The organism is Sinomonas humi, from assembly GCF_000802235.1.
Classification (GTDB): domain Bacteria; phylum Actinomycetota; class Actinomycetes; order Actinomycetales; family Micrococcaceae; genus Sinomonas; species Sinomonas humi.
Genome location: NZ_JTDL01000136.1, coordinates 1 through 57,157, shown reverse-complemented (window position 1 = coordinate 57,157; position 57,157 = coordinate 1). Strand labels below are relative to the sequence as shown.

Here is a 57,157-nt window from a genome sequence, read left to right as displayed (position 1 = left end):
TGCACCGGCGGCACGTCCAGCGGGCTGCGGCCGGAACGGCATCGCTCGAGCATCCCTACGGGGAGTGGATCGAGACCTACGCTGACGAGGGGTTCGCCGAGGCCACGAGGCGTGCTGTCGGCTTCGCCGACCGGGCAGGCCAAGCCGCTTCGGCTGGAGAGCGGCGGGCGATGATGGAGGCGTTCCACCAGTCGACCGTGTACGAGAGGGACTTCTTCGACGCGCCCTCGAAGTTCGCCTGACCGGGGACGTCCGTTCGGTGGGCTAAACTTGTACAGCGTGCTTCCGGCACGGGCCCTTCACGGCAGGGTGTTTGCCCTGCTGCGGGTGGTCATTTGCGGCCGGGTGGAGGACTGGCGTAGTCTAGATCCTCGGTGCTGACGCCTACACTTGGGTTTTGCTCCCAGGAATCCCCTCGCGGGCTCACGGCATGAAGCACAGTCGAGCGCTTCCAAGCCGCTGCAGAGGCAGCAGTGTGGGGCGCCGCGCGCAAGAGCTTTCAGTAATAACGTCGAGAGAAGTGAGTTCCCAGTGGTGTACGCGATTGTCCGCGCCGGCGGCCGCCAGGAGAAGGTTTCCGTCGGAGACTTCGTGACCCTCAACCGCGTGGCCGGCGGTGCCGGCAGCACCATCGAGCTGCCCGCCCTCCTGCTGGTCGACGGCGAGAAGGTCACGTCCGATTCCGCCGAGCTGGCCAAGGTCAAGGTCACGGCTGAGGTCCTCGAGGACCTCCGTGGCCCGAAGATCGTCATCCAGAAGTACAAGAACAAGACGGGCTACAAGAAGCGCCAGGGCCACCGTCAGGATCTGACCAAGGTCAAGATCACCGGCATCACCGCCTGATCACGGTCCCCGCAGCTCAGTAACCCCAACAGATTCAAGGTAGGCACAGCTCATGGCACACAAGAAGGGCGCAAGCTCCACCCGTAACGGCCGCGACTCGAACGCCCAGCGCCTCGGCGTGAAGCGCTTCGGCGGTCAGACCGTCAACGCCGGCGAGATCCTGGTCCGCCAGCGCGGCACGCACTTCCACCCGGGCAACGGCGTTGGCCGTGGCAAGGATGACACGCTCTTCGCTCTCGAGGCGGGCGCAGTGCAGTTCGGCACGCGCCGCGGCCGTCGCGTCGTGGACATCGTCGTCGCCCAGTAGTCTGGGCTGGCCCGGCAGATGCCGGGACCGCAGTCTTATCACGGTGGAGCGGGCCAGTGGCCCGCTCCACCTGTTTTTTGCCCATGCACCGTCCGGGAGGGCGGTCGCGGGACGCCGGAAGGCGGGCCCCGCGAACTAGAATCGGGGGAGACCCCGGCGTAAGGAGAATGGCGTGGCGAGCTTCGTCGACCGCGTGGTGCTGCACGTATCGGGCGGACATGGGGGCCACGGCTGCGTTTCCGTCAAGCGCGAGAAGTTCAAGCCGTTGGGCGGTCCTGACGGTGGGAACGGCGGGAACGGGGGCGACGTCGTCCTTCGGGTCTCGTCCCAGACGACGACGCTGCTCGACTATCACCATTCGCCTCACCGCCACGCCGAGAACGGCGGCCCCGGCATGGGCGACTGGCGAGTCGGCCACCGGGGCGAGACGCTCGTGCTGCCGGTGCCTGACGGGACGGTCGTGAAGTCGCGGGATGGCGCCGTGCTTGCCGACCTCGTCGGGGAGGGCGCTGAGTTCATCGCCGCAGCCGGTGGCCAGGGCGGCCTTGGGAATGCCGCGCTCGCGACGGCAAAGCGGAAGGCGCCCGGTTTCGCACTTCTCGGTATCGCGGGCGAGGAACGGGATATCGTCCTCGAGCTCAAGTCCATTGCGGACGTTGCTCTCGTCGGCTTCCCCTCGGCCGGCAAGTCGAGCCTCATCGCCGCGATGTCCGCGGCCCGCCCCAAGATCGCGGACTACCCGTTTACCACCCTCGTGCCCAACCTCGGCGTCGTCCAGGCCGGCGACATCCGGTTCACGATCGCCGATGTCCCGGGCCTCATCGAAGGGGCGAGCGAGGGCCGCGGGCTCGGGCACGACTTCCTCCGGCACGTCGAGCGGTGCGCGGCGATCGTCCACGTACTGGACTGCGGCACGCTTGAGTCTGACCGCAACCCCCTTGACGATCTGGACGTCATCGAGGGCGAGCTCGCGAAGTACGACGTCGACATGAGCTTTGCGGGGCCCGACGGCGAGGTTGTCCCGCTCAACGAGCGGCCACGGCTCGTGGCCCTGAACAAGGTGGACCTTCCCGACGGGAAGGCGATGGCCGACATGGTGCGGGCCGAGCTCGAGGGCCGTGGCTACCGAGTCTTCGAGGTTTCCGCGACGAGCCACGAGGGTCTCCGCGCCCTCGGTTTCGCGATGGCGGAGATCGTCCAGCATGCTCGCGACGAGGTGAAGGCCGCTCCGCCCAAGGTGAGCCCCGCCGTCCTCCGTCCGCGCGCCGTCAACGAGAAGTCGTTCACGATCCGCAAGGAGGAGCGCAACCTCGAGCCGCTGTTCCGGATCATTGGTGAGAAGCCCGAGCGGTGGGTCAAGCAGACGGACTTCACGAATGACGAGGCCGTCGGCTATCTCAGTGACCGGCTCAACCGGCTGGGTGTCGAGGATGAGCTCTTCAAGGTCGGCGCGCATGCCGGGGACACGGTCGTCATCGGTGAGGACGACGCTGTTGTCTTCGACTGGGAACCGACGATGTCGGCAGGTGCCGAGCTCCTCGCGGGGCCCCGCGGAAGCGATGTCCGGCTCAGCGACTGGTCGCGGCCGACCCGCGCCCAGAAGCGAGACGAGTTCGAGGACCGCAAGGCTGCCCGGGCCGCGGCTCGCGAGGAACTCGAGGCCGAACGCCGCGCAGGAATCTGGACGGAGTCGAGCCGCCGCAAGGAGTGGGCACCGGATCTGAAGTCCGAGGAGAGCGATGACGACGGCGAGTTCTGAGCTCGGCGTCCGCGGACGGGAATGGCTGCCGGAGGCCCGGAGAATCGTCGTCAAGGTCGGTTCTTCATCGCTCACGACGATTCGCGGCGGGATTTCCGAGCAGTCGCTCGCTGCTCTCGTCGACACGCTCGCCGAGCGGGCGAACGCAGGGACGGAGATCGTCCTCGTCTCGTCGGGCGCGATCGCCGCGGGGCTTGCTCCTCTCGGACTCGCGAAGCGCCCGCGTGACCTCGCGACGCAGCAGGCCGCCGCGAGCGTTGGCCAGGGCCTCCTCATGGCCCGCTACACCCAGGCGTTCGGCGCCCACGGCGTCACGGTGAGCCAAGTGCTGCTCACCGCCGACGACCTCGTGCGCCGCACCCAGTACAAGAACGCACACCGGGCGCTCGAGAAGCTACTGCACCTCGGAGTCGTGCCTGTCGTCAACGAGAACGACACTGTCGCGACCCATGAAATCCGCTTCGGGGACAACGACCGCTTGGCCGCCCTCGTGGCCCACCTCGTCCATGCGGACGCGCTCGTGCTGCTCTCCGACGTCGACTCCGTCTACACGGGACCCCCAGCCGAGGGAGGCGAGCGAATCCCGCACGTGCGCGGCGCGGGGGATCTCGATGGCGTCCGGGTCGGAAGCCCGGGTGCCGCCGGCGTGGGCACCGGAGGGATGGCGACAAAGATCGAGGCCGCGAGCATCGCAGCCAGCTCAGGGATCCCGGCGCTCGTGACGTCGACAGCGGCAGCGGCGCGCGCCCTGGATGGCGAGGACGTCGGGACGTGGTTCAGCGTGAACGGGCGGCGCAAGCCTGTGCGCCTCCTCTGGCTGGCCCACCTTGCTGCCACGAGGGGAACGCTGACGCTCGACGACGGCGCAGTGCGGGCTGTCGTGCAGCGTCACCGATCGCTGTTGCCCGCAGGCATCACCGCCGTCTCCGGGGACTTCGAAGCGGGTGATCCCGTTGAGATCGCGGACCTCGCGGGGAAAGTCGTCGCTCGGGGACTCGTGAACTTCTCAGCCGATGAGCTGCCCGGCATGCTCGGCCACTCCACGAAGGAGCTCGGGCGTGCGCTCGGTCCCGAGTACGAGCGGGTGGTCGTTCACACAGATGACCTCGTGATCGTCTAGCTCGTTAGACTTGAAGGCATGACTGACACCGTCGCCCATCACGAGACTGCCCACGCCATCGAGCAGGAAGCGGCTGCTCCGGCCGCCTCCCAGCCTGTTGACGTCGAGGCCGCGGTCCTCGCGATCGGCGACCGCGCACGTGTGGCCTCGCGCGCCGTCGGGCGTGCCAACCGCGCATCCAAGGACCGTGCGCTGCGCGCCATCGGCGCTGCGCTCAAGGAAAACGAAGCCCGAATTCTTGCGGCGAACGAGAGGGACCTAGAGGCTGGGCGCGAAAACGGAACCTCGAAGGCACTCCTCGACCGCCTCGCGCTGACTCCCGCGCGGATCGACGGGCTGGTCTCCGCACTCGAGAACCTCGCGGGGCTTCCCGATCCCGTGGGCAATGTCGTCCGGGGCCAGACCCTTCCGAACGGCCTGCGGATGCGGCAGGTCAACGTCCCGATGGGCGTGGTTGCGGCGATCTACGAAGCGCGTCCGAACGTCACGGTGGACATCGCCGGCTTGGCGCTCAAGAGCGGCAACGCGGTGATTCTCCGTGGGGGAAGTGCTGCGGCCAACACGAACCGCGAGCTCGTCGCCGTCCTGCGCGACACGCTCGTCGAGGTCGGACTGCCCGCCGACGCGGTTCAGACCGTTGACGACTACGGGCGCGCTGGCGCGGAAGTGCTCATGAAGGCGCGCGGCCGCGTCGACGTGCTGATCCCTCGCGGCGGACGGGATCTCATCCAGAACGTCGTCCTCAACTCGACCGTCCCGGTGATCGAGACAGGCGAAGGCAACGTGCATATCTTTGTCGACGAGTCGGCCGACGAGGCGATGGCAGTCGAGATCCTGCTCAATGCCAAGACTCAGCGCCCGAGCGTGTGCAATACGGTCGAGACGCTCCTCGTCCACTCCAAGAGCACAGTGCTCCCGGCTCTTGCCCACGCCCTCGCCGAGCGTGGCGTGCGCCTGCACGTGGACGGACGCTCGATGGACGCGCTGCCCGCCGGGGTCGAAGCTGTCGCTGCGACCGATGTGGACTGGGCGACCGAGTACATGGACCTCGATCTCGCCGTTGCCACTGTGGACTCGATCGACGAGGCGCTTGAGCACATCAGGCGCTGGAGCACTGGGCACACAGAGGCGATCATCACGAACGATCTTCGCAACGCGGAGCGTTTCATCGCGGAGATCGATTCGGCCGCAGTGATCGTCAATGCGTCTACCCGCTTCACGGACGGCGGGGAGTTGGGGCTTGGTGCAGAAGTCGGCATCTCGACACAGAAGCTGCATGCTCGGGGCCCCATGGGCCTTACCGAGCTGACCACGACGAAGTGGATCGTCCAGGGCGAGGGACAGGTGCGCGCGTGAGTCGTTCCCTGCACCTGCCGGGGTAGGATGATCGGAAGATTGGTCACTGTAATCACCACAGATTTCGTAAGGCTCAGAGGAGTAATCATGCTGGCAGCGCTCATGACCACCGCACTCACCGTGGGTGCAGAGGCCGCGGCGGATGAGAAGGCACCGACGATCGCCCCGCCGTTCGTCATCGGCGGCACGCTCTTTGCCATCTTCCTCGTACTGCTCTTCGTGACCTCGTCGTACACCAACCTCGGCCGCCGTCACGAGGCGACGGATGAGCATGCTGACCCGCACCGTCAGCACCCGAACAAGCACGACCGTCACGTGGGCTCCTCGAGCCACTGACACCTTTGACGGAACCAGTACAGGTGCCGGGCGGGCGGCGCATTCGCCTCGGAGTGATGGGTGGGACGTTCGACCCGATCCATCACGGGCACCTCGTAGCGGCGAGCGAGGTGGCCTCGAAGTTCGGCCTCGACGAGGTCGTCTTCGTGCCCACCGGTGAACCGTGGCAGAAGTCGAGCCGCCGGGTGAGCCTGGCCGAACACCGATACCTCATGACGGTGATCGCGACTGCCTCAAACCCGCGCTTTACAGTGAGCCGAGTCGATATCGAGCGCCCCGGGCCGACCTACACCATCGACACCCTTCGGGACCTCCGCGCCGAGCGTCCTGAGGCCGATCTGTACTTCATCACGGGTGCGGATGCCATGGCGCAGATCGTCGGCTGGAAGGACGTGGATGAGCTCTGGAGCCTCGCCCACTTCGTCGGGGTCACCCGACCCGGGCACGAACTGCCCGACCTCGGTCGGGCAGAGGTGAGTCTCCTAGAGGTGCCGGCGATGGCGATCTCGTCGACAGACTGCCGGGCACGGGTCGCTTCCCACGAGCCGGTCTGGTATCTCGTTCCGGATGGGGTGGTCCAGTACATCGCGAAGTACGGCCTGTACCTGGATGATGCGAATGCGAGGGCGGCGCGAGCTGACGGTGTGATCCACCTTGCGCCCACCCAGACCCCATTTCGTCGCGCGGGGGCGGCAGGAAGCGCATCCGCGGCCTGGTGAATGAATCTATGAACAATGACGAGAAGCCCATCACGAGCCGGCGGGAACGTCGGCTGGCCCAAGCTGCGCGAGGGGACCAGCCTCCCGCGCAGCTGACGCCTGCCCAAGCACGCGCCGAGGCTGAGGCTCGAGCGGAGGCGGAGGCGCGGGCTGCCGCCGAGGCCCGCGCCCGCGGAGTGCAGGCTGCTCAGGAGACGGCTGGCGGCCTCGATGCTGCCGCCAACCGTTCGCGAAGAGCCCTCGATGCGCCTGTCGACGCCGTTCGCAGCGAACGCAGCTCTCAGGCTCGAGCCCGGGATCGCGAGGCCCACCGGGTCATGCGGGAGCTCGCCGAGAAGGAGCAGGCGGCGCGGTTCCCCAGCCGCCGTGAGATCCGGGAACAGGGCCAGGACAGTCAGCCGGCTTCCGCGGAGTCGCCTCAGCCCTCAGCGCCAGCCACGCCGCCCCGTCCGACAGCGCCGCCGCAAGCGCCCGGCGCAACTCGAGGTGCCGCCTCGCACCAGCGCCCGGGTTCGCCGTCCTCCGACATTCCCGCTGGAAGCCTTCCTGTGGTGCAGGCACGCGGTGGCGAGCAGCAGCGCCCGGGCGCGGCGCCGTCGTCGTCCGCGCCGTTTCGGGAGGCGACGCCCACGGCACCCTTCAAGATCCCGCAGAACCCGGCAGGCGAGCCGGTGCTCGGGCCGGAGACGGGGTCCTTCCGCAGGCTGAGTCACGAGCAGATCGCGGCTGCCCGCGAGCTTCTGCGGGCTCAGGCGAAGGGTGAGGCTGAGGCGCGATCCGGTCCTCGGGGAGCTCCTCCGGTTGATCCGGAGACCCGCAAGCAGCAAGTGGCCAAGGCCGAGCGTGAAGCTGTTCTGAGCCGGCGTGCGCAGGCGCGTCAGCGGCTTGCAGAGGAGACGCGCCGGGAGACCGACGGTCCGCGTAAGACCGCTCCGACCTCGGCGAACAACCTCGCGATGGTCACGCCCCTCGAATACGTCAAGGTCCCCGGGATTCCGCATCCCGTCATGAAGCCGCCGTCGACACATCATGTGCCGGTGGTGACGGACAGGAACCCTCGGCAGCGCGCGGCTGGCGTTCCTGCCCAGGAGGCTGCGCCAATCGCGGCGCAGTCTGCCCACGGGCTCGACCCTCTCGAGCCCCAGAAATCTCGCGTCGATCGGGAGCGCATACTGCTCCTCGGGATCGGCGCCGTTGGCATCGTGGCCCTCATCGCGGCCGTCTTGATTGTGCTGCTCGGCAAGTAGTCCGAGCGGCATCGAGTACTTCAGAACAAGGAGCTTCATTGAGCGCAGCCGAAACGGTTGTTGAATCCGCGAAGGTGGCCGCGAAGGCCGCCGCGGACAAGCTGGCCGAGAACATCGTGGCCGTGGACGTGAGCGAGCGTCTCGCGATCACAGACCTCTTCATCATTGCGTCCGCAGGGACCGAGCGTCAGGTCAACTCGATCGTGGACAACATCGAGGACGAGCTCATCAAGCTCGACCGCCGCCCGGTGCGCCGGGAAGGACGGACCGAGGGGCGGTGGGTGCTTCTCGATTACGGCGACATGGTCATCCATGTCATGCACGACGAGGACCGCGCCTTCTACGCGCTTGAGCGGCTTTGGAAGGACTGTCCGTCTGTGGACCTCGGGATCGAGGAGCCGGGCGCTTCGGCAGCCTCGGCAGCCGGCTGAGCCCGGCTGTGGGGGAACGGCGGAGGATCGTCTTCTGGCGGCACGGGCGCACCGACTGGAACGCAGCGGGACGCTTCCAGGGACAGACCGACATCCCGCTCAACGACGACGGCGTGCGTCAGGCGACGCACGCCGCCCGCGTGCTCGCCGCCATGGGACCGAGCGCGATCGTGAGCTCGGACCTTGAGCGGACCCGGACGACGGCGGAGCCGCTCGCCACCGAGACAGGCTTGCCGGTCGCGCTCGATTCTGGGCTGCGTGAGACGAACGCGGGCAGCTGGCAGGGAAAGACGTTCGCGGAGATTCGCGTCACGGACGCTGAGCTGCTTGGGCGCTGGGAAGACGGCGATGTGGGTGTGGCCGCTGGCGGCGCCGAGACTCGGCTTGACGTGGCGGCCAGGACTCGGGCAGCGGTCGAGCGTTCCCTGGAGGGTTTGGGGGAGTCCGGCACGCTCGTTGTGGTGAGTCACGGTGGCGCCATCCGTGTCGCGTTGGCCGAGTTGCTGGGCCTCCCGCATTCGTTGTGGGGAGCTCTTTCGGGCCTCTCGAACTGCAACTGGTCTGTTCTTGAGGAGCGTTCTCCTGCCCCTGATGGGGGCGCGCGGTGGCGCCTAGGGGAACATAATGCGGGCAGTCTTCTGGTGCCCGTCCCCATCGTGGAGGGCTGACGACGGCGGGCCGCCAGATTTGTGCGGCAGGGTCGCCCCCCGCTAAGATGGACGAGTTGCTCCGGACGGGATGAGGGGATCCTTGGATCCTCCGAAGGGTCTTGTCCGGTGCGAGTTCGGGGCTGTGGCGCAGCTGGTAGCGCACCTGCATGGCATGCAGGGGGTCAGGGGTTCGAGTCCCCTCAGCTCCACGGGGGTATGGCGCAGTTGGTAGCGCGTCTGCATGGCATGCAGAAGGTCAGGGGTTCGAATCCCCTTACCTCCACCCTGAGAGGCCCGGATTTCCGGGCCTCTTTTCGTTGCTGTGGACGTACACCGAATTTGTGGACGTGGAGCCCTAGAATCATCCCCGAGCGGCACAACCGGAGGGGGACGGATGGCAACCGTCAGGCCGCGGACGTGGAACAACGGACGCACGGAGTGAGCCAGCCGCATCCTTGCCGCCGCGATCCTACGCTCGTGAGTTCAACGAGCGACTGTCCGCGTCGCTTTGCCGTCCGGCACTGAGGAGACGAGACTGCGGACCACCGAGGAACCGCCGCCTAACACGGAGGAAACGCCCCCGCACCTCGCAGACGCGAGGGCGGGGGCCAATTCCGTGGGAATCCGAAGTCTATGGTCGGCGGGTGAACCGCACTCTGGGGGAGGCCCTTTCGGGTCGCGACAACGCGCTCAACTTCGTCCGCTTGGGCTTGGCATCGGCCGTGATCTTCTGGCACACCTATCCGATCACCGGGGCAACGCCAGCCTGGTCTGCGGCGGAGGCGGGCGCTTGGGCGGTCAACGGCTTCTTCGCCATCAGCGGTTTCCTGGTCTCAGGGTCACGCCTCCGGCTGGGGTTCTGGATATACATGTGGCGGCGAGCTGCTCGCATCCTCCCAGGGTTCTGGGTCGTCCTCGCTGTGACGGCCTTCGTATTCGCCCCCGCGTCAACGCTGTTGACTGGTAGCTCATATCGATTGCTCGATGGGTGTAGCTACGTAGCGCGAAACGCGGCTCTTTGGCTGGGTCAGCTCGGCATCGGCGAGACGCTCACAAACGTCCCGCACGCGAATTCATGGAATGGGTCGTTGTGGACGCTGTACTACGAGTTCGGCGCATACGTCGCAGCGGGGATACTCTTTAGCCTCCGATCAGTGCGGAAGCATCGCGTGCTAGTGCTCTCGATCCTATTGGTGATCCTCTCAGCAGGCGTGGGTCTCGGCATCGGTCGCGATCTCCCGCGGCCTTTCGATCAGTCGGTTCAAGCCCTCAGACTGGGATCATTCTTCGTCGCAGGGATGTTGGTCCACGCGCTGCGTGACCGGATTCTCCTGACTCCTGTGGTGGGCGCTACCGCCTTGGGCCTGTTCGTGCTCGCTTGGGCGCTCCGCATAGAAGCCTGGGCGGGACAGCTTCCCCTGACGGGCATCCTTCTCTGGCTCGGAGCGGTTATCCCGATCAGGATCGGGTCGAAAAATGACATGTCCTATGGCGTGTACATCTACGCGTTCCCGGTGCAGCAGCTACTCGTCCTTGCAGGGGTATCCGCCGTTGCAGGAGCCGAGGCAAGTGCCGGCCTCGCCCTGCTCCTCACCCTTCCATTGGCGTGGGCGTCCTGGACATGGGTGGAGCGCCCATGCCAAACGTTCGCGAAAGGGGCGTTTTCCCCCCGATCCGGCAGATCTGCGATGGTTTAGAACATGGGATGAGGCCCGCCTGCCATCTTGGCCTCCCACTCGCTCTTCCCCCAGTCGACTGGCGCCCACTGAGTGAGCTTCCACGGCAAGTCGTCGACTTTGAGGGTGCTGTACTTCTTCTCCAGCTCTCCGCCGCCCACGAGTCCGTCCATGGCACCATTCACAACATATGGACGACCTGGATTTCAGATTTTCTAGGTGGCATGCCGGATCCGACAGCGGTAGCAGAATCCGACTTCTCGCAGGGTCTCGCCGGCCATGTATCGGGCTTCGGCCGCCGTCAAGCCCCCGTCGCTGATCCGGATCGGCCGGCCGACGTAGGGCTGCGGGTACCGGCGGATTGCCTGGCCCGCAGCCTAACCTAGAAGTGCACCGCAGCCATATGTGCGAGGCATGCGGGAAGTTTCGATAACGCTCCCGATACGTCCACCCTGAGAGGCCCGGATTTCCGGGCCTCTTTTCGTTGCTGTGGACGTACAGCCCGAGTTTGTGGACGTGGAGCCCTAGAATCATCCCCGAGCGGCACGACCGGAGGGGGACGGATGGCAACCGTCAGGCCCCGGAGGTGGAAGAACGGACGCACGGAGTGAGCCAGCCGCATCCTTGCCGCCGCGATCCTACGCTCGTGAGTTCAACGAGCGACTGTCCGCGTCGCTTTGCCGTCCGGCACTGAGGAAACGAGACTGCGCGCGACCGAGGAACCGCCGCTTAACACGGAGAAAAGGCCCCCGCACCTCGCAGACGCGAGGGCGGGGGCCAATTCCGTGGGGATCCAAAGGGCTAGGGTCGGCGAGTCAATGGGTTCCGAAAATGGTTTGGGGGATTCGTGGGTCTGGGAATCAAGAGGCGGTTCATTGAGATCGCTGAACACGCGGCGCTGTCGCCGCTTGTGGGGATGAAGGTCCGGTGGCGTGTCCTTCGCGTCCTCGGGTGGCGGGAGCTCGAGCATTCGCACATCAAATCGGGCTGTGTCCTCAACGGACACAAGCTGAAGACTGGTGACGGATGCTACTTCAATCGTCAGGTATTCATCGACGCCAGTGCTCAGGTAACGATGGGGTCACATGTCCAGATCGGGCCGCGAGCGATGGTCCTGACAGCGACGCATCGCGTAGGCACGCCCGACGTTAGGGGCGGGGAGCCGTGGAACCGGCCGGTCACTATTGGTGACGGCTGTTGGATCGGAGCCGGGGCCATCATCATGCCCGGTGTCAATGTGGCGTCCGGATGCATTGTTGGCGCTGGCGCGATCGTCACCAAAGACACCCAGCCGGACGGGATATACGCCGGTGTTCCTGCCCAGCGGGTGCGTGACCTCGAGCCCATCGGCACGACCGCTGCCGCCGGGTTGTAAATAGGAAGAGCGAAGGTCCCCGGCCCGGAGGGGGGCGGGCGACCTTTCATTCGGTCCAGGGTTGGGACTCACCCGGACGTAGCCAGAAGTCGGGATTAGGCCTGCCCCAGTCGACTGGTGCCCACTCGGTTAGGTGCCATGGGAAGTCGTTGACATTGAAGCCTGGGCTTCTCGGGCTATTCCAAGTCCCCCCGTAGAGCTTTTCTAGGATCCCGCCTCTGGCCCACGGATCTGACCCGTAGAGGTGCTTCCATTGCCCGCCATGCTCGCCGTTGAAGGCGTGCACCAACAGGTTCTTGTCGGATGCGAATCCGCCGTACCGTTTGAAGGCTTTGATGATGAGGCGTGTGAGCGGGTTGTAGGGGGCCTTGGTGATGGGGTTGTAGTCCGGGTCCACCGCTTCAGGCAGCCTGCACCATTGGCCCTCGACGGGGGCGTCCGGGTCGGTTGAGATGCCATCGCCCCCCCGGGCTGGCCACGAGTAGCCCTTGCCCATGTTGGCGCAAGTGAATGCCACTGCATGGGTGATCTCTCCGTGCAGCAGTTCAGCGATGCCGAGGAAGCCGAGCGTGTTGTGCATGCCTACGACGGCGTTCGAACCGGTGCGGAGCTGCACGCCGGGGTTCGTCAGAGGAAGGTCCGCGAGGTCTGGCTTGGCGAGGGAGACGCCAGCAGTGGTGGCCGTCCAGTTGCCCGGTTTCCCGGGGACCTGCTGGAAGTAGAAGTACTCCCGCATGATCCCTGTTCCGAGGTCATAGAGGGCAAGCCCGCGGTCTCCCTGAGATGGGGCGGCGACCCATGCCGGCAGCGGGATGGGCCCTACGCAGTATTGAGTGACGAGAGCCTGGTCGTGCCCTGCTCCGGCCGGCGCGGACTGTACGAACTGCCATTCGCAGTGAGGGGCTGTGGAGTCCACCACGTAGACCGCGATGGGGTGCGTCCCGGCGCCGGATGTGTTGATCGAAGTTGGACCGAAACCTGATCCGGCGTTGATGTTCGCGGCCATCCATTCAGCGTGTCCAGCACTTCTGGCCGTGAGCGGCATCGATGAACCCCTCACCTCGCGCGTGAGCACCGTACCTTTGGCGATGTAGGGGTCGAACAGGCTGCCGGTGAACACCCCATCGTCCTTTGCGCTGGCCGGGAGGCTCCACTCGCTCCCGGTCCAGTTCCTCTGACGGACGGGCCGCCATCGGTTCGAAATGGCGTCGTACGTGGCAGGCACGCCTCACACCCCCACTTCGTATACCTTGAAGTTCTTGGCTTCAGCCGACCCGGCTATCCCGAAGGTCAAGCCGCTGCCGGGCACCCGATCCTGCGCCGATGTCGACGCAAAATAGGGCTTCACATTCGTGGTGTAAAGCTGCCCGTTCGGTGCGACAGCGCTCAGGGTATCGCCGATGATGTAGGTGTCCCACGTGCCGTTCACATCAGAGCTGAGGCTGTAGCTGATCTGGTCGGAGAGGAACTGATTCTCGGAATCCTTGCCTATTCCGAACGTCAGCCTGCCGTACTGAAGGGTCGTGCTATATCCGCTGAAATAAGGCGTCCAGTCGGACGGCGACCGGAACCGGACTTGCAGCGACCCATTCCCGGAGACGAAGCCGGACACGTCGAACTTCACCCTCTGCCACTGGGTTGCCAGAAGCAGAGCCCCGAAGTAGTTCGCGTCGTCGCCGAAGTAAGGCGGGGTTGCGGTGCCCGGGGCCGCGGACCCGTCGTCGACCTAGGACGTGGCCGAACCCGGAAGGCTGGCGAGGAGCTTCTCACCGCCCGTCGAGGTACCCCGCCAGATGTTGATGCTTGCCGCGCCCGACACTAGCGGCCAAGTGATTGTGTTCGACGATGTCGACCCGATGGCCACGACGGACTTCTGGTTCCGGCACCCGGTCTCGCCCACGGCCATCACAGCTGTAACCATGTACCAGTAGGTAGCGGCAGCGAGGACGCCGCCGGAGGCGGACGTGGTGACGGTCGGATCGACGGGTGCCCCAATCGGGGTCAATTTGAGCGATGCACTGCCCGAGGGCGACAGCCCGGTGCAGCCGCCACCGCGCCAGTCGAGGTTTGGGGGAGTCCACCGCGGATTGATGTCCATCCGGTAGCCACGCCAGGCCTGGTTGGCCGCGCCGCCTGCGAGGTTGTCCATGGTTCGGCCGATGAGGCTTGGGGTCCGAGGTCCACTGAAGGTGTCGCTGGCGACAAGCGTGGCCTTGCTCGGGTCGAGGAACTTGTGCTTCCACTGGTAGGCAGTTGGCAGAACGTAACCCGGCAGGGCAACCGCATTGACGATGAGGTCTTTGCCTTTCGTGCCGTTGACCACCGACCCTTGAGGCAGCACTTCGCCTGAGACGCTCTGGTATTCGATCCCTACCATTCCAGAGGGGATCGTGGCGGTGGTTGCCGTGTCGTTCCACAGGGGGGCCTGTGGGAGAGCGGGCACGGGTGTTGGCTTCTGCGCAGGGGTCATCCAAACCACCGGTACCCCGTACATCTCCGTCACCGCGGGCGGGGTATCCGAGTAGACGGGCCAGAAACCCTGCTGCTGGGCCTGGAACTCGAGAGTCCAGACTCCGGGTTCGCCCTTGTCGCCTTTGGCCCCCGTGTCGCCTTTGGGGATGGTGAAGGCGAACTGACCCTTGCCGTCGATTGTGGCAGCAGCAGGTGCGCCGGCCTCGGCGGTGGTGGTCCCTGCGACGCCGATGCCTTGGACGAATTCTTTGGCGGCGCGGGCCTCGGCGAGGAGGGCCTTGTAAGAGGCATGGGAGACGGCGAGGGTCCCGGCGACGAGCTTCACCTGTGGTGATGTTGTGGTGAACTCGGGCAGGAACGCGTCCGCGCTCGAGGTGAGCGGGTTGCGCAGGGGACGGCCGCTGAGGTCCTTCAGCGGCAGGGGTGTGGTGTTGCCGGTGTCGGAGACGTCGTACACCGTGACGCTGGCGTTGGCGGCGCGCTGGAGGGTGATGGGCCCGCTGATCAGTGCTGCAGGAGGGCCATCTCAGTGGTCGGAGGCAACAGCACACGCCACCAAGAACGCTCGGATGGAAGAGACCGACGCTCGCATGGAATGGACCGGCGCTCGCAGGCAGGAGGCTATGACGTCACCAGCCGCTGCGCGTCGGGGTATGTCCCTTTCGGGCATCGTCGGGCATCGGCATTTCTGCTCTCAGGCCGAGGAGGCGGATAGGACGTTCTGCTTCGATGGACGCCGCGAGCTCTAAGGCACGCGCGAGGATTTCGGTCCGGTCGGATGTCTCGGGAATCTTCCTCGCGTGGGTCTTGGTAACGAAAGGCGCGTACCGAACCTTGAGGGTCAGCCCAACGACGGGCCGCCCGTCGGCAGCGACGTCCTCGAGGACATGCGCGGCCAGCTGCCTCACGGCGTCGTCCACCTGGGCGCGCTCGGTGAGGTTCCGCTGGAAGGTGGTTTCACGGCTATGCCCGTGTGGCACCCACGGGGTGTCATCTACGGTGCTCGATCCGTCCCCGCGCCCGAGCTGCGCGTACCAAGGGCCCATCTTGGGGCCGAACTCCGGGACCAGATCTTGGGGATCGCACGCGGCGAGCTCTGCGACAGTGTTGATGCCGAGTTTCGCCAATCGGCCAGACACCTTGGTTCCAATGCCCCAGAGTTCCTTGGTGGGCCGCCCGCCCATCACGTCGAGCCAATTCTCGGCCGTCAGACGGAAGACGCCGGCTGGCTTGCCGAAGCCGGTCGCGACCTTGGCCCGGACGAGCGTGTCCCCGATGCCCACGCTGCAATGCAGCTGCGTTCGCTCGAGGACGGCAGCTTGCACGCGCCGGGCGTAGGCTTCCGGATCCTCAGTCTCGATGCCTACGAAGGCTTCGTCCCAACCCAACACCTGCACCGTGGCGCCGGGCTGTGCACGTAGCGTGGCCATCACGGTTTCGGAAGCGGCGAGGTAGGCCTCCTGATCGACGGGCAGGATGACGGCGTCGGGTACCTTGCGGGCGGCGACCCGCAGCGGCATTCCGGAACCCACGCCGAACGCTCGGGCCTCATAGGAAGCGGTCGAGACCACAGCGCGTTCCGTGGGGTCCCCCCGGCCGCCGACGATGATGGGCTTGCCGGCCAGCTCCGGGCGCCGGAGCACTTCGACCGCGGCGATGAACTGATCGAGGTCGACGTGCAGCACCCACGGGATTCCGCTCACGGCATCAGTCTGACGGAAAGGTCCCAGGAGAGCATCGGCATTCCACGCCGCCTACGCCAGGCTCAGCTGCCAAGACACCCCGAACCGGTCATTGACCCAGCCGAATTTGCTGCTGAACCCATAATTCCCGAGCGGCATCAACTCGCCGCCGCCGTCGGAGAGAGCCGCGTAGAGACGATCAATTTCCGCTTCCGTCTCGCATTGCACGAAGAGCGAGACCGCTGGAGTGAAAGTGAAGTCGTGGTGGGCCGGGCTGTCGATGCACATGAAGGGCTGGCCAGCGAGAGAGAACGTTGAATGCTGGACGGTTCCTTCCTTGCCGGGGCCCTCGGCGCCGTAGCGGCTCATGCTGATGACTTCTGCGTCATCGAAGAGCGAACAGTAGAAGTCCATCGCCTCCTCGGCATTGCCTTCGAACATGAGAAACGTGGTGATCTTCTGTGAGGTCACGATGTCCATTTCGCTTTTCTCCTCTTTAGCGATCAACCCGCGCGGTCTGCACCCGACCGGCCGCCTGCGCCCCGAGGCTCCCAACCACCAATCGGGCAAGCCGGCGCGCCCGGTGCTCTGCCCGATTTTCGGTCCGGGCGCGCCGACGCACGTCAACCCCCCACGGGCGGCGTGCGTTGACCACCCTAGCTTTGAATTCTTTCGACTCGCCAGCCTTTGCGGCAACAAGTTTTGACAGGTAAAACCCGGCGAACAGGCCCCTCCAAGCCCGCTCTCAAGATCATCGTCTAGGGTCTGCGTGAGCAATCTTCCTAAGAGAGGTATGAGGCGTGGTCGCTGAACGAGTGATCTTCCGAAAAGTCCCCGAGGTGACGGCCCTCTTCTGGGTCATCAAGCTGCTGACAACAGCGCTGGGGGAGTCGACGTCGGACTACCTCGTGAACGACTTCAACCCCTACATCGCGGTCGTGTGCTGCACCCTTCTCTTCGTCGGTGCCCTTGCACTGCAGTTCTGGGTCCGCCGCTACGTCCCCTGGGTGTACTGGCTCGCGATCGTGATGGTCGCTGTCTTCGGGACGATGGCAGCCGATGTCCTCCACGTCGTGGTCGGTGTGCCGTACTGGCTCTCTTCGTCAGCGTTCGCTGTGGCGCTCGTCGTCGTCTTCTGGCTGTGGTACCGAGTCGAAGGGACGCTGTCGATCCACAGCATCACGACGACGCGGCGGGAAATCTTCTACTGGGCCGCGGTGTCCGCGGCGTTTGCCCTCGGAACGGCCGCCGGTGACCTTCTCGCGTACACGGCGAACCTCGGCTTCCTGGCCGCGGGTCTCGTCTTCGCCGTCCTCTTCTTGGCGCCGGGCGTCGGATGGCGGGCGGGGTGGTTCAACAGCATCGCCGCGTTCTGGATCTCGTACGTCCTCACCCGCCCACTCGGAGCCTCGTTCGCCGACTGGACGGGAAAGGGCCAGGACGCAGGCGGTCTCGGATGGGGCGATGGGCCCGTGGCGGCGGTCCTCGCCGTCCTCATCGTTGTCTCCGTCGGCTATCTGCAGCTCAGGCAGCGCAAGACGGGTGAACTCGAGCCGGTTGGCCAGGCGGCCGAGTAGCCGGCTGGCCCTTGGGCACACAGTGGGCAGGAAAAGGTCAGGAGTACTTCGCCATGCGCGCCTTGACCTGCGCGACATATGCCTTGGTGTCCGGGTACATTCCGTAGGCTTGGACCCCATAGAGGCCTTGGTAGTAGCCCGCGATCGCGATGTCCTGGCTCGCGGCGTTCTTGAGGAGCCAGCGGAGCATGGCAACGCCTGCGGTGATGTTGTCGGTCGTGTTCCTGAGGTCGAGGGTGCGCCCGGCGAGGCTTGAGAGCCAGCTCGCGTTGGCGGGCATGATCTGCATGACGCCGATCGCCCCGACCGAGGAGGTGACGTTCTGCCTGAACCCCGACTCCTGCTCCGCGATCGCGAGAGCGAGGGCAGTCGGAACACCCATGCTGGTGGCGATCTGCCGCACCATCGACTGGATCTGGGCAACCGTCTCCGTGCCCGAGGCGGTGCTTCCGCCGCCCTTTGCCATGAGCGTCCCGAGCGGAATGCCGGTCTTCTCCTGAACGCCGTACATGGTCTTCTGGCGGGCGGTGGTTTCGTTCCACATCGAAGAGGACCACGCGGGCGGGGGAGCGACCGCCGCCTTGACGTTCGACGCCGCGGGGGCGGCAGACGACGACGCCGGAGCTGCCGCCGAGGGAGCAGCGGCGGGTGCGGCAGCGGCGGCATGCAGCACAATGCGCTGCCCGGGGTAGATCGTCGACGTGGAGCCGAGCCCATTGAGGCGGTAGAGGTCGCTGAGGGACACCCCGCTCTGCTGCGAGATTCCCCAGAGCGTGTCGCCGCTCTTGACCGTGTACGTCTGGGGGGCGGAGGCCGCAGCAATGGGAGCGGGGCTCGAGGCTGTGGACGCTCCGCTCGCACTTCCGTCGCCCAGCCGGATCTGTTGACCGGGGTAGATGATCGAGCTCCAGCCGAGGCCGTTGAGCTGGAAGAGGGTATCGAGCGGCACGCCGGTCCGGGCAGCGATACCGCTGAGGGTGTCACCCGGCCGGACGGTGTAGCTGTCTGCGGCCGCAGCTGCCGGGGCAGCGATAGCGGCGGTCAAGGCAGCCGCCGACGCAGTGACGGTGGTAGCCCTCAGGCGGCGTCCCTTGTTCATCGCGGCGCTTCTCCTCCCCATCTGTTGATTTCCGGGCCGAATAACAAATCCCAAAGGGGGATAAGGCGCACGCCCCGGAAAAAGCAGAAAACTCCCGTTGGACATATCCAATCACACGCACATACCGTTTCGCGTGATCATTGCAGTACGCTTGCCTAATTTTTGGATTCAGCCTGCCTGGCTCGAGCTGCCCACCCAGCCCAAATCGTCCGAGATCGCGTCAGTGCACGCGATGAGGCCCGGGAGGAGTCCGAGCAGGCCCGGCTGGTCGAGAAGGACGACGGGAACCGAGCACGAGGCAGCCGCGACGACTCGACCGGACGCGTCGTGGATGGGTGCGGCGATGCAGTGCACGAACTCCTCGTGTTCCGAAGCGTCGAGCGCCCAGCCCTGGGCAGCCACGCGATCCAGTTCAGCGAGCAGTGCAGCGGGCTCGGTGATGGTCCGCTCCGTGAAAGGGGTGTACTCGAGCCCGGCGGCGATGCTCGCCCGCCGCTCCCGCGGGAGGTCGGCGAGGAGAACTTTGGAGACTGCGGCGGCGTGCAACGCGGCTGTGAGTCCGATGCGGGAATACATGCGCACGGGGTGGCGGGATTCGAGCTTTTCGATGTAGGTCACGTCCGGCCCCTCGAAGGCGGCGAGGTGGACAGTGTGGCCCGTTGCCTCGTTGAGGCGTGCCAGATGGGGATGAGCGACGGCGCGCAGCCCGCGCTGCTCCAGCGCGAGGGATGAGAGCTCGAACAGCTTCCGGCCCAGCCGATAGCGTTGCTGCTCGTCCCGCACCACGAACCGCTTCTCCTCGAGGTCATGAAGGAGCCGCATGACCGTCGTCTTGTGCACGGTCGCGCGCGCGGCGAGCTGGTCGAGACTGGCCGGCCCCGCAGCGAGTTCGTCGAGGAGGTCGAGGGCCCGCAGGAGGCTCTGGCTCACAGGAGCCGCATCTCGTCGTCGAACGCGTGGCCGTCGAGCGAGAAACCGTCGCTGGAGACGGCAGCCCCAGCCCAGGTCTCGTCCGTGCAGGCGAGGATCCTCTCAAGGACGGGTGGCGCGGGCAACGGGCCGTGGTCGCCGGGGACGACGAGGGTGCACGCGGCAGCCACATGTCCACGGCGAAGGCTCGCCTTCTGGTCGAGTCCCAGGATGACGCCACTGAGGTAGCCCGCCGCGAAGGCATCCCCGGCGCCCACCGGTTCGACGACGTCGACCGTGAGCGAGGGGACCTCGCAGCGCTCGCCGTTCCTGCCAAGCGCAATAGCGCTCGTTGCCTCGTTCTTGACGATGACGGTCTCCGGGTCGGGCAGGAGCGCCCGAATCTCCGCTTCGTCGCCGGTTCCGAGCGCGTGCTCGGCCTCGTCCTTGCCCACCAGCACGATGTCGGCCCGATTCGCGAGGCTGCGCAGAACGCTCCGGTCGCGTCCCTCCCACAGAGTGGGCCGCCAGTTGACGTCGAAGCTCACCCTCGATTCGCTGCGCGTGCGGTTCAGGACTGCCTCGAGGAATGCGAGGGAGTCCTCTGACAATGCTGCCGTAATGCCGCTCACATGGATGAGAGAGGCCTTGCCGAGGAGCGCGGCCACGTGCGGCTCGTCGAGGAGTGCCGGGGTCATAGCGGAGGCGGCCGAACCTCGCCGGTAGTAGAGGACGGAAGCGGGAGCCGTCGCGGTCCTCGGGAGCTTGACGTAGAGGCCGGTGGGGCGAGAAGAGTCGATCTCGACGCCGGACAGGCCCACCCCGTGGGATGCGAGTTCGGACAGGATCCGGTCGCCGAAGCCGTCCCGGCCCACCCGGCTTACCCAATGCGCGTCTAGGCCCATGCTCGCGAATCCGACGGCCACGTTCGACTCGGCCCCTCCGATGCCGACGTGAAGCGTCGTTGCGCCGTCGAGCGTCACTCCGGATTCAGGGGTCAGCATCGCCATCGTCTCGCCCAAGCACACGGCTGTCGGCATGTGGATTTCAGAGCTCCTCGTGGAAGGGCATACCGCCCTTGGGTACCGCGCGCGGTTGACGGCGGTTTTTCCGCAATGCTAGACAGGGGGACAGAAAGTGTGCAACCTGCATTGCAAAATACGCAATCGCACTCGCCTTGATGCTCCGAGAGGAACGCGCCCATGACCGCCGAAGAACTCATCGCCTTGCTCGCCGAGGATCGCACGCTCGCCGTCGTCCGCGCCAAGGCTATCCCCGACGCCGCGGGGCTAGCGGGTGCCCTCGCCTCGGGGGGCGTGCGTGCGCTCGAGCTCACCTTTACGACGCCCGACGTCGTCACCCACGTGCGCCGCGCCGTGGAGACGGCGGGGGATCATGGTGCGGTGGTCGGCGTGGGCACCGTGCTCACAGGGGACCAGGCCCGGGCCGCGATCGACGCGGGCGCCCAGTTCCTCGTCACTCCCGGCATCCGGCCCGCAGTGGCTGAGGTAGCCGTCGCCGCTGGCGTCCCGGTGTGCCTCGGTGCCATGACCCCCTCGGAGGTGGCCGAAGCGCTCGACCTCGGCTCCGACGTCGTCAAGATCTTCCCCGCGCGCCAAGTCGGCCCCGGGTTCCTCAAGGACCTTCACGGCCCCTACCCGGGGGTGAAGCTCCTTCCTTCCGGCGGCATCGACGCGTCCAACGCTCGCACCTATCTCGACGCCGGTGCGCTCGCAGTCTGCTGCGGAACCTCCGTCGTTCCCCCGTCCGCAGTCGAAGCGGGCGCATGGGATGACATCGCCTCTCGCGCCACTGCGTTCACGGCCGCCTTGGGGGCGGCGCCTGAGGGAGCCCGGGCCGCAGGGTAAGGGCATGAGCGAACAGAGCGAGCGCATCACCATCCCCACTCCATCGGGCGATGTTTCCGGCGTCTACCAGCGTCCCGAGGCCCCCGATGCCACGGTCGTGCTCGCCCATGGCGCGGGCGCCGGGATGGACCACCCCTTCATGGTTGGTTTCGCCGAAGCCCTCACCGGTCTCGGGATCGCGACGCTACGGTTCAACTTCGCCTACATGGAGGCGGGGAAGCGGGTCCCTGACCGCGCCCCGAAGGCCATCCCAGTGTGGGCGGCCGCCGCGGAGGAAGCACGACGCCGCTCGGATGGGGAGCCGCTGTGGGCCGCGGGCAAGTCGTTCGGCGGCCGCATGGCGTCGATGGCTCTCGCCGAGGGCGCGATTGACCCCGCAGGGCTGATCTTCCTCGGCTATCCGCTGCATCCCGCAGGCAAACCCGAGAAGCTGCGCGATGAGCACCTCTACGGGCTCCGCGTCCCGATGCTCTTCCTTCAAGGCACGCGGGACACGCTCGCGAACCGCGAGCTGCTCGATGCGGTCGCCGTGAAGCTCCCCACGGCGACGCTCACATGGCAGGAGGGCGGCGACCATTCGTTCGCTGTCAAGGGCCTCAAACGGAGCGCCTACGACGTCGGCGCCTCCCTCGCGCCTCAGGCCGCGGATTTCGTCCGGGCCGCGCACTGAGCCGCTCCCCTTCCTGCTGAGGCCAATCGATCGCCGCCCAGTGCAAGGATGGGACCATGACTAGCGCCGTTGTCGTGGGGAGCGGACCGAACGGCCTGGCTGCCGCCGTGCGCCTCGCCGAGGCGGGCGTCGTCGTCCGGGTCTTCGAGGCAGAGCCGACCATCGGGGGTGGGACGCGCTCGACGACGACGCCGGCCCCGGACGGTGCGGGGACGCTCGTCGTCGATGAGTGCTCGGCTTTCCACCCCATGGGGATCGCTTCGCCCTATCTCGCGAGCCTTGGCCTCGAACGGTACGGCCTGCGCTGGCGTTGGCCCGAGGTCCAGGTCGCCCACCCGCTCGATTGTGGCCGCGCCGCGGCAGTCTGGCGAGACCCAGCCCAGACGGCCGCAGCCCTCGGCCCGGACGGTCAGGCCTGGGACGCAACCGTCGGCGCTGTGGCCCGGAGCTTCGACAGCCTTGTCGAGGATATCCTGCGTCCCGTCCAGCACATTCCCCGCCATCCGCTGCTCCTCGCACGGTTCGGTGCCCTCGCCGCGCTGCCAGCCACCGCCTTGGCCAAGGTCTGGCGCGGCGAAGCCGCCCGCGGGCTGTTCGCAGGGGTTGCGGCCCACGCGTTTGCGGACCTGCGCCTGCCGTTCACGAGTTCGGTCGGCCTCGTCCTCACATCCGCCGCGCAGGCCGTGGGTTGGCCGGTCGCCGAGGGCGGCAGTCAAGCGATCACTCATGCGCTCGCGGCTCGGCTGAGGGAGCTCGGCGGCACGATCGAGACCGGCGTGAGGATTCGCCGCGCGGAGGATGCAGGGGCGCCCGACCTCCTGCTTCTGTGCGTCGCCCCGACGGCGGCGGCGACGATTCTCGCAGGGCGGCTCCCGGCCGCCGTCGCCCGCAGCTACGGCCGGTACCGCTATGGACCCGCGGCCTTCAAGGTGGACTACGTCGTGGAGGGCGACGTGCCGTGGACTGCTGAGGAGGCACGGCGGGCGGGTACGGTCCACGTCGGCGGGACGATCGAGGAGATCGCCGAGGCCGAGGCCGAGACCGTGCGCGGGCGCATGCCTGCCCGGCCCTTCGTCCTCGTCGGCCAGCAGTACCTCGCCGACCCCGGCCGGTCCGCCGGAGACCTCCACCCGATCTGGGCTTACGCCCACGTGCCGAACGGCTACCCGGGAGACGCGACCGAGGCCGTGACCGCCCAGATCGAACGGTTCGCCCCCGGCTTCCGCGACTGCATCCGTTCCGTTTCTGCCCGCTCCGTGGCGGCGACGGAGGCTCACAATGCCAACTACGTAGGCGGCGATATCAGCGCGGGCGCCAACTCGGGCCTGCAGCTGGTCTTCCGTCCTCGGGTCGCCGCGGACCCATACGCTACGGGCATCCCGGGCGTGTTCCTGTGCTCAGCCGCGACCCCGCCCGGTGGGGGAGTCCATGGCATGGCCGGCTTCCTCTCGGCTGAGCGGGCCCTCGCATCGCTGAGCACCTAGCGTCCCGCCTAGAGTAAACGGGTGCACGACGACGACGGCCTCTCAGGCGCCTTCCCCTACGAGCGGCTGCGCCGCTATCCGGATGTCGAGGCCCCGAACCTCCAAGCCTGGGACGCGACGGATCTGCTCCTGGCCGAGCGAGGCATCGCGGACGCCTCGGAACGAGGACTGGACGGCAGTGAGATCGCGATCATCGGCGACAACTATGGGGCTCTCGCACTCCGCCTCGCGGCAGCGGGCTTTACCGGCGTCCGCGTGCACCAGGATCTCGCAACAGGCCGGGAGGCCCTCCGTCGGAACGCGGAAGAGCTCGGCCTCTCGGGTCTGCAGGTTCCTTGCGAGCTCGAGGCCGAGCTGCTCGCAGGCGCGCGGCTCGTCCTCCTCCAGCTGCCCCGCGGACTCGCCGAACTCGAGGAATACGCGGATGCCGTGGCCCGTTGGGCCTCGCCCGACGTCGTCGTCCTCGCGGGTGGAAGGGTCAAGCACATGACGCTCGCCATGAACGACGTACTCGGCGCATCGTTCGAGGTGGTCGCCGCCGAGCTCGCGGTGCGCAAATCCCGGCTCCTGGTCGCGTCCGTCCCGCGGACTGTGCCGGAGAACCCGCCCTTCCCGGTCTGCGCGAAGCACGACGACGTCGGCCTCACCCTTTGCACACACGGCGCCGTGTTCGCCGGCTCGCGCCTGGACCTCGGCACGCGGTTCCTCCTCGGCTTCCTCGACGCAATGCCGGTGGGGACGGCCGTCGATCTGGGCTGCGGGACCGGAGCCCTCGCCGCCGCCTACGCGCTGGCTCATCCCGAGGCTGTCGTCGTCGCGACCGACCGCTCAGCAGCGGCGGTGCGTTCGGCGCGGGCAACCGTGAGCGCGAATGGCCTCGCGGGCCGCGTGCTCGTCGAGCACGACGACGCTGCCGCCTCCCGTCCCGACGCTTCCGCCGACGTCGTGCTCCTCAACCCGCCCTTCCACCTCGGCGCGAGCGTGCATGCGGGGGCTGGCCTCCGGCTCTTCGAGGCCGCAGCCCGCATCCTGCGTCCGGGCGGCGAGCTGTGGGCCGTCTACAACTCCCACCTCGACTACCGCCGCCGCCTGCAGACCTCGGTCGGACAGACCACAGTCAAGGGGCGATCGGGGAAATTCACGGTGACGCGGTCCGTGCGCAACGGCTGAGGTTCGCGTTCTTATAACGCAACGCGGCAATCGCACGGGGTCGGTTCAGATGATGACGAGGATTGACAAGGTAACTTAACTCACGGGGGCCATGACGCAGCACTTGGGAAGGATCCTGTGACGGAGCACTCACGTCAGCCCGCGCCTCGGCGCGGGACGAATCTCCCGCGGATGGGGGACTTCAACCTGACGGTGATCCTCGACGCCATCCGTCGCTCCGAAGCGGGGTTGAGCCGGGTCGAGCTCGCCCAGCTCGTGGGCCTCTCGCCCCAGACGATCTCGAATATTTCCCGCCGACTCCTCGACCAGAAGCTCATCGTCGAGGCGGGGAAGGAAGGCACGGGTCCGGGCAAGCCGCGCACCATCCTCCGGCTCAACCCACGCGGGATGTATGCCATGGGGGTCCACCTCGACCCGGCCCTGATCACGGTCGTCCTGCTCGATCTCATCGGGTCCGTCGTTTCCAAGGACACGTTCGTGACTCCGCCGAGCCACGATCCGCAGGAGATCGTGGACGCGATTGCCGAGTGCGTCGAGAAGCTGCTCGTGGATTCCGGTGTGGACCGCCAGCTTGTTGCCGGGCTCGGTGTCGCGGCACCCGGTCCTGTCGACCTCGAGCGGGGAGCGGTTGTCGGGCCGCCGCTCCTCAGAGGATGGGTCGACGTGCCTCTTCGGGACATGGTGCAGCGGGCTACGGGCCTGCCGACGATGGTGGACAAGGATGTCACCGGCGCGGCCGTCGCCGAGATCTGGGCTGGGGGCCCCGGCGGCTCGGGCAGCTTCGTCTTCTTCTACCTCGGCACCGGCCTCGGCTGCGGGCTCGTGCTCAACGGAGAGGTCTACCGCGGCGCGTCGGGCAACGCGGGCGAGATCGGGCACATCATCGTCGACCCGGATGGGCCGCTGTGCAGCGATGGGTGCGGGATGCGCGGCACGATCGGGACTTCTCTCGAGCCTGGCGTGATCGTCAGCGAGGCCGTCGTTGCCGGTGTTCTCCCCGTCCTGACGCCTGAGCCCACGGCGCGCGACTTCCAGGCTGCTTTTGCGCGGCTCTGCGGACTCGTCGACGAAGGCGACGAGAAGGCCATCTCGATCATGCGCGGTGCCGCGCGGAGCCTCGCGTGGGCTGCGGCCGTCGTCGGCAACATCGTGGACGTCGAACGGATGGTCTTCGGCGGTCCGTTCTGGGATGCGGTGGCGGAGTTCGTGCTGGACGTGCTGCCGGACATGGTCAACGAGCTTCTCGCGACTCGCGGTATTCGCCGCGTGGAACTTTCCGGCACCCGGCTCGGCGAGGATGTCGGCGCTGTCGGCGCCGCCTGCCTCGTGCTCGAGCGGGCGCTCGCCCCGCGTGCCGAGCGGTTGCTGCTCGAGGGCTGAAGGCCCGTGGAGGGGAAGTTGGCGAGAGCGGCGCTTCTGCCAGTCTGAGCGTCATGGTGCGTCATGCAAGGTCTTCTTCGTAGCATTCGCGCGATTTGGCCTTCCGCGACGCCGAGTGCTTGAAGCCGACGGGGCTGCTCCGTAGGCTTTTACGCAAGTTGCTCCTGCAACGTGTCAGCGATCCCCGTTGGGGATGTGGGTGCCCCCGTGAGGGCCTGACATTTGCCGCAGGAAGCCGGTCCTCTCGGGACGCCCGCCGCGGCGGCGTCCTCGGACTGGGCTGTCCTGCGTTCCTGAATACCCTTCACAGCCGACCTCGTCGGCCGACATCGGAATCCAAGGTCTGCAAATGTCCCCACCCACACTCATCGAGGCACCTTCCTCGAGTGCCCTCGCGCCTCCCGTAGCCCTCTCCTACGAGCTCTTCCCGCCTCGCAGCGATGCCGCCTCGGCCACGCTCTGGAAGACCATCCACGAACTCGAGCGTACTGATCCGGACTATGTCTCGGTGACGTACGGAGCGAGCGGTTCGAACCATGCCAAGGCCCTCGACCTCGTGGACCGGCTCCAGATCGAGACAACCCTTCGGCCGCTCGCCCACCTCACGTGTGTCGGCGGGACGCCAGCCGAGCTGAGCGCGATCGTCAACGAGCTCCTCGATCGCGGCGTGCGGGGCATCCTCGCTCTCCGGGGAGACCGGCCGCAGGATGGCGTCCTGCCGCGTGACGGGCTCCAGTACGCGCAGGATCTGATCGAGCTCATCCGCCGGATCGAGCTTCGCCGTTCGGCGCAGTTTGCGGCGGGCAAGATCGCGATCGGGGTCGCGGCGTATCCCACGAAGCACCCCGAATCGCCGAGCGAGGCCCACGACGTCGAAGTGCTCCTTGCGAAGCAGCGCTCTGGGGCCGACTTCGCGATCACGCAGGTGTTCTTCCACCCGGGCCAATATTCGTCGCTCGTGCACCGCGCACGCCGGGCAGGCGTAACCATCCCCATCATCCCGGGCATCATGCCGCTCACGAGCCTTCGGCGCATCCTCAAGCTCTCGGAGCTGAGCGGCGTCGAGCCGGACGGCGCGCTCGTGGACCGGATCCGTTCGGTCGGGGACGACGCCTCCCTCGCGCGGAAGATCGGCGTCGAGGCCACCGTGGCGCTTGCCGAGGCAGCGCTCGACGCTGGTGCCCCCGGCCTCCATCTCTACACGTTCAACGAGCACGAGAGCGCACTCGACGTGCTCGCGCGCCTCAACCTGCCACGGCCGTCCCGGCCCTCCCTCCTTGCCCGTCACCGGGCCCGCTAATTCCGAACCCCAACCGAAGGATTCACCATGACTTCGCAGACTGCTGGCCGCTTCCCGGCCGCCACCATCCTCGGCTACCCCCGCATCGGCCGCCGCCGTGAGCTCAAGAAGGCCGTAGAGGCCTACTGGGCTGGCAAGAGCAGCACTGCCGAGCTTCAGGCCACCGCTGAGGGCATCCAGCTCGCGACGCTCCGTCGCCTCGCCGAGCTCGGCCTCACCGAGGCCTCCGCGATCCCCGGGACGTTCTCGTTCTACGACCAGGTTCTCGACACCGCCGTCGCCCTGGGCGCCGTTCCCGCGCGCTTCGGCGCCCTGCACGACGCCGAGGGCCGCCTCGGCCTCGACGCCTACTTCACGCTCGCCCGCGGCAACGCGGAGCAGCAGCCGCTCGAGATGACCAAGTGGTTCGACACGAACTACCACTACCTCGTGCCGGAGATCGGCCCCGAGACGGAGTTCTCGCTCTCCTCCGAGCGGGTCGTCGAGGAGTTCCTCTTCGCGAAGTCCCACGGTTTCATCACGCGCCCCTACCTCGTTGGCCCTGTGACGTTCCTCCTCCTGAGCAAGCCGGCCGACGGCGCTCCCGAGGACTTCGATCCGCTCTCGCGGCTCGAGGACGTCCTGCCGGTCTACTCAGAGCTCCTCGCACGCCTCCGCGCCGCCGGCGCCGAGTGGGTCCAGCTCGACGAGCCGGCCCTCGTCGCCGACCTCGACACGCCTGCGCTCGAGGTGAGCGACGCCGTCGAACGCGCCTACGCGGTTCTTGCGGGGGTGCCCGTTTCGGCTGAGGGGCGCCCGAACATCCTCCTCTCGGCTCCGTACGGAGGGCTCGGCGCGCAGGCCCCCGTGGTCGCCGCTACCGGTGTCGAGGCTGTTGCTCTCGACCTGTTCAAGGGCGCCGTTCCCTCGAAGGAGGATCTGGCAGAGTTTGACGGCAAGACGCTTGTTGCCGGCGTCGTCGACGGCCACAACATCTGGCGGAACGACCTCGCCGCTTCGGCCGCGAAGCTCGACGTGCTGCTTGCCGCAGGCAAGGAGCACGGGCTCGAGGTCGCTGTCGCAACCTCGACGTCGGCCTTCCACGTCCCGCACGACGTCGAAGAGGAGACTCAGCTCGACGCCAACCTCCGGAGCTGGCTCGCTTTCGCGGACCAGAAGGTCGGCGAGGTTGTGACGCTCGCGACCTATCTCAGCGAGCCCGAGGCCGCCCGTGCCGCGATCGATGAGGCCTCCCGGATCATCGCCTCCCGGGCCCAGGCCCCCGGCGTCCGCCGCCCTGAAGTGCGCGAGCGGACGGCTGCGCTGACCGCGGCAGACTTCTCCCGCTCCGACTACTCAGTCCGTGCCGCGACCCAGGACGCGGAGCTGCACCTGCCGCCGCTGCCGACGACGACGATCGGCTCCTTCCCGCAGACCGCCGAGGTCCGTGGGGCGCGTGCGCGCCTCAACAAGGGCGCCATCGACGCGGCCGAGTACGAGCGGCTCATGAAGGACGAGATCAAGCGCGTGATCGACCTCCAGGAGGAGCTCGGCTTCGACGTGCTCGTCCATGGCGAGCCGGAGCGCAACGACATGGTCCAGTACTTCGCCGAGAACCTCGACGGCTTCGACGTCACTGTCCACGGCTGGGTCCAGTCCTACGGCTCGCGCTGCACGCGGCCCTCGATCCTGTGGGGCGACGTCTCCCGCCCGGCGCCCATCACGGTCCCGTGGGCCGAGTACGCGCAGTCGCTCACTGAGAAGCCACTCAAGGGCATGCTCACCGGCCCGGTGACGATCCTCGCGTGGTCGTTCGTCCGCGACGACCAGCCGCTCGCCGAGACCGCGAACCAGGTCGCCCTCGCGCTCCGCGATGAGATCGCGGACCTCGAGACCGCTGGCATCAAGGTCATCCAGGTCGACGAGCCCGCCCTGCGCGAGCTGCTCCCGCTGCGCCGCGCGGACCAGCCCGCCTACCTCGACTGGTCGGTCAAGTCGTTCCGCCTCGCCACTGCCGGCGCCGGGGACGCGACTCAGATCCACACACACCTGTGCTACTCCGAGTTCGGCGTGATCATCGACGCGATCGACGGTCTCGACGCGGACGTGACCTCGATCGAGGCCGCTCGCTCCCGCATGGAGGTCGTCAACGACCTCGAAACGCACGGCTTCGGCCGCGGGGTGGGACCGGGCGTGTACGACATCCACTCGCCGCGCGTTCCGTCGCAGGAGGAGATCGAGGAACTGCTGAAGACCGCCGTCGCGCATGTGCCGTCGCGCCAGCTCTGGGTGAACCCGGACTGCGGCCTCAAGACCCGCGGCTACGCCGAGACCGAGGCTTCCCTGCGGAACCTCGTTGAGGCCGCGAAGGCCGCGCGTGGGGTGCTCGCAGCCAAGGCCTAAGCACCCACTGGTCGTGGCGCAAGTGACCGCTGGCCTGTAGAGAGCTGGCCACTCGTCGGGAAGTCGACGAGTGGCCAGCTCTTTTGCGTCGACCGGCTAGGTCATTTGTGACGAGTGGCCAGCTAATCCCACTCGACCTCGTCATCGACCACCCCGTCTTCGTCGGCGGCCGCGAGGAGTACCTCGTCTGTGAAGCCCTGGCCGAGGGTGAAGCCAAGCACGAAATACCGCTCGGGCTGGCCCGGGAAGATCCCGACCTTGGTGAGCCGCAGCGCTTGGACGAACCGCTCGCCGTCGACCTCGTCCTGCGAAGCTACACCGAAAAGTTCTCGCACCCGGCCGTCGCTCAGGTTCTGGCAATGAAAATGCCGGTATTCGACGGCCGGGGAATCGTCGTCCTGGAGGTCTTGGATAATCCTCTCGCGCGCCGCGTCGACGAGCTCCGGGAGGAAACGTAGGCGGTAGTCCACTTTGTGGAGGCACGCTTCGTCGATCCGGTCGTGCTCACCGATGCTGAGGTCCAGCGGGATCGGCACGCCGTCGTGCTCGTACAGGCCCGAGATGATCCGTTGCCCCGCCGGTGTGAGGGCAATTTCCCCGAAATGCCGGCTGACTGCCGTCTCCATGGGAAAAAGATAGCCCTCTCAGGCAAGCCGCGCGAGTAGATTCACGGCGTCGTGCGGAGCCCGCCCGTCGGCGTCGTTGTCGAAGTAGACGTAGGTGTCGAAGCCGCCGTCGAGCCAAGCCCGCACTCGCTCAGCCCACTCGTCGAGCGAGGCCTCGGCGTAGCCGCCGCCGTACAGCCTCGTCTCGCCGTGGAGGCGCACGTAGCGGAAGTGGGCGGTCTCGTCGTGGAGCACGGGCCACCGCCCGGCGCTGTCCGCGATGACGGTGCAGATTTCCCGCTCGGCGAGGAAGGCCCGGGCAGCGGGAGTGTCGAAGCTCTCGTGCCGCGGCTCGAGCGCGTGGCGCAGCGGCACCTCCGCGAGGACATCGAGGAAGGCCCGCTGCTCAGGCACCTTCTCGTCATGGCGGTGCGCGAGTGCGGCGGCCGACGACGCCGTGCGGGGGAGCAGGTCGAAGAACCCCGAGAGCGTGTCCTCGTCGAAGGCCATCCGCTCGGGAAGCTGCCACAGGATCGGGCCGAGCTTGCCCCCGAGCGCGAGCACTCCCGAAGCGAAGAAGTTGGCGAACGCAGCCTCGACGTCGCGAAGCTGTTTCATGTGGGTGATGAAGCGGCCGCCCTTGACTGCAAATACAAAGCCCTCGGGCGTCGCATCGCGCCAGGCTTCGTAGGACGAAGGGCGTTGGAGCGAGTAGAAGGACCCGTTGAGCTCGACGGAGGACATTCGTTCCGCGGCGTAGGCGAGTTCGTCCTTCTGGCGCAAGCCGCGCGGGTAGAAGTCGCCGCGCCAGCTCGAGTAGCGCCAGCCGGAGACACCTATATACGCAGTGGCCACGGTCCCCAGAGTAGGGGCCGCGCTGTCCGGGGCGCCTCGATCAGCGCCGCGCCGCGCCGGGCCCGCGTGGCGGAAGTGACTTGAGAGTCTCGGCGACGAGGTCGAGGAAGAGGCCCGTCTGGGGGTCTGTGCTCCCGCCGGGGCGCAGCGCGAAGATATTGCGCGCAAGCCGGATCTCCGGGACGTCCACGACGACGACGCCCTCCGGTCGCGACTGGAGGGCAAGCTCCGGAACGAGGGCGGCCCCGAGCCCCGCGGAGGCGAGCCCGAGGCTTGCGTTGAAGTCGTCGCTGTAGGCCACCACTCGGGGTTCGAGCCCACAGCTCGCGAAGAGCCGGTCGATGACGGCGGCGTCGCTCGTACCGGGGTGATGCACGATCCACGGCATGCCGCCGAGCTGGGCGGACGTCACCTGCGCTCCGTTGGCGATGCCCCAGGAAGCGGGGAGGACGACGCAGAACGGGTCGTCGCCGATCCATTGGCGGTCCATCGTGTGCGGCCACGCAAGCCCGCTTTGGCCCACTTGGTAGACGAGGACGACGTCGAGTTCGCCTCCCGCGAGAAGCCCGCGGATCGTTTCGCCGGGCTCGGCGACGGCGACGTGGAGGTCGAGGCCGAGGTGCCGCCAGCGCTCGTTCTTGAGGACGCCGGGGAGGACGTATGTCGCGAGACTGGGGAAGATGCCCAGGCGGAGCTGGCGTGCGGCCGCTTCGGCTGCGCGTGCGGTGGCCGCCTTGAGCGCGTCGATGTCGGTGAGCACTTTGGTCGCGTGCCGAGTCATGACGGCGGCGGCCTCCGTGGGCACGACGCTCTTGGCCGAGCGGATGAACAGCTTGACTCCGGTCTCCCGCTCGAGGGCTGCCATCTGCTGCGAGACGGCGGAGGCTGTGTACCCGAGGCGATGGGCAGCAGCGGCGAAGGAACCCTGCCGCACCACTTCAAGGAGAGTCTGAAGGTGGACTGGGTTGACCATGGCGACCTCCTCTTTCGATCACGGGGTCCCATTCAGCCTACGGCACGGGAGGCCTAGGGGAACCTGGGCTTGAATCGCCGACGCGACACGCCGAGGATCCGCGACACGGGGATTTTTCCGGGTGTGTGTTCAGCGCTCCACATCCTGTGGACAAGGTCACCTGAAGCGCGGAATTTCGCGGCTCCGGCGGTGCGTTAACTGTGTAGGAAGTGTGGACTCGCCGCGTGATGAATGACATACTTGTAAGACATCATCTTGGGGTTCACAGCGGCGCCGACCACTACATGTAGTATCGAGTCACGCCGAGGCAGTCCGATCCATTGGGGAAGGCCGCCGGCCATATGGGGGGCCCATCATGGGCCGAAGCCAGCAAGTCTTCCAGGAGGGAAGGAACCATGAACGTCACGGTCTACACGAAGCCGGCGTGCGTGCAGTGCAATGCCACCTACCGTGCGCTGGACAAGAAGGGCATTGCGTACCAGAGCGTTGACGTCACCCAGGACCCGGACGCGCTCGAGCGTCTCAAGGCGATGGGCTACATGCAGGCTCCCGTGGTCGTGACCGATGGTGGCCACTGGTCGGGCTTCCGTCCCGACAAGATCGAAGAGCTCGCCCAGACCGCGTCGTCGTCCGCTTCGGTGGCCTGACGCGCCGTCGTCCGTTTTCTCTTGCAGGGGGTGCTGAGGTGACCTCTCTGGTCACAGCCGCGGCAGGCGCTGATGCGCCGGGCGCGCAGCCCGAGCCCCGCCTCGTCTCGAGCCGACTCATCTACTTCTCGTCTGTCTCCGGCAACACCCACCGGTTTGTGGGCAAGCTCGGCCTGGACGCCGAACGGATCCCGCTCCACCCGACCGATCAGCCGCTCCGCGCGACGGAGCCGTTCGTCCTGGTCGTCCCGACGTATGGCGGGACCGGGGGAGCGGGGTCTGTGCCGAAGCAGGTCATCAGGTTCCTCAACGATCCGCAGAACCGCTCGCTGATCCGAGGGGTCATCAGTGCGGGCAACACGAATTTCGGGGACAACTACTGTGCGGCCGGCGACATCATCGCCGTCAAGTGCAAAGTGCCCCACCTCTACCGATTCGAACTCATGGGAACGACGGACGACGTCGCCCGGGTCACCGAAGGATTGGACGCATTTTGGACACGACTGTCGCAGAACCGGCGCTAGCGGCTGTGGACGCTAGGACCAAGGATTCAAAGGAACTGCCCGAGAAGTTCAAGGGCTTGGGCTACCACGAGCTCAACGCGATGCTGAACCTGTACGGCGAGGACGGCAGGATTCAGTTCGAAGCCGACCGGTATGCCGCGCGTCAGTACTTCCTCGACCACGTCAACACCAACACGGTGTTCTTCCACGACCTGGATGAGAAGCTCGAGTACCTCGTCAAGCATGACTACTACGAGCGCGAGACACTCGACCAGTACACGATGAACTTCATCCGTGAGCTCTTCAGCCGCGCCTACAAGAAGAAGTTCCGGTTCGAGACGTTCCTCGGTGCCTTCAAGTTCTACACGTCGTACACCCTGAAGACGTTTGACGGGAAGCGCTACCTCGAGCGCTACGAGGACCGGGTCTGCATGGTTGCACTCCACCTCGCGCGCGGAGACGAACAGCTCGCCACCCAGCTCGTCGATGAGATCATCGCCGGCCGATTCCAGCCTGCGACCCCGACGTTCCTCAATGCCGGCAAGAAGCAGCGCGGCGAGCTCGTCTCGTGCTTCCTCCTGCGCATCGAGGACAACATGGAGTCGATCGCCAGAGGCATCAACTCGGCGCTCCAGCTCTCGAAGCGAGGCGGCGGCGTCGCCCTCTCGCTCACGAACATCCGCGAGCACGGTGCACCGATCAAGCAGATCGAGAACCAGTCCTCCGGCGTCATTCCGGTGATGAAGCTGCTCGAGGATTCCTTCTCCTACGCGAACCAGCTCGGAGCGCGCCAGGGTGCAGGTGCTGTGTACCTGCATGCGCACCACCCGGACATCTACCGGTTCCTCGACACAAAGCGCGAGAACGCGGACGAGAAGATCCGCATCAAGACGCTTTCCCTCGGCGTCGTCATCCCGGACATCACGTTCGAGCTCGCGAAGCGCAACGAGGACATGTACCTGTTCTCGCCGTACGACGTCGAGCGCGTGTACGGGGTGCCATTCTCCGATGTCTCCGTGTCCGAGAAGTACTACGACATGGTCGACGATTCGCGGATCAAGAAGACGAAGATCAACGCACGCGAGTTCTTCCAGACGCTCGCCGAGATCCAGTTCGAGTCGGGCTACCCGTACATCATGTTCGAGGACACCGTGAACCGGGCCAACCCGGTGGCTGGCAAGGTGACCATGAGCAACCTGTGCTCGGAGATCCTGCAGGTTTCCTCGCCGTCGTTGTACAACGAGGACCTGACGTACGCGCAGGTGGGCAAGGACATCTCCTGCAACCTGGGTTCCATGAACATCGCCAAGACGATGGACTCCGGCGACTTCGGGCTCTCGATCGAGACGGCTATCCGTGCTCTCTCTGCTGTCTCGGACATGAGCTACATCCAGTCCGTGCCGTCCGTCGCCGAGGGCAACGCGAAGTCGCACGCGATCGGCCTGGGGCAGATGAACCTGCACGGATATCTGGCTCGGGAGCGGGTGCACTACGGGTCCGAGGAAGGCCTCGACTTCACGAACATCTACTTCTACACGGTGCTGTTCCACGCGCTGCGGGCCTCGAACCTGCTCGCGCAGGAGCACGGCCAGGCGTTCGGCGGGTTCGAGAACTCGAAGTACGCGTCCGGGGAGTTCTTCGACAAGTACACCGAGCGGGAGTGGGCGCCCCAGACCGAGAAGGTGCGCGAGCTGTTCGCCAACGTGCACGTCCCGACGCAGGATGACTGGCGCGCGCTCAAGGCCTCGGTCATGGAGCACGGCATTTACAACCAGAACCTGCAGGCCGTCCCGCCGACCGGCTCGATCAGCTACATCAACAACTCGACGTCCTCTATCCACCCCGTGGCCTCGAAGATCGAGATCCGCAAGGAAGGCAAGATCGGGCGCGTCTACTACCCGGCGCCGTATCTGACGAACGACAACCTCGAGTACTACCAGGACGCGTACGAGATCGGCTACGAGAAGATCATCGACACGTACGCTGCTGCCACACAGCACGTGGATCAGGGGCTTTCGCTCACGCTGTTCTTCAAGGACACGGCGACGACGCGTGATGTGAACAAGGCGCAGATCTACGCGTGGCGCAAGGGCATCAAGACGCTGTACTACATCCGGATCCGCCAGCTCGCCCTCGAGGGGACTGAGGTGGAGGGTTGCGTCAGCTGCATGCTCTAGTGGTTGCTTACTCTCACCTCGTTCGGAAGGACCTCCCATGACCCCGGAGAAGCTCAAGCTCCTCGACCACGTTCAGGCCATCAACTGGAACCGCATCCAGGACGAGAAGGACGTCGAGGTGTGGAACCGCCTCGTGAACAACTTCTGGCTGCCCGAGAAGGTGCCGCTCTCGAATGACGTTCAGTCGTGGGCGACGCTGACGCCGCAGGAGCAGCAGCTCACGATGCGCGTCTTCACAGGTCTCACCCTGCTCGACACGATTCAGGGCACGGTGGGTGCTGTCTCGCTCATCCCCGATGCCGTGACGCCGCACGAGGAAGCCGTCTACACCAACATCGCCTTCATGGAGTCGGTCCACGCGAAGAGCTATTCGTCGATCTTCTCGACGCTGTGCTCGACCAAGGAGATCGACGACGCGTTCCGCTGGAGCCTTGAGAACGAGAACCTCCAGCGCAAGGCGCACATCGTCATGGACTACTACCGTGGCGATGAGCCGCTCAAGCGCAAGGTCGCCTCGACTTTGCTGGAGAGCTTCCTGTTCTACTCGGGCTTCTACCTGCCCATGTATTGGTCCTCGCGTGCGAAGCTTACGAACACCGCGGACCTCATTCGGCTCATCATCCGCGACGAGGCTGTGCACGGTTACTACATCGGGTACAAGTTCCAGAAGGGCCTCGAGAAGGTCTCGGAGGAAAAGCGCCAGGAGATCAAGGACTACACGTTCGAGCTGCTTTTCGAGCTGTACGAGAACGAGGTCCAGTACACGCACGATCTGTACGATCCCGTGGGGCTTTCGGAGGACGTCAAGAAGTTCCTCCACTACAACGCGAACAAGGCGCTCATGAACCTCGGCTATGAGGCGATGTTCCCGTCGTCGGTGACCGATGTGAACCCGGCGATCCTCTCCGCGCTTTCGCCTAATGCTGACGAGAACCATGACTTCTTCTCGGGGTCTGGTTCTAGTTATGTGATCGGCAAGGCCGTGAATACGGAGGATGAGGACTGGGACTTCTGATCCCTTGTGAGATATAGGTCTAGTTGCAAGTCTGGGCCTCTATCCGCCAGAAACTGACGGCCTATCTGCAAGCACTTGCAGATAGGCCGTCAGTATTCGCTATTTGAGACCGGCAGTGCGGCATCCGGGCCCCTGCCGCTGCCCCTCCTCCTAGGCCCCCTCCGGGCCATCTAGTGTCTTACTAATACGCCATGATGACGTCGTTCGAGCTGGGCCAAGCGAAGTGAGGTCACAAAGTGGGTGAAGAGGATGAGGCCTGGCGGGTCCGGTTCTACGGCGCCCATGACATGGCGACCGGATGGTTTGTCCCGCGTGTAGGCGAACTTGCTCAGGAGTTCGACCCGAAGAACGTCTCGGCGAGCATTGAGGACATCCTCGAGCTCCACAATGTCCAGCAGTACCTCGAACATGGGTTCCTTCCGATCGGGTACAGCGAGGAGGAGCGCAGCCAGGCCCAGTCACGGATTTCCGAGATCAGAGGTGCCGTAGCGCGGTTCTTTTCGGCCATTGACAACACCAACTTCGCTGCCATGATGGCGGGCGTCAGCCGCTGCTACCACCGAGACCTTTTGGACCTACTCGGCCGGTACAAGGCGTTCGAACGCTGTGACAGCGCCACGGTCCTTCCCGCGCTCATTGCGGCAGGCGTGCAGATGGGTGAGTGGCTCGCGAGCAAGAAGTTTGTGCAGGCCTACGACGCCGAGGTGCGGGGTGAGCTGCTTGCCTCGCCTCGAGGCGCCGAGCAGGTGATTCGAAAGTACCTGCAGGCCGGCGTCCGAGGAGAGATCCACCTTCCGGCGAGCTTCACACCAGCAGATGCCCGCGAACTGCTGGAGGCCTATGTCGACAGCGAGAGCGCGAACCCCAATTACGTCGGGCTGATCGCAACCGCCAAGGAGAATCGTGAGGCCGGAATCGACGCCAAGCTCAAGCTGCGTGCCAAGAGGCGCAGCGAGGAGATGACCGCGAAGCTCTTCGCCGAAAACCATGGTCTCAAGACTGGGTGCGAAGTGCGCATTTCCGGAAGCCAGAAAGAACCGGTCGTGTTCGAGCTGGATACTTCAGACGGGTTGATCTCGCGTTACACATACAGCCGCCGATGGTTTGAAGAGACCTGCGACAACCCCAGCATCCTCAACAATTTCCAACACCTGTTCGAGTTCGTTGACCGCCAGGGGCTGCTGACCCTTCCGTCCTACCCGGCTCACCTCGGTGTCGTGGAGCGGATCATTGGGACCACAGGAAAGACCGAATACAAGGTCAGCGGGGTGTTCCGGGCCCACGACATGAGCACGCGTCTCCAGACGAGCATGTACCACTTCTTCCTGGAGTCGAAGGGCATCGATCTGGAGCAGGTTGTCTCCTGGTTCTTCGAGAAGTACCTCGTTGAGGAGTTCGGAGCCGCGAACTTCTCATTCACCCCGTCAGACAAGGCGTCCTCATACCTCCAAAGGGTGAGGCACCTGTTCGCCGAGATGGAAAGCGTCGCAACCCAGTTCTCCCTGTTCGTAAAGGATGGTGAGCTCGACCGGGACCTGCTCGCCATGGGCTCGGAACAGGTCCGATACAGAGACGTGCCGAGCCTTCTCGGGGGCAAGTACGTGTATGTATCCGAAGGTGAGGAGACCGCCAGCATCCTAAATCTCTTGTTCTCCGACCAGTCCGGCCTGAACTACGTCAACGAGTCCCTCAATGCGGATAACGGCGCCAGGCTTCTCCTGGAGAACCAGGTCGCGTACGACGACTTCGAGGACTACCAGAAGCCCAGCCTTGACCGTCTGATCAAGCTCGGGGTTGTTGAGGACAATGGAACGCACATACAGATCGTGAGCACCGAGCAGCTCCTCATCCTCAGGGCCCTGTTCACCACTCAAGCAGCTAGCTACTACCACCTCTCGGCCGCCGGACGCGCAGAGGCGGACGCCATGGTGGCGAAAGGTTGGGCGAAACGTCGCTCCTCGCTGCTGACTGAAGCCGAGGGGAAGTACTTCAACTACTTCCTCAACAATGTGGACTCCAGCAATGGTCCCCAGCTGCGGAACAAGTACCTTCACGGGTCGCAGGCCAATGGGGACGGGCACGATGCCCACTTCAACACCTATATCACCGCGCTGCGCCTTACAGTGGCACTAGTCATCAAGATGAACGACGACTTTTGTCTCTCAGCACATGAGTCGAGTTCGCGGGACAACAGCTAGGGGACTCATCTCCCGAGCGCCCTGACCAGGACGGGCGGGACGTCGACTGCGCTCCTGCCCACTGCTCACAAGGCTGTGACTCGTGCCATCGACGGCGCCGAGGAGCCTCTGCCGCAGGTAACGGTCGCCTCGGGGAGAGGATCCAGATGAGTGCTAGGACGCACAGCGAACCAGCAGGTCCGGTGCACGAGGGGATCCTACTTGGGGTCGGACACACCAAGGTGAATGGCTCGAGGCGGCAGCGCTTCGACGTCGAGATGTCGGAGCCGCGGCTGTCTCCTACGACTACTTCTCCGAACTCGGGTCGCCCTGCGCTATTGATGACGCCCTGAGCACCAAGCTGATAAATCTGGATTCGTGCGTTGGTGTGAGAAACAGGTCTAGGTGGAAGAACCGGGCCTCATATGCAAGAAAACGGTCGCCTACTTGGGAGTCTCCCAAGTAGGCGACCCTTTCGCTTCAGTAGAGAGAATCGCAGGAGCCTGAGCACTGTTGGAGCGGAGACAGGGAATCGAATCACCGAGACATCCGCGCCTCCGAAGCTAGCGGAAATTCCGATGCGGTACGAATGCGACGGGGCCCGAGTCTCCGAAATGCCTAGGTTCTTGAGAAAGGCGACGACCTTGAACGGCACGGTCCTCCTAAAGCAGGCGGCGCTGATCCGGGCGATGGATCCGCAGCCAGGCGTGCCCGTAGCCTTCGATAGGGACCTCGACTGCTCCGTCCTCGCCGACCGGAAGACCCTCGTCCGGGTAGACGCCCGAGCGGAGAAGGTCGAGGAGCACGACGTGTTCCCAGCAGGCTGGCGCGTCCGGCGAGGACCCGGACGGCGGTCTGCCGAGCCGCAGGGGGACGGTCGCGGCCTCGGGCGAGAGGTTGTGTAGCGCCACCATGCTCGCGTCTTCCCACGTCACGCGGTGGGCCAGCACGGAGGCGACTGGATGCTCGAGGACCTCATGGGTCCCCCAGCCCAGTTCGGGGCATTCGCGGTAGCGCTGGGCTAGGCGGGTGATGAAGTTCAAGAGCGAGTCCGGGTCGCGGCGGGCAGCTGAGACGTTCACGTACCGCGGCCCATAGCCTCCCTCGGGAATGCGGCTCACGAGCTTGTCGGGAGGTGCCGTGGAGAAGCCCGCACTGGGTTCTGCCGTCCACTGCATTGGCGTCCGAACGGCCATCCGTCCCTCGGCGGAAAGGTCCTCTCCCATGCCGATCTCCTCGCCGTAGTAGAGCACTGGGGTACCGGGGAGGGTGAAGAGGAGCGAGTAGACCAGGCGGATCCTGCGCGGATCCCCGTCGAGCATGGGGGGCACCCTCCTCTTGAGGCCCCGCCCGAAGACCTGCATTTCGGGCTCCGGCCCGAATGCCTCGAAGACCTCTCGGCGCTCGTCCTCGCTCAGCTTGTCGAGCGTCAGCTCGTCGTGGTTCCGCACAAAAGTGGCCCATTGATTGTCGGGTGGGAGCCATGGTCGGTCGCGGAGAGCCTGGGCGAGCGGCCGGGCATCCTGCTGCGCCAGGGAGAGGTACGTCTTCTGCATGGCGATGAAGTCGAACATCATCGTCAGCTCGTCGCCTTCCGGGCCGCCGAAGTAGTCCATCTGGTGCTCGTAGGGCAGGTTCACTTCACCGAGCAGCACCGAGTCGCCGGCACGGCGACCCATGAACCTCCGCAGCGCCCGAAGGTAGTCGTGAGGATTGTGGAACTTCTCCAGTTCCTCCTTTCTGACGCCTTCCATCGAGAGGAAGTAGGGCACGGCGTCCACCCTGAACCCGCTGATGCCCAGATGCAGCCAGAAGCCGATGACCTTGGCGATCTCGTCGCGTACCTTCGGGTTTGCCACGTTCAGATCGGGCTGTTCCTTGTAGAAGTGATGGAGGTACCACTCGCCCGTGGCCTCGTCCAAGGTCCAGATCGACTTCTCCTGGTCCGGGAAGACGACTTCCTTTGAGGTGTCGGGCGGCGGGTCAGAGCGCCAGACATAGAAGTCCCTGAACGGGTTGTCTTTGGAGGACCGGGCTGCCCGGAACCAAGGGTGCTGGTCGGAGGTGTGGTTGACGACGAGGTCGACGATTACCCTCAGACCCCGGTCCTGGGCCATGCGGATGAACTCGACGAGGTCCCCGTGGTGGCCGAGACGGTCGTCGACCCCGAAGAAGTCGGTGATGTCGTACCCGTCGTCCCGATGGGGTGTTGGATAGAAAGGCATGAGCCACACGCAGGTCACGCCGATCTCGGCGATGTAGTCGACCCTTTCTGCGAGTCCGGCGAGGTCTCCGCAACCGTCGCCGTTCGAGTCGAAGAAGGTCTCCACGTCGAGGCAGTAGATGATGCCTGTCTTCCACCACAGGTCCGATGTGTCGGTGATCCGCATGGAAGGCTTCTTACAGGGCCGGGGCGCCCCTGTCGAGCGGCAGGCTCTTCTTCATCAGCCCGGAGGAAGGACAAATCTGTGCGGATCAGCCGCAATTAGCGCAGGCGCTTCTCGTAGAACACTCGGGCGAAGCCGTCCTCGTGGCCCCGCCGGGTCTCCACGTAGCCAGCCCTCTCGTACAGGCGTTGGTTCTCGACCATCGCTTCGTTCGTGTAGAGCCGGATGAGGTGGCCTCCGGACGAGCGGACGCGGTCCTCTGCCAGGGCCAGAAGGCGACGGCCTATCCCTCTGCCCTGCCAAGACGGTCTTACGGCCAGGTTCTTGAGGAGATCTCCGTCGAGCACGAGGAACCCGCAGACCTCGCCTGAGCCCGACTCGATAATCCAGGTCTCCGCAGCCTCGGCTAGGACACGATAGTCGTCGTCCATCGGCGCGGGCCGTTGCCCTCCCAGTCGCGGCAGATAAGCGGCGTACGCCTCGTATGCGATCTCGGCCATCGCAAGCGCATCCTCTGTGACGGCCCGACGGATGCTCATTTCATCGGTATTCCGAATTTCTCGCGTCACGATCCAGACGGTACCCGAGGCGCGCAGCCATGTCGGATCGAGGATGGACATTTCATCGTGCTGGGTAAACGTACCTTCGGCTGGCCCTAGGGCCGAGATTGGCAGCTTCGGGCAGCGCGTTGCCGGCGGGGTGTTCAAAGACGGCCGATGGGTAATGCATGAGGGTCCCCTCCGCTCATCGGGCTGTTCGGGGACGAGCGGATTCAGTCCAATAGGGGAGAGGAAGAGCGATGGCGAGTGTTGAGGACCAGGATCCGAGCTGGGCCTTGGGCGAACGGGACGACCCCTTGGCAGGCGTAGAGGTGGAGCCCGACGTGTCGGTCCCCAGTGGGCGGCGCGCGCTGGTTGACCCCGACGATCTTCCGGCACCGGGAGGCGACCCGGAGGAGATCACAGAACAGCTGCTCGACGGCGGGGCAGCGGACGAGGACGAGAGCGAGAAGCCAGCCTTCGAGGCAGACCCTGACATCATCGCCGAAGAGCGGCGCGAGTACTGACGCTGAGAGCGAGCACACGAGCGGCGAACAAGCCGGTCAGGGGGCGGCCTATCCCCTCAGCAGTGCCGGTCGAACGCCTTGAGGAGCCGGGTGATCGAGCCGCCGAGGTTCCACTCCGTGGCGAGGCCCTCCAGCTTGGCGCGCGCGTCGCCGACGATGGGGCGCAATTGCGCTCCGGCCTCCTCGAGGGTCGGCACGTCGAGGTCGCGGACCACCTGCACGACGGCGGGTGCGACCGCGAGATAGCCCGCGGCCGCGGCCAGCTTCGACCGTACGGGGGCGGAGAGGCCGCTGGCGGCGTCCGCGGTTGCGGCGAGCAGCCCCTCGAGCGTTCCGTACTGGAGGAGCAGCGATGCCGCGCTCTTCTCGCCGATCCCGGCCACGCCGGGGAGGCCGTCCGAGGTGTCGCCCCGGAGGACGGCGTAGTCGGCGTACTGCACGGGCAGCACGCGGTACCTCTCCACGACCACCCGCTCCGTGATGAGCTCCAGGTTCTTCATGCCCCGCGCTGTGTAGAGAACGCGCACCTCGCGGGCGTCGTCGACCAGTTGGAACAGGTCACGGTCGCCGGTGACCACGTCCACGGGCAGATGCGAGCGGCTGGCGTAGGTGCCGACCACGTCGTCGGCCTCGTGCTCTGGGGCGCCGACGACGGCGATGCCGGCGAGGCGGAGGACGTGGCGGATTAGCGGAAGCTGGGCCGTCAGCCCCTCCGGCACGATCTCCACATCGGGTGCGCCCGCCACAGCCTTCGCCACGCGATGCGATTTGTACGCGGGGATCAGGTCCACCCGCCACTTCGGGCGCCAGTCGTCGTCCATGCATGCCACGAGATGTGTCGCCTGATAGTCGGAGGTCAACCTGGCGATCATGTCCAACAGGCCGCGAACGGCGTTCACCGGGGTGCCGTCTCTGCGGCGGATCGTGTCCGGGACGCCGTGGAAGGCGCGGAAGTATAGCGACGGGGCGTCGAGCAGCATCAGGCGCTGGGGCATACCCGATCCTGACACAGATCAGAACCAGTGCTGGCGTTCTAGGAGCGGGAACATATCCATCCAGGAGGCCCTACTGCGGGGGTGTGGTCGGGTGCAGATCCAGAGGAGGCGAACAGCAGGATCCCTGCCCGGGGGGGTAGGGCCCTAGGCCACATCGCCGACCCTTCTCCTTGGGCCTTTTGTCCTGACTTCTCCAGCAAGGACGTTCGGCTCTGCGCTGGGCATGCACTGAGGTCGCACTCTGATCCCACAGAGTGATTCGCTTCCGTATCGAGGCCCGGTCATGTTCCTACCGTCTTCCCACCGACTCGTCGTCCGTCAGCGCATGCGCGGGCGTCTTCGACTCGTGGCCGTCCTGGCCGCGGCGACATTCGTCTTGGCTTGGTGGCCCGCCTTCGGCGGTGCCGTCTTCCCTCTGACGTTCTGCCTCGGGATCGCGTGGTTCCTCTGGCGGAGCGATTTCGAGAGCGGCCGCAACTGAGGCCGTGGAATCCAATCCTGAGGCGCGCCGCCCTCGTTAGGGCGCCGAGACCACAGGGCTCAGAGTTCCCTTGGAACTGAAGGAGCGAAGGTGATCAGGATGGTCAGGATCCGCAAGGCCAGCAGGGCCGGCGTAACCGCCCGGTTCGTCGCCGGGCACTTCACGGTCACCCATGACGGGCTCACCGAACCAGTGCAGGCCTCAAGCCACCCCGTCGATGACGACCAGATCATGCAGGCACTGGAAGCAATCCTCGAACTGTACTGAGCATCGACTGCACTGGCACCTACGGCCTTGGTCTCCACGGCGCCTGGCTATCCGCCCCGCGCACGAATGGGAGGGCGAGGAGCCATGGGCGAGATTGAGGAAAGTGGGAACGTGGCAGATCTGGTCAGGTGGTTCGACAGCCGCCCCCAGCGCGAAGAGAAGAAAGAGCGGAAGGACAAGGTCCCGTACCGCTCTGAGTTCCGCTACGGCTCATTTTCCCGCACCTCCGCAGGATGGGTCGAGTCGGGCCGCGGTGCGCGCCCTTGGGAGTACATCTATGCGAGGGGAGCAGATTAAAGGGGGAGCGGATGGACCCCGAATGGCCCCTGGAGTCTTCGAGACTTGATGGGCAACGGGGTGCTGGACGCTCGGGTCGGAAGATGTTCTCAGCAGGGGGAAGAGGACATTGCGTCCCACACATCTGCCGGAGGCGGGACGGGCAGCGGCGGGACCAGACCAGTCAGCGTTGGCCAAAAGCTGTGACAGTGCTTCGGGACTTCCGGTCCTGCCGCTCCCATCTCCTCGGGCGTAGCGTCGAGGCAAAGCCCGGGTGGGCCCGGGCAGCACCAAGGGGTCACAATGCGGCGGTCTCCACTCTTCATCCTCGGAATGACGCTAGTCCTCGCCCTTGCCAATGGCGCTGGCGGGACTGCCCTCGCGCTGCCGTCGTACGCGGCCCGCGAGGTCCCGGCGGCGGCGTTGCAGGCCGCCGAGGACCCCATCGTCCAGCACTACCAGCAGCTCGGCGGCAGTGCGTCGTTCCTCGGCCAGCCGTTCGGCTCCACGTACAGCATCGCCGGTGGACGGGCCCAGGACTACGCCGGGGGAACGATCTACTGGAGCGCTCTAACTGGTGCCTTCGAGGTGCACGGGGGCATTCGGGCGCGGTATCTCGCTCTTGGTGGTCCCGGCGGCTTCCTGGGCTTCCCGGTCACCGACGAGACCAGCACGCCGGGCGGCGGGGGCCGGTTCAATGACTTCGCTGGCGGCTCGGTCTACTGGAGCGCGGCCACGGGTGCCCACGAGGTGCACGGGGCAATCCGCGGGCGCTATCTCGCGCTCGGGGGCCCGAGCGGCTTCCTGGGGTTCCCGCTCGCGGACGAGACCGGCACGCCGGGCGGCGGGGGCCGGTTCAATGACTTCGCTGGCGGCTCGGTCTACTGGAGCGCGGCCACGGGTGCCCACGAGGTGCACGGAGCGATCCGCGGGCGCTATCTCGCGCTCGGGGGCCCGAGCGGCTTCCTGGGCTTCCCGCTCGCGGACGAGACCGCCACTCCCGGTGCAGCCGGGCGGTACAACGACTTCGCGCGAGGCGCCGTCTACTGGAGCGCGGCCACGGGCGCCCACGAGGTGCACGGTGCCATCAGAGGCCGTTACCTCGAGCTCGGCGGACCCGCGGGCGTGCTGGGGTTCCCTCAGACAGACGAGACCGCCACTCCCGACGGCGTCGGCCGGTACAACCACTTCAGCGGCACGATTGCCGGTTCGTCGATCTACTGGTCGCCCGCCACGGGCGCTCATGAGGTGTATGGCGCGATCCGTGCCCAATGGGCGTCCCTGGGGTGGGAACGCAGCCGGCTCGGTTACCCGGTCAGCGGCGAGTACGGGATCACCGGTGGGCGCCGCAGCGACTTCCAGCACGGTTCGATACTGTGGCACTCGGCCAGCGGCCGGACCGAGGTCATCTATACCGCGATCCCGTCCTCGCTCTTGGGGGTGGACCTAGAGCGCATTCCGACCTCCCAGAAGGTCGTCGCGCTCACCTTCGACGCCGGGGCCAACGACGCCGCCCTCCGCTCAATCCTCAACACTCTCGCCGCGAACGGGGTTCCGGGAACCTTCTTCCTCACCGGCGACTGGGTCAACCAGTTCCCCTCCGACCCTGCGCTGGTCTACAACGCGGGGAATCGGATCGGCAACCACTCCATGACCCACCCGGATTTCACCACGCTGAGCGACGCGCAGATCGCTGCGGAGATCAGCAGCGCCCAGTCCACGATCGAGCGGGCCGGGGCCGATCCGCTTCCCTTCTTCCGCTTCCCGTTCGGCGCCCGTGACTCCCGCACCATTGCGGACGTGAACGCCGCCGGCTACGCCGCAATCCGCTGGACGGTGGACACCTTGGGCTGGGAAGGGACAATGAACGGAACGCGCGGCCCGAGCTTCGTCGTCCAGCGCGTCATGGCGGCCGCGCAGCCTGGCGAGATCGTACTGATGCACCTCGGCTCGAATCCCGACGACGGCTCGACCCTCGACGCCGCCGCGCTCCCCGACGTCATTTCCCAGCTGCGCGCGGCGGGCTACGGCTTCGTGACCCTCGACGCCGCCCTCGGCTGAGCCCGGGCATCCTGCCTGGGCAGGTACGCGTCCAGCCGTCCGGGGACGATTGGCGAGGACCCGCTGGAGGCCCACGCGCGCTTCGCCGCGGTTCTGGATGAGGCACTCGATCACATCGCCCACCTCAAGACCGACGCCGCGGTGGGGCGCCTTTCCGAGCGGCGAGCCTGGCCGATGATCCTCTTCGCTCGCCGAAGGGCTGGACGTACCCCAAGGAGATCGACGGCCACCCGGCGGAGGGCAACTAGCGTGCGCATCAGGTCCCGTTAACACAGGCGCGCGACTCGGAGGAGCACTGAGAATCCTCGAGGGCTGGCTGCGCTCGTACCGCCCGGAGGAGCTATTTGACGACGACGGCGCCCTCTCGGCTGCCGTGACTTCCCTCGCCCCCGCGGGGGAGCGCCGAATGAGCGCGAACCGGGTCGCGAACGGGGTCGCGAACGGGGGGCTGCTCCGCGAGGAGCTGTCCCTCAGCACCTCGAGGCAGCACGGCGAGGACCACCCCGACGTCGCGGGGTGGGCGTGGGATCCTTCCGCTGCGTCCGGCGCGAACGCGGACTTAGGGGATGCGGGAGATGACGCCAGATGAGCGCGTGCCTGGCCGCCGTCGTCGCTCGTCCGGAGGTGTCGAAGATGGAACAGGGCATCACCGTTTGCCCTTGATTCCTCGGGCACTTCTTTGACTTGATTCTCTCGTTCCAACCACAATTGCTGTGGCAGGATGCGAGACAAGCGTCCCCGTCACGGAGTGTGATTCGATGCCCGACCGCATACCCCGCAGAGCCGATGAGCTGCTCCATGAGTTCGTGGATCGCGCCCATGAGCTGGTGCGCAACCAGACGCACATGGACAGCCTCCTGGCCGCAGTCGTCTCGATGGCCGAGGATCTGAGCCTGCAGTCGGTGCTCGAGCGGGTCGCCCAGTCCGCAGCGGAGCTGCTCGGCGCCCGCTATGCCGCCATCGGCGTCTTGGGCGAGGGCGGCATGCTCGAGAACTTCATCACGGTGGGGATCGAGGTAGACCAGGTCGAGCTGATCGGCGACGTGCCCACCGGGCACGGGGTCCTGGGCCAGCTGATCACGGACCCCAGGCCGCTGCGCCTGCACGACCTGCACGACCACCCCATGTCGGTCGGGTTCCCCGCGAACCACCCGCCGATGAAGACCTTCCTCGGGGTCCCTATCCGGGTCCGCGACACGGTGTTCGGGAACCTGTACCTGACGGAGAAGGAGCGGGGGGCGGACTTCACCGGCGAGGACGAGGACCTCGCCGTCGCCCTCGCCGCCGCCGCAGGGGTCGCGATCCAGAACGCCCGCCTGTACGAGGACAGCCGCAGCCGCCAGCGCTGGCTCGAGGCCGGGGCGGAGGCCAGCGCGGCCCTCATCGCGGAGGATGTGCCCTCGCACGAGGGAGACCTGGACCTCGTGGCCGAGCATGCCCTGCGCGCCTCCGATTCGGTGCTCGCCGTCATCGCCCGACGGGAGGGGGACAGGCTGCGGGTGCGCACAGCTGTCGGGGCCCTCGCCCTCGCCGCCCGGGAGGACCTGCGCTGCCCCAAGGCCCTACAGGACGCTGATCAGGAGCGCCGGGCCGTGATCCTGAGCGACCCGGAGGAGGTCTTCGGGCCCGGTGCGGGGGAGAAGCTCGGGCATGTCATGGCGGTTCCGGTCGGGCAGCGCAGCCCCCTGTCCGGCCGTGACTGGGGCAACCGGCTGCTCCTGCTCGCCCGCCAGGCCGGAGCTGGGGCTTTCTCCGGGACCGAGTTGGCCTCCGCGGCCGCGTTCGGCTCCCACGTCGGGCTCGCGCTGGACCTGAATCTGGCGCACCGCCAGCGTGAGCAGGACCTGATCTCCGTGGACCGGGACCGGATCGCCCAGGACCTGCACGATCTGGTCATCCAACGCCTGTTCGCCGCCGGGTTGAGCGCGCAGAGCCTGCGCCGGTATACCGCGGATCCCGGGGCCCAGACTCGCATCACCAGGCTCACCGAGGAGCTGGATGAGAGCATCCGCGAGCTGCGCAGCACCATCTACTCGCTGCACGGGCACGAGGCCCGCGAGGAGGGCCTCTCGCAGGCGCTGCTGGACGCAGTCCACGAGACCGTCCGGGATGCCCCTATCATCCCGCGGGTCAACGTCGAAGGGCGCCTCGAGGAACTGCCTCCAGCACTGGCCGCGCATCTGGTCGCGGTGGCCAGGGAGGCTGTCAGCAACGCGGTAAGGCATTCCGGTGCAGGCACCGTCGCGGTCGCCCTCACTGTCGCGGAGGACGAGGTGGAGCTGGTGGTCGAGGACGACGGGAAGGGATTCGCCGATCCGGCGCGGACCAGCGGGCTGGCCAACATGGAGCAGCGGGCGGCGTCTGTGGGAGGGACGAGCCGCGTCGACAGCGCCCCCGGCAGCGGCACCAGGGTGATCTGGCGGGCGCCCCTGCCGCGCTAGCTCGAGGAGCCCGGGCAGGACGAGTGCCCGTTATGCGGCCGCGGGGGACGCGCTCTCAGGCGGGCTCGGGCACGGGAGGCTCCGGCTCGACGTCGTCGGCCGCCGCTGCCGCGTAGCCGAGCTTGCCCAGCGCCGAGCGCAGCAGGGCCTCGAACTCCACTTCGCCCAAGCCCATCTCGCCCCGGATCTGTCGGTCGCTGAGGCCCTCGGCGCACAGGAACAGGATCCGGCGCGCGGCCGGGGCCAGCAGGGACGGCCCGGGGGCCGGCTGGCCGAACTCCGCCAGCACCGCAGCCCGCACCGCCGGATCCACCAGGTCCTTCCCGGCGGCGACCACCCGGACGCGCCGGAGCAGGTCGCTTCCACGCACTGCCCGCACCGCGTGCCCCCATGCTCCGGCCAGAACGGATCCGCGAACCTCCGCCGGGCTGCCCAGACTGCCCAGGGTCAGGCAGCGTACCGAGGGGCTCTCGTCCCAGATCCTCCGGCATACGGCGATCCACACATCCTCGTGGATGCGGGTGTCCAGTATTGCCACGTCCGGGAGGAGGACCGGGACCCTGGCCAACGCCTCCGCAACCGACCCCGTCGCCCCCAGCACCCGCAGCCCCTCGTCTTCGAGCGTCTCCTGGAGGGCCCGCCGCTCCAGTGCATGCCCTGAGACAACGAAGACGCCTACCGGCGCCGCGTCCGAGCCCCTCCCCGAAGTCCGCTCCAGGTCCACTGCCACCACAACCCAACGCGTGCCCTTCCCCCTTCCCTCCACCCTCCCTCGAAGGACGGGAGGCCAGTAGAGGCGAAGGGACCCTCGCCTAGCCCGGTTCCGCTTTCGCAGGTGCTTCCGATCGATGAATCGCTTGCTAAGGCTGGCGAAGGAGCGCACCCGGCCCCGGTCGTTTCCGAACCCTGGAGCAGCACAGGAGACTCAGGGTCGGCCGGCAGAGATCGCGGGTCGAAAGGCACTGCCGCCAGGGCCTGGTCGATGTCACGGTGGCCCTGTGAGCGAAGCGACTCCTCCGCGATCGAACGAAGACGAAGACGCGCGCAGGGCGTCGCACGGGCTGTGAGCTGAGCCAGGCCTCCGAGGGGCAAGCGATAGGACGACGAAAGGACGGTAGCGGTGAGTGACAATCCAGCCTTTGTGGCCGTCGCGGGCATCGACGGCTCGGCCCAGTCGCGTGAGGCGCTTGCGTGGGCCGTCGAGGAGGCCGGGCTCCGCGGGGGCAGGGTCGTGGCCGTCACAGCGTGGGAGTTCCCGCTGCTGGTCACGGGCCTCGAAGCCGTCTCCATGGAACGGGAGGCGTTCGCCAACGCAGCTACCCACGTGCTCGACCTCGCCGTCGGCGCCGTCGCACGGCCCGATGTTCCGATCGAGACGCTCGTGGGCCACGGAAGTCCCGCGAAGGTGATCCTCGAAGCGGCGCGGGACGCCGACGTCGTCGTCGTGGGCTCGCGAGGCCTGGGCGGCTTCGCGGGGCTCCTGCTCGGCTCGGTGTCGGCCCATCTCGTGCACCACTGCCCGTGCACGGTCGTGGTCATCAGGCACCAGGGGACACCCTAGTGACCCACGGGATGGTCACGCGGTGGACGATCTCGATGCACGCGCATCCCGTCAACGCGACGCATGCTCCGAGGGCGGAGAACCACGGCGGCGGAGCGGCGAACTGAAGGAACCGTACTGACCAGGGCAATAGATACACGAGGGCGGCCGCGCCGACCATGGAGAGGACGACGACGATCCGCCAGCCTGTCAGGGGCCGCGCCTGGCACGTGAGCACCCACAGTCCCGCCGCCGTGAGGACGAGGGTTGCGACGGATCGGACCTGATCTCCGCCGAGCCCGGCGGCATCTCCCACGATCGCCACGGCGAGCAGGCAGGCTCCCACGATCACCCCGTTCGGAAGGGCGGAGGTCAGCGCACGGCGCAGGAACCCGGGAGCATGACGACGGCGGTTCGGCAGCAAGGCGAGGAAGAACGCCGGGATTCCGATCGTGAGCCCGTCGGTCACCGAGAGCTGGCGCGGCAGGAACGGCGTTTCGAGCAGCAGGGACCCCAGCCCGATCGAGAGCGCCATGGCGTAGACGGTCTTGGTAAGGAACAGGACGGCGACTCGCTCGATGTTGGCCAGGACCCGGCGCCCCTGCGCGACCACGTCCGGAATGTGCTCGAACGAGTCGTCCAGCAGCACGAGGCGCGCGACGGCCTTGGTCGCGGCGGAACCGGAGCCCATGGCGATCCCCAAGTCGGCGTCCTTGACGGCGAGGGCGTCGTTGACGCCGTCGCCCGTCATGGCAACGGTGTGTCCGGCGGACTGGAGCGCGTGGACAATGCGCCTCTTCTGGTCCGGCGTCACCCGGCCGATCACCGGATGGTCCACCACTGCGGCGGCGAACGCCACAGGATCCTCAGGCAGTTCGCGTGCGTCGAAGCCACGGTGCGGACCGAGTCCCGCAGCCTCGGCGACGGCAGCGACGGTCCTCGGATGGTCACCCGAGATGACCCGCACGTCGACCCCTTCCTCACGGAGGTAGGCGAGCGTCGTCGTGGCGTCCGGCCTGAGCTGCTCGCGGAAGGCGAGCACCGCCGTCGCCCGAAGGCCCTCGGGCGGCTTTTCGTCGGCGACCTGGTCTGGCGTCAGGGGCCCCGATGCACGGGCGAGCATGAGCGTCCTCAGGCCCGAGGCACTCAGTTCGCCGGCAGCCCGCACGGCTTGCGTGTCATAATCTTCGGTTGAGAACTCTGGCAAGCCGGCGATCACATCCGGCGCTCCCAGCACCCAAGTGCCCGAAGCCTTTCCCGTCAGCGCCGCGGCACTCCACTTCCTCTCAGAGGAGAAGCCGATCCTCGCTGACGCACGCACGCCGTCGTTCTCGGGGTAGTCGCGAGCGAGGCTGCGGACAGTGGGACCCGCGGCGGCATCGGCGCCGAACCAGGCCAGCGCCGCCCGCCAGGATTCCGCAGCGGGCGGTGCGACGCCGGGCACAGGAACGACCGTGTCGAGCACGGGACTGCCGTCCGTGAGCGTGCCCGTCTTGTCGATGCACAGCACGTCGATCCGTGCCAGCCCCTCCACTGCAGGCAGTTCCTGGACGAGGACCTGCTCCCGGGCAAGCGCGACGGCGCCAACCGCGAAGGCAACGCTGGTCATGAGCACGAGCCCTAGTGGGATCATCGCGATCAGGGCAGCGACCGTGTCCACTGCTGCCACCTGCCAGCGTCCATCCGCCGCGGCAGGCCCCCAACCGCCTTGGACCTGCACCTGAGCATTGAGCACCAGAAGGCCCAACGGCAGCACCGCCCAGCCGATCCACCTCAACAGCCGATCGAGGGACTCCCGCAGCTCAGAGCGCACGAGCGAGAACCGCCGGGATTCGGCGGTGAGCCGGTTCGCGAACGAACTCGCTCCCACCGCGCTGACCCGTGCCAGCACAGATCCTCCCACCACGGCGGAGCCCGAGAGCAGCGTCTGCCCCACCTCGCGCGGCACGGGCTCCGCCTCGCCCGTCAGGAGCGATTCGTCGATGCTCAGGTGCTCGGCCGTCACGACGACGGCGTCTGCCGAGACCTGGTCCCCGGCGGCCAAGACCAGGACATCGCCGAGGACGACCTCGCCGGGCTCCACCTCGCGCTCCTCGCCGTCACGAAGGACGCGCGTCCTCGAGGCGTTGAGCACACTCAGCCGATCCAGGGTGCGCTTGGCGCGAAGCTCCTGCCCGGCACCGATCACCACGTTGGCCAGCGCAGTGAGGCCGAAGAGCGCGTCCTGCCAACGGCCGAGCAGCAAAAGGAGGGCAAAGCCGGAGAGCACGATCGCGTTGAAGTACGTGAGCGTGTTCGCTCGGACGATGGCCCCGAGGCTCCGACTGGTCGAGAAATCCTGGCGGTTCACCAGACCCTGGCGGACCCGTTCCGAGACCTCAGCCGAGGTGAGGCCAGCGATCCGCGCCGTCGCATCGGCCCGTTCCATGCGAGGTCAGCGTCTACGGTCTGCCGGACCGTCTGCCGCCGCGCACGGCGGCCAGTGCGCCTCCGATGAGGAGCCCGAGGCCGGCGAGGACGATGAGCGAGACGACGGCGCTGCGCGGGTCGAGCGCGAGCCAGCCGAGCCGTGCTGCTGCAAGGAGGACGGAAGCGATCACCAGGATGGCGCCCCAGACGATTGTTGCGGTGCTGGGCCCCTGCGGGTATCCGGGCTGCTGTCCGAGCACGCGATTGCTCATCTCACTGCTCCTGCTGGATCTGGACGTCCGACATGGTTGCGTGCACGGTGACCACGAGTGTCGCCCCGGCGCGCCCGTCGTTGTAGGTCTGCGAGTCGGTCGTCGTCAGCCCGGTTGAGGATCTGCTGCCGAACTGGACATTGGACATGGTCGCGTCAGTCTGGACTCGGACCGGGATGTCCTTGGGGATCTCGATCCGCAGCTGGCTCATGGTTGCTTCCACGGGAACGACGGCGTCCGAAGCCAGAGGCCCCCCATTGTCAAGCGCCCGCAGGTCCAGCTGGCCCGAACCGGTGGTGATCTGGTAGCCCGTGGCCGCCTCCTGCACGGACGACGGCGACGCCGCCAGCGAGTTCGGTGCTCGGCTGACGTTGTACACCGGCTGGGTCAGTGCCGCCGTCACGAGCGCCAGGATGGCGAACAGGGACAGGATTCCGGACGAGCGGCCGTTGACGCCGGCAGCAATGATGCCGAGCCCGATGATCCCGGCCGCGAGCGCCCAGAGCACCCCGGTGGTCGGGTCCAGATTCGGAGCCCCGGCCAGATCAAGTGCCAGCAGGGTGCCCGGGACGAGGATCGCAACACCCATGACGACGGCGACGAAGGCTCCGCCCGGACCGGGGCGGTGGGGCTTCGCCGGGCGGGCGGCAGTTGGCGGACCCTGCCACCCGGGATACCCGAAGGCCTCGGTGCGCGGCATGCTCGCCACGCCCTCGGGCCGGCGGCCTAGCCCGGACGGCCCGCCGTCGGCCGCAGCGGGAGGCGCGGCCCCGCCGTCTGCCGCAGCGGATCGCGCCTGAAGCCCGGGGCCGCTGAGGTGGTAGCGCCGCGAGGAGGTGATGCCGTAGACGACCCCGTAGACGATGGAGAACACGACCGCGGCCCAGAGCAGGCCCCAGAATGGCCCGGCCCAGGCGTACTGCCCGGACCAGGCGGCGGGGGCGCCACCGATGCCGAGGACAGTGGCGATGAGGGCGCCGGTCATCCCGGCCGTCCACCGGCCATGCATCGCGTCCTGGAGGTGGATGCGCCCGTCTGGTTCGGGGAGGACTAGCCAGAGCATGCCGTAGGCGATGACGCCCACGCCGAGGAAGACCGCGGCAGCAACGAAGAGGATCCGCATGAGGACGGGGTCGATGCGCCAGCGGTGAGCAAGGCCGGAAGCGACCCCGCCGGCCCACCGGTCCGTCCCACGGACGACGCCGAGTCCACGGACCCAGCCGAAGAAGTCCTGCCCCGCATTCCCCCCCGATGCCAGCCTGGGGAGCGGGCTGCCCGGTCCCCCCGAGATTGGGTTCGCTGCTCATGCGTCCATGGTCCCCAGCCGCCGCTTCACCACCTACGGCACAAAGGCCCGAGTTCGGGACGGCCTTCGGGGACCTTGGCCTTCAGCGTCTTCCTGGGGGCTGGGGTCAGGGGTCAGCGAGCCCGACACGGGGCATGGGTGAGTCCCCTTGAAGACCCACCGTCGACTGAACTGAGATTTGCGGCGGGCTAGAGCATCCCTTGTGTATCTGCCCAGGAGCGGAACAGTGCCGGGCTGCTACTTACCCACGAGATTCGGTTGGTCGACGGCCCACAGCCAGCCGCCGTCGGCCTGCTTGCGAGCTATCTCGGCGGTTGCGCCGCCCTCGAACCGGGTAGATGTGAGCGCCACCTCGCCACACTGAATCGACGACTGCACCTCTCCGTCGAAGTGCGGCGGGTCGGCAAATAGTCTCTGGTAGAAGTCCCGGATGGCGTCGAGGCCGACGACCTGACGACCGTTGCCAACGACGAGAACCGCCTGGGGTTCGTAGAGAGACGTAGTCAGCCGGCAACCGCGACGGCGGGCCGTTCCGGGTGGTTGTACCGGACGAGGATGTCCGCTTCCTCGAGGTTCTCTTTAGCGTGTTCAAGGACCCCGTCCACGGTGAAAGCGAGCTGCGCAGGCGTGCGTTCGCGGAGCACACGCTCATCGACCTGCAACGAGACGGACAGGTCAAAGTCCAGCCAGCGGCCCAGCAGCATGGGCCCCGCCACCAGCAGGACCAGGTCAGCAGGCGCCGGCTGTCGTTGGGTGCGGACCGAGCGATCGGTTTCCGGGTCGCGTAGCCGCGGCAGCCACTGCGCCGTTCCGGGTGCGGCGAGCGGGTCGAGCACCTCGCGGGCCAGCGCGGCGAAGTCGAACCACCGCTCCCGATAGCTTCCCGGGTCCTCACGGCCGAACTCCAGTCGTAGGGAGGCCGGGAGCAGGAAATCCTTCACCTCCACCACCTCGGCGGGTCGGCCCGCGGAGCGCAGCCTCGCGGCGATTCTCCTTGCGAGGTCGGCTGGCGCGGCCGCCTCCGCGCCGTCGACGGCGACCCTGGTTCGGCCCGCGCGCTCCAGGCAACGGTCGGCGACCATGGAAACCAGCGCGTCGGGCGTCAGGGGGGCGTATGAGGGCACCCGTCGATTATCGTCTCCGGCAACCCTGGTGCGTGCCGTTTTGACCGGTGCATGGTGATGGTGGCAGCAGGGGAGCTTGCTTGACGCGCGCAGTTGGGCCCCTCAGCGCCCGCTGCCGCCGCGCGGTCAATGCTTGAGGCGACCGTGCTGAAGCGTGTACCTCGTCAAAAGGGGCGGAATGGTTCGTGAGTTATCCGTGCGCCGCCACCTTTGCAGGGTGCGCACCCTGCAAAGGTGACGGCGAAACGGGAGGGCGAGCATTCGGATTGACCGGGGGCCCTGCAGGCAGCCGGCCGTGTCTAGTTGGAGGGGAAGTTGTAGGTGGCGCCGGAGGCGTGGGTGGGTTCGGGCCAGCGCTGGGTGACGACCTTGCCGCGGGTGTAGAAGGAGACGCCTTCCTCGCCGTAGATGTGCTTGTCGCCGAACAGGGAGCTCTTCCAGCCGCCGAAGGAGTGGTACGCGACGGGGACGGGGATGGGGACGTTGACCCCGATCATGCCCACGTGGACCCCGCGGTGGAACTTGCGGGCGTTGGAGCCGGAGGAGGTGAAGATCGCGGTGCCGTTGCCGTAGGGGTTGGAGTTGATCAGCTCGATGGCCTCCTCGACGGTCTCCACCCGCACCACGCCCAGGACGGGGCCGAAGATCTCCTCGGTGTAGGCGTCCATGTCGGTTCCGACGTTGTCGATCACGGTGGGACCGAACCAGAACCCGTCCTCCTTGCCGGGGACGGTGAACTCGCGCCCGTCCACGATCAGGTCCGCCCCGGCGTCGGCCGCCGAGGTGACGATGTTCTTCATCCGCTCCTTGGAGGCGGCGGTGATGACCGGGCCCATCTCCGCGCCCGGGTCGGTGCCCTCGGCGACCTTGACGGCCTCCGCGCGCTCGGCGACCTTGCCCACGAGGGCGTCCGCGACGTCCCCGACGGCGACGGCGACGCTGATGGCCATGCAGCGCTCGCCGGCGGAGCCGAACGCGGCGGCGGAGAGGTGGTCCGCGGCGTTGTCCAGGTCCGCGTCCGGGAGGATGATCGCGTGGTTCTTCGCCCCGCCCAGGGCCTGGACGCGCTTGCCGTGCGCGGTGGCGGTCTCGTGGACGTACTTCGCGATCGGGGTCGAGCCCACGAAGGAGACCGCGTCCACGTCCGGGTGGCGCAGGAGCCCGTCGACGGTCTCCTTGCCCCCGTGCAGGACCTGGAACACCCCCTCCGGCAGGCCCGCCTCGGTCCACAGACGCGCGAGGAGCATCGAGGCCGACGGGTCCCGCTCCGAGGGCTTGAGGATGAACGTGTTCCCGGTCGCGACCGCGACCGGCGCCATCCACAGGGGCACCATCACGGGGAAGTTGAACGGGGTGATCCCGGCGACGACGCCGACCGGCTGGCGGTAGGAGAAGACGTCGATGCCGGTGGAGGCCTGGTCCGAGTAGGCGCCCTTGAGCAGCTGCGGGATCCCGCACGCGAACTCGATGACCTCCAGGCCCCGGCCGATCTCGCCCTTGGCGTCGGAGAGGACCTTGCCGTGCTCGGCCGTGACCAGGGCGGCGAGGTCGTCCACGTGCGCGGCGACGAGCTCGCGGAACTTGAACAGCACCGCGGTGCGCTTGGCCAGGGAGATGTCTCCCCAGGTCTCGGCGGCCTTGCGCGCGTTCGCTACCGCGGTCTCGAGGTCGGCCGCGTCCGCGAGGCGCAGCTCTCCGGTCTGCTCCCCGGTCGCGGGGTTGAACACCGGCTGGGTCCGCTCCCCGACACCATTGGTCTCTTCACCGT

57 protein-coding genes, 2 tRNA genes and 1 pseudogene (1 of these 60 cut by a window edge) are annotated in these 57,157 nt (G+C 66.8%); 38 read left to right on the top strand and 22 right to left on the bottom strand.

All coding sequences use genetic code 11. The features are described from left to right. From thiD to LK10_RS14200, 14 genes are all read left to right on the top strand, one after another. Positions 1-242: the 3' end of a bifunctional hydroxymethylpyrimidine kinase/phosphomethylpyrimidine kinase gene (gene thiD / locus LK10_RS21965; protein ID WP_052207376.1), read on the top strand. It extends 1,267 nt beyond the left edge of the window; 242 of the gene's 1,509 nt are visible here — the last part of the coding sequence; its start codon lies off the left edge, out of view; its stop codon occupies positions 240-242. A gap of 289 nt (positions 243-531) precedes the next feature. Further along, positions 532-843, top strand: a complete 312-nt coding sequence (gene rplU / locus LK10_RS14260; protein WP_043124956.1) for a 50S ribosomal protein L21 — start codon at positions 532-534, stop codon at positions 841-843. Positions 844-895: 52 nt separating this feature from the next. Beyond that, complete coding sequence (gene rpmA, locus LK10_RS14255; protein ID WP_043124953.1) at positions 896-1,150, top strand: 50S ribosomal protein L27; 255 nt, start codon at positions 896-898, stop codon at positions 1,148-1,150. 172 nt (positions 1,151-1,322) lie between these two features. After that, positions 1,323-2,909: a GTPase ObgE gene (gene obgE / locus LK10_RS14250; protein ID WP_043124951.1), complete on the top strand. Its 1,587-nt coding sequence runs from the start codon at positions 1,323-1,325 to the stop codon at positions 2,907-2,909. Further along, entirely contained in the window at positions 2,890-4,029 is a 1,140-nt protein-coding gene (proB, locus tag LK10_RS14245) for a glutamate 5-kinase (protein WP_043124950.1), read from the top strand. The genes obgE and proB overlap by 20 nt, the downstream gene beginning before the upstream one ends. An 18-nt stretch (positions 4,030-4,047) precedes the next feature. Then, positions 4,048-5,385, top strand: coding sequence for a glutamate-5-semialdehyde dehydrogenase (locus LK10_RS14240; protein ID WP_052207374.1), 1,338 nt, complete (start codon positions 4,048-4,050; stop codon positions 5,383-5,385). An 87-nt stretch (positions 5,386-5,472) separates the two neighbouring features. Next, positions 5,473-5,721 (top strand): hypothetical protein, encoded by a 249-nt coding sequence (locus LK10_RS14235; protein WP_052207373.1) that lies wholly within the window; start codon positions 5,473-5,475, stop codon positions 5,719-5,721. A gap of 5 nt (positions 5,722-5,726) precedes the next feature. Further along, positions 5,727-6,440 (top strand): nicotinate-nucleotide adenylyltransferase, encoded by a 714-nt coding sequence (gene nadD, locus LK10_RS14230; protein WP_269429514.1) that lies wholly within the window; start codon positions 5,727-5,729, stop codon positions 6,438-6,440. A gap of 8 nt (positions 6,441-6,448) precedes the next feature. After that, a complete protein-coding gene (locus tag LK10_RS14225) occupies positions 6,449-7,687 on the top strand; it encodes a hypothetical protein (protein ID WP_043124949.1) in 1,239 nt (412 codons plus the stop codon). Positions 7,688-7,725: 38 nt separating this feature from the next. Then, positions 7,726-8,118 (top strand): ribosome silencing factor, encoded by a 393-nt coding sequence (rsfS, locus tag LK10_RS14220; RefSeq protein ID WP_043124946.1) that lies wholly within the window; start codon positions 7,726-7,728, stop codon positions 8,116-8,118. 8 nt (positions 8,119-8,126) lie between these two features. Beyond that, positions 8,127-8,786: a histidine phosphatase family protein gene (locus LK10_RS14215; protein ID WP_231567775.1), complete on the top strand. Its 660-nt coding sequence runs from the start codon at positions 8,127-8,129 to the stop codon at positions 8,784-8,786. Positions 8,787-8,904: 118 nt separating this feature from the next. Then, a tRNA-Ala gene (locus LK10_RS14210) sits at positions 8,905-8,977 on the top strand. 1 nt (position 8,978) lies between these two features. Continuing rightward, a tRNA-Ala gene (locus LK10_RS14205) sits at positions 8,979-9,051 on the top strand. A gap of 361 nt (positions 9,052-9,412) precedes the next feature. Further along, entirely contained in the window at positions 9,413-10,465 is a 1,053-nt protein-coding gene (locus LK10_RS14200) for an acyltransferase family protein (protein ID WP_043124944.1), read from the top strand. Here LK10_RS14200 and LK10_RS21960 read toward each other — a convergent pair. Continuing rightward, entirely contained in the window at positions 10,462-10,617 is a 156-nt protein-coding gene (locus LK10_RS21960) for a hypothetical protein (protein ID WP_156144181.1), read from the bottom strand. The genes LK10_RS14200 and LK10_RS21960 overlap by 4 nt on opposite strands. Before the next feature lie 674 nt (positions 10,618-11,291). On the opposite strand from LK10_RS21960, the gene LK10_RS14195 reads away from it, so the two are divergent. Then, on the top strand, positions 11,292-11,819 hold the full coding sequence (locus LK10_RS14195; protein ID WP_052207372.1) for an acyltransferase: 528 nt from the start codon (positions 11,292-11,294) through the stop codon (positions 11,817-11,819). A 46-nt stretch (positions 11,820-11,865) separates the two neighbouring features. Here LK10_RS14195 and LK10_RS22330 read toward each other — a convergent pair whose 3' ends face one another. From LK10_RS22330 to LK10_RS14170, 5 genes are all read right to left on the bottom strand, one after another. Then, positions 11,866-13,044 carry a hypothetical protein gene (locus tag LK10_RS22330; RefSeq protein ID WP_052207371.1) on the bottom strand — a complete coding sequence of 393 codons (1,179 nt, stop codon included), beginning with the start codon at positions 13,042-13,044 and terminating at the stop codon, positions 11,866-11,868. A 3-nt stretch (positions 13,045-13,047) separates the two neighbouring features. Next, entirely contained in the window at positions 13,048-13,443 is a 396-nt protein-coding gene (locus LK10_RS14185) for a hypothetical protein (protein WP_043124942.1), read from the bottom strand. 102 nt (positions 13,444-13,545) lie between these two features. Further along, positions 13,546-14,748: a hypothetical protein gene (locus LK10_RS14180; protein WP_043124941.1), complete on the bottom strand. Its 1,203-nt coding sequence runs from the start codon at positions 14,746-14,748 to the stop codon at positions 13,546-13,548. A 172-nt stretch (positions 14,749-14,920) separates the two neighbouring features. After that, a complete protein-coding gene (locus LK10_RS14175; protein ID WP_456242884.1) occupies positions 14,921-15,994 on the bottom strand; it encodes a DNA polymerase IV in 1,074 nt (357 codons plus the stop codon). A gap of 51 nt (positions 15,995-16,045) precedes the next feature. Beyond that, positions 16,046-16,453, bottom strand: coding sequence for a VOC family protein (locus LK10_RS14170; RefSeq protein ID WP_043124939.1), 408 nt, complete (start codon positions 16,451-16,453; stop codon positions 16,046-16,048). 320 nt (positions 16,454-16,773) lie between these two features. Between LK10_RS14170 and LK10_RS14165 the strand changes: the two genes are divergently transcribed. Beyond that, the gene (locus LK10_RS14165; RefSeq protein ID WP_043124936.1) at positions 16,774-17,550 is read left to right on the top strand and encodes a COG4705 family protein; all 777 of its coding nucleotides are present in this window, start codon (positions 16,774-16,776) and stop codon (positions 17,548-17,550) included. A 37-nt stretch (positions 17,551-17,587) separates the two neighbouring features. On the opposite strand, the gene LK10_RS14160 is transcribed toward LK10_RS14165, so the two are convergent. The 3 genes from LK10_RS14160 to LK10_RS14150 form a co-directional block, all read right to left on the bottom strand. Further along, on the bottom strand, positions 17,588-18,649 hold the full coding sequence (locus LK10_RS14160) for a LysM peptidoglycan-binding domain-containing protein (RefSeq protein WP_052207370.1): 1,062 nt from the start codon (positions 18,647-18,649) through the stop codon (positions 17,588-17,590). Between the two features lie 168 nt (positions 18,650-18,817). Continuing rightward, complete coding sequence (locus LK10_RS14155; RefSeq protein ID WP_043124934.1) at positions 18,818-19,579, bottom strand: IclR family transcriptional regulator; 762 nt, start codon at positions 19,577-19,579, stop codon at positions 18,818-18,820. After that, positions 19,576-20,598: a sugar kinase gene (locus LK10_RS14150; protein ID WP_043124932.1), complete on the bottom strand. Its 1,023-nt coding sequence runs from the start codon at positions 20,596-20,598 to the stop codon at positions 19,576-19,578. The genes LK10_RS14155 and LK10_RS14150 overlap by 4 nt, the downstream gene beginning before the upstream one ends. 162 nt (positions 20,599-20,760) lie before the next feature. On the opposite strand from LK10_RS14150, the gene LK10_RS14145 reads away from it, so the two are divergent. From LK10_RS14145 to metE, 7 genes are all read left to right on the top strand, one after another. Continuing rightward, entirely contained in the window at positions 20,761-21,426 is a 666-nt protein-coding gene (locus LK10_RS14145; RefSeq protein ID WP_043124930.1) for a bifunctional 4-hydroxy-2-oxoglutarate aldolase/2-dehydro-3-deoxy-phosphogluconate aldolase, read from the top strand. Positions 21,427-21,430: 4 nt separating this feature from the next. After that, the gene (locus tag LK10_RS14140; RefSeq protein ID WP_043124928.1) at positions 21,431-22,096 is read left to right on the top strand and encodes an alpha/beta hydrolase family protein; all 666 of its coding nucleotides are present in this window, start codon (positions 21,431-21,433) and stop codon (positions 22,094-22,096) included. Positions 22,097-22,152: 56 nt separating this feature from the next. Next, a complete protein-coding gene (locus tag LK10_RS14135) occupies positions 22,153-23,580 on the top strand; it encodes a phytoene desaturase family protein (RefSeq protein WP_043124926.1) in 1,428 nt (475 codons plus the stop codon). Positions 23,581-23,601: 21 nt separating this feature from the next. Then, entirely contained in the window at positions 23,602-24,750 is a 1,149-nt protein-coding gene (locus tag LK10_RS14130) for a class I SAM-dependent methyltransferase (RefSeq protein WP_052207369.1), read from the top strand. Positions 24,751-24,921: 171 nt separating this feature from the next. Beyond that, the gene (locus LK10_RS14125; RefSeq protein ID WP_043124924.1) at positions 24,922-26,130 is read left to right on the top strand and encodes an ROK family transcriptional regulator; all 1,209 of its coding nucleotides are present in this window, start codon (positions 24,922-24,924) and stop codon (positions 26,128-26,130) included. Between the two features lie 349 nt (positions 26,131-26,479). After that, positions 26,480-27,430, top strand: a complete 951-nt coding sequence (locus tag LK10_RS14120) for a methylenetetrahydrofolate reductase (protein WP_043124921.1) — start codon at positions 26,480-26,482, stop codon at positions 27,428-27,430. Between the two features lie 27 nt (positions 27,431-27,457). Then, positions 27,458-29,812: a 5-methyltetrahydropteroyltriglutamate--homocysteine S-methyltransferase gene (gene metE / locus LK10_RS14115; RefSeq protein ID WP_043124920.1), complete on the top strand. Its 2,355-nt coding sequence runs from the start codon at positions 27,458-27,460 to the stop codon at positions 29,810-29,812. A gap of 122 nt (positions 29,813-29,934) precedes the next feature. Here the strand turns inward: metE and LK10_RS14110 are convergent, their stop codons facing one another. The 3 genes from LK10_RS14110 to LK10_RS14100 are packed head-to-tail and all read right to left on the bottom strand — an operon-like array spanning position 29,935 to position 32,245. Continuing rightward, positions 29,935-30,438 (bottom strand): DUF2004 domain-containing protein, encoded by a 504-nt coding sequence (locus LK10_RS14110; protein ID WP_043124918.1) that lies wholly within the window; start codon positions 30,436-30,438, stop codon positions 29,935-29,937. A gap of 18 nt (positions 30,439-30,456) precedes the next feature. Beyond that, positions 30,457-31,272: a DUF72 domain-containing protein gene (locus LK10_RS14105; RefSeq protein ID WP_043124916.1), complete on the bottom strand. Its 816-nt coding sequence runs from the start codon at positions 31,270-31,272 to the stop codon at positions 30,457-30,459. A gap of 40 nt (positions 31,273-31,312) precedes the next feature. Next, complete coding sequence (locus LK10_RS14100; protein WP_043124914.1) at positions 31,313-32,245, bottom strand: LysR family transcriptional regulator; 933 nt, start codon at positions 32,243-32,245, stop codon at positions 31,313-31,315. 395 nt (positions 32,246-32,640) lie between these two features. Here LK10_RS14100 and nrdH point away from each other — a divergent pair, with 395 nt between their 5' ends. The 5 genes from nrdH (at position 32,641) to LK10_RS14075 (ending at position 38,785) form a co-directional block, all read left to right on the top strand. Then, entirely contained in the window at positions 32,641-32,892 is a 252-nt protein-coding gene (nrdH, locus tag LK10_RS14095; protein WP_043124912.1) for a glutaredoxin-like protein NrdH, read from the top strand. A gap of 119 nt (positions 32,893-33,011) precedes the next feature. Next, positions 33,012-33,416 (top strand): class Ib ribonucleoside-diphosphate reductase assembly flavoprotein NrdI, encoded by a 405-nt coding sequence (nrdI, locus tag LK10_RS14090; protein WP_231567779.1) that lies wholly within the window; start codon positions 33,012-33,014, stop codon positions 33,414-33,416. Positions 33,417-33,421: 5 nt separating this feature from the next. Beyond that, positions 33,422-35,572, top strand: a complete 2,151-nt coding sequence (gene nrdE, locus LK10_RS14085; RefSeq protein WP_408021460.1) for a class 1b ribonucleoside-diphosphate reductase subunit alpha — start codon at positions 33,422-33,424, stop codon at positions 35,570-35,572. A 37-nt stretch (positions 35,573-35,609) separates the two neighbouring features. After that, entirely contained in the window at positions 35,610-36,587 is a 978-nt protein-coding gene (gene nrdF, locus LK10_RS14080; RefSeq protein WP_043124910.1) for a class 1b ribonucleoside-diphosphate reductase subunit beta, read from the top strand. 236 nt (positions 36,588-36,823) lie between these two features. Continuing rightward, entirely contained in the window at positions 36,824-38,785 is a 1,962-nt protein-coding gene (locus LK10_RS14075) for a hypothetical protein (protein ID WP_043124908.1), read from the top strand. Positions 38,786-39,426: 641 nt separating this feature from the next. On the opposite strand, the gene LK10_RS14070 is transcribed toward LK10_RS14075, so the two are convergent. Both LK10_RS14070 and LK10_RS14065 read right to left on the bottom strand, forming a co-directional pair. Next, positions 39,427-41,154, bottom strand: a complete 1,728-nt coding sequence (locus LK10_RS14070) for an alpha-amylase family protein (protein WP_043124906.1) — start codon at positions 41,152-41,154, stop codon at positions 39,427-39,429. A 95-nt stretch (positions 41,155-41,249) separates the two neighbouring features. Next, positions 41,250-41,690: a GNAT family N-acetyltransferase gene (locus LK10_RS14065; protein ID WP_043124970.1), complete on the bottom strand. Its 441-nt coding sequence runs from the start codon at positions 41,688-41,690 to the stop codon at positions 41,250-41,252. Between the two features lie 260 nt (positions 41,691-41,950). On the opposite strand from LK10_RS14065, the gene LK10_RS14060 reads away from it, so the two are divergent. Further along, positions 41,951-42,217, top strand: a complete 267-nt coding sequence (locus LK10_RS14060; protein WP_043124904.1) for a hypothetical protein — start codon at positions 41,951-41,953, stop codon at positions 42,215-42,217. A 56-nt stretch (positions 42,218-42,273) separates the two neighbouring features. Here the strand turns inward: LK10_RS14060 and LK10_RS14055 are convergent, their stop codons facing one another. Next, on the bottom strand, positions 42,274-43,212 hold the full coding sequence (locus LK10_RS14055) for a 5'-3' exonuclease (protein ID WP_197061948.1): 939 nt from the start codon (positions 43,210-43,212) through the stop codon (positions 42,274-42,276). A 283-nt stretch (positions 43,213-43,495) separates the two neighbouring features. Here LK10_RS14055 and LK10_RS14050 point away from each other — a divergent pair, with 283 nt between their 5' ends. From LK10_RS14050 to LK10_RS14030, 8 genes and pseudogenes are all read left to right on the top strand, one after another. After that, on the top strand, positions 43,496-43,693 hold the full coding sequence (locus LK10_RS14050) for a hypothetical protein (protein ID WP_043124900.1): 198 nt from the start codon (positions 43,496-43,498) through the stop codon (positions 43,691-43,693). Positions 43,694-43,783: 90 nt separating this feature from the next. Continuing rightward, positions 43,784-43,960 (top strand): hypothetical protein, encoded by a 177-nt coding sequence (locus tag LK10_RS21955; protein WP_156144180.1) that lies wholly within the window; start codon positions 43,784-43,786, stop codon positions 43,958-43,960. Between the two features lie 84 nt (positions 43,961-44,044). Further along, a complete protein-coding gene (locus LK10_RS22325; protein ID WP_043124897.1) occupies positions 44,045-44,257 on the top strand; it encodes an Hsp20/alpha crystallin family protein in 213 nt (70 codons plus the stop codon). Between the two features lie 282 nt (positions 44,258-44,539). Then, positions 44,540-46,297 (top strand): polysaccharide deacetylase family protein, encoded by a 1,758-nt coding sequence (locus tag LK10_RS20960; RefSeq protein ID WP_052207368.1) that lies wholly within the window; start codon positions 44,540-44,542, stop codon positions 46,295-46,297. A 15-nt stretch (positions 46,298-46,312) separates the two neighbouring features. Beyond that, positions 46,313-46,567, top strand: a complete 255-nt coding sequence (locus LK10_RS23065; protein WP_408021459.1) for a phosphoketolase family protein — start codon at positions 46,313-46,315, stop codon at positions 46,565-46,567. Continuing rightward, positions 46,497-46,670, top strand: a pseudogene (locus LK10_RS23060) (hypothetical protein); the annotation flags it as partial. The gene LK10_RS23065 and the pseudogene LK10_RS23060, both read left to right, overlap by 71 nt. A 33-nt stretch (positions 46,671-46,703) precedes the next feature. Continuing rightward, entirely contained in the window at positions 46,704-46,886 is a 183-nt protein-coding gene (locus LK10_RS23055; protein WP_408021458.1) for a hypothetical protein, read from the top strand. A gap of 169 nt (positions 46,887-47,055) precedes the next feature. Next, positions 47,056-48,738, top strand: coding sequence for a GAF domain-containing sensor histidine kinase (locus LK10_RS14030; protein ID WP_043124894.1), 1,683 nt, complete (start codon positions 47,056-47,058; stop codon positions 48,736-48,738). 55 nt (positions 48,739-48,793) lie between these two features. Here the strand turns inward: LK10_RS14030 and LK10_RS14025 are convergent, their stop codons facing one another. Then, entirely contained in the window at positions 48,794-49,468 is a 675-nt protein-coding gene (locus tag LK10_RS14025) for a response regulator (RefSeq protein WP_197061947.1), read from the bottom strand. A 390-nt stretch (positions 49,469-49,858) separates the two neighbouring features. Here LK10_RS14025 and LK10_RS14020 point away from each other — a divergent pair, with 390 nt between their 5' ends. Further along, positions 49,859-50,299 carry a universal stress protein gene (locus LK10_RS14020; RefSeq protein ID WP_043124892.1) on the top strand — a complete coding sequence of 147 codons (441 nt, stop codon included), beginning with the start codon at positions 49,859-49,861 and terminating at the stop codon, positions 50,297-50,299. Here the strand turns inward: LK10_RS14020 and LK10_RS14015 are convergent. The 6 genes from LK10_RS14015 to LK10_RS13990 form a co-directional block, all read right to left on the bottom strand. Continuing rightward, positions 50,277-52,706: an HAD-IC family P-type ATPase gene (locus LK10_RS14015; protein ID WP_052207366.1), complete on the bottom strand. Its 2,430-nt coding sequence runs from the start codon at positions 52,704-52,706 to the stop codon at positions 50,277-50,279. The two genes, LK10_RS14020 and LK10_RS14015, sit on opposite strands and share 23 nt — an antisense overlap. A 13-nt stretch (positions 52,707-52,719) precedes the next feature. After that, the gene (locus LK10_RS14010) at positions 52,720-52,959 is read right to left on the bottom strand and encodes a hypothetical protein (protein WP_043124890.1); all 240 of its coding nucleotides are present in this window, start codon (positions 52,957-52,959) and stop codon (positions 52,720-52,722) included. 1 nt (position 52,960) lies between these two features. Continuing rightward, entirely contained in the window at positions 52,961-54,217 is a 1,257-nt protein-coding gene (locus LK10_RS14005; protein ID WP_269429515.1) for a PspC domain-containing protein, read from the bottom strand. Positions 54,218-54,502: 285 nt separating this feature from the next. Then, positions 54,503-54,772, bottom strand: a complete 270-nt coding sequence (locus LK10_RS22865) for a YybH family protein (RefSeq protein ID WP_081998552.1) — start codon at positions 54,770-54,772, stop codon at positions 54,503-54,505. Next, positions 54,769-55,389 carry a nucleoside/nucleotide kinase family protein gene (locus LK10_RS13995; protein ID WP_043124888.1) on the bottom strand — a complete coding sequence of 207 codons (621 nt, stop codon included), beginning with the start codon at positions 55,387-55,389 and terminating at the stop codon, positions 54,769-54,771. The genes LK10_RS22865 and LK10_RS13995 overlap by 4 nt, the downstream gene beginning before the upstream one ends. 299 nt (positions 55,390-55,688) lie before the next feature. After that, the coding region (locus LK10_RS13990; protein ID WP_043124886.1) for a CoA-acylating methylmalonate-semialdehyde dehydrogenase at positions 55,689-57,157 on the bottom strand (1,469 nt) is incomplete at its 5' end.

Coding starts and splice junctions, on each gene's coding strand:
- rpmA (WP_043124953.1), top strand. CDS start 896: ATGGCACACAAGAAGGGCGCAAGCTCCACCCGTAACGGCCGCGACTCG.
- proB (WP_043124950.1), top strand. CDS start 2,890: ATGACGACGGCGAGTTCTGAGCTCGGCGTCCGCGGACGGGAATGGCTG.
- LK10_RS14240 (WP_052207374.1), top strand. CDS start 4,048: ATGACTGACACCGTCGCCCATCACGAGACTGCCCACGCCATCGAGCAG.
- LK10_RS14235 (WP_052207373.1), top strand. CDS start 5,473: ATGCTGGCAGCGCTCATGACCACCGCACTCACCGTGGGTGCAGAGGCC.
- LK10_RS14225 (WP_043124949.1), top strand. CDS start 6,449: ATGAACAATGACGAGAAGCCCATCACGAGCCGGCGGGAACGTCGGCTG.
- LK10_RS21960 (WP_156144181.1), bottom strand. CDS start 10,617: ATGGACGGACTCGTGGGCGGCGGAGAGCTGGAGAAGAAGTACAGCACC.
- LK10_RS14170 (WP_043124939.1), bottom strand. CDS start 16,453: ATGGACATCGTGACCTCACAGAAGATCACCACGTTTCTCATGTTCGAA.
- LK10_RS14160 (WP_052207370.1), bottom strand. CDS start 18,649: ATGAACAAGGGACGCCGCCTGAGGGCTACCACCGTCACTGCGTCGGCG.
- LK10_RS14150 (WP_043124932.1), bottom strand. CDS start 20,598: ATGCCGACAGCCGTGTGCTTGGGCGAGACGATGGCGATGCTGACCCCT.
- LK10_RS14145 (WP_043124930.1), top strand. CDS start 20,761: ATGACCGCCGAAGAACTCATCGCCTTGCTCGCCGAGGATCGCACGCTC.
- LK10_RS14140 (WP_043124928.1), top strand. CDS start 21,431: ATGAGCGAACAGAGCGAGCGCATCACCATCCCCACTCCATCGGGCGAT.
- LK10_RS14135 (WP_043124926.1), top strand. CDS start 22,153: ATGACTAGCGCCGTTGTCGTGGGGAGCGGACCGAACGGCCTGGCTGCC.
- LK10_RS14125 (WP_043124924.1), top strand. CDS start 24,922: ATGGGGGACTTCAACCTGACGGTGATCCTCGACGCCATCCGTCGCTCC.
- LK10_RS14120 (WP_043124921.1), top strand. CDS start 26,480: ATGTCCCCACCCACACTCATCGAGGCACCTTCCTCGAGTGCCCTCGCG.
- metE (WP_043124920.1), top strand. CDS start 27,458: ATGACTTCGCAGACTGCTGGCCGCTTCCCGGCCGCCACCATCCTCGGC.
- LK10_RS14110 (WP_043124918.1), bottom strand. CDS start 30,438: ATGGAGACGGCAGTCAGCCGGCATTTCGGGGAAATTGCCCTCACACCG.
- LK10_RS14100 (WP_043124914.1), bottom strand. CDS start 32,245: ATGGTCAACCCAGTCCACCTTCAGACTCTCCTTGAAGTGGTGCGGCAG.
- nrdH (WP_043124912.1), top strand. CDS start 32,641: ATGAACGTCACGGTCTACACGAAGCCGGCGTGCGTGCAGTGCAATGCC.
- nrdF (WP_043124910.1), top strand. CDS start 35,610: ATGACCCCGGAGAAGCTCAAGCTCCTCGACCACGTTCAGGCCATCAAC.
- LK10_RS14070 (WP_043124906.1), bottom strand. CDS start 41,154: ATGCGGATCACCGACACATCGGACCTGTGGTGGAAGACAGGCATCATC.
- LK10_RS14065 (WP_043124970.1), bottom strand. CDS start 41,690: ATGAGCATCCGTCGGGCCGTCACAGAGGATGCGCTTGCGATGGCCGAG.
- LK10_RS14060 (WP_043124904.1), top strand. CDS start 41,951: ATGGCGAGTGTTGAGGACCAGGATCCGAGCTGGGCCTTGGGCGAACGG.
- LK10_RS14055 (WP_197061948.1), bottom strand. CDS start 43,212: ATGCCCCAGCGCCTGATGCTGCTCGACGCCCCGTCGCTATACTTCCGC.
- LK10_RS14050 (WP_043124900.1), top strand. CDS start 43,496: ATGTTCCTACCGTCTTCCCACCGACTCGTCGTCCGTCAGCGCATGCGC.
- LK10_RS22325 (WP_043124897.1), top strand. CDS start 44,045: ATGGGCGAGATTGAGGAAAGTGGGAACGTGGCAGATCTGGTCAGGTGG.
- LK10_RS20960 (WP_052207368.1), top strand. CDS start 44,540: ATGCGGCGGTCTCCACTCTTCATCCTCGGAATGACGCTAGTCCTCGCC.
- LK10_RS23055 (WP_408021458.1), top strand. CDS start 46,704: ATGAGCGCGAACCGGGTCGCGAACGGGGTCGCGAACGGGGGGCTGCTC.
- LK10_RS14030 (WP_043124894.1), top strand. CDS start 47,056: ATGCCCGACCGCATACCCCGCAGAGCCGATGAGCTGCTCCATGAGTTC.
- LK10_RS14015 (WP_052207366.1), bottom strand. CDS start 52,706: ATGGAACGGGCCGATGCGACGGCGCGGATCGCTGGCCTCACCTCGGCT.
- LK10_RS14010 (WP_043124890.1), bottom strand. CDS start 52,959: ATGAGCAATCGCGTGCTCGGACAGCAGCCCGGATACCCGCAGGGGCCC.